General features: G+C 69.8%; 51 protein-coding genes and 1 pseudogene. 42 read left to right on the top strand and 10 right to left on the bottom strand.

Annotated elements, in window-relative coordinates:
• Positions 1–490 (top strand): helix-turn-helix domain-containing protein (locus G3I40_RS37325; RefSeq protein WP_275410292.1); only part of this gene is annotated, 490 nt, incomplete at its 5' end.
• Positions 491–1,250: 760 nt separating this feature from the next.
• On the opposite strand, the gene G3I40_RS37330 is transcribed toward G3I40_RS37325, so the two are convergent.
• On the bottom strand, positions 1,251–1,697 hold the full coding sequence (locus tag G3I40_RS37330) for a MarR family transcriptional regulator (RefSeq protein ID WP_164559251.1): 447 nt from the start codon (positions 1,695–1,697) through the stop codon (positions 1,251–1,253).
• A gap of 108 nt (positions 1,698–1,805) precedes the next feature.
• Here G3I40_RS37330 and G3I40_RS37335 point away from each other — a divergent pair, with 108 nt between their 5' ends.
• Entirely contained in the window at positions 1,806–2,747 is a 942-nt protein-coding gene (locus G3I40_RS37335; RefSeq protein ID WP_164559252.1) for an alpha/beta hydrolase, read from the top strand.
• A gap of 104 nt (positions 2,748–2,851) precedes the next feature.
• On the opposite strand, the gene G3I40_RS37340 is transcribed toward G3I40_RS37335, so the two are convergent.
• Positions 2,852–5,278 carry an ABC transporter permease gene (locus tag G3I40_RS37340; protein WP_164559253.1) on the bottom strand — a complete coding sequence of 809 codons (2,427 nt, stop codon included), beginning with the start codon at positions 5,276–5,278 and terminating at the stop codon, positions 2,852–2,854.
• A complete protein-coding gene (locus tag G3I40_RS37345) occupies positions 5,278–6,045 on the bottom strand; it encodes an ABC transporter ATP-binding protein (protein ID WP_164559254.1) in 768 nt (255 codons plus the stop codon). Before G3I40_RS37345 ends, G3I40_RS37340 begins: the two co-directional genes overlap by 1 nt.
• A gap of 146 nt (positions 6,046–6,191) precedes the next feature.
• Here G3I40_RS37345 and G3I40_RS37350 point away from each other — a divergent pair, with 146 nt between their 5' ends.
• The 19 genes from G3I40_RS37350 to G3I40_RS37440 all read left to right on the top strand — a co-directional run bounded on the left by G3I40_RS37350 (position 6,192) and on the right by G3I40_RS37440 (position 27,217).
• Complete coding sequence (locus tag G3I40_RS37350; protein WP_164559255.1) at positions 6,192–7,412, top strand: sensor histidine kinase; 1,221 nt, start codon at positions 6,192–6,194, stop codon at positions 7,410–7,412.
• On the top strand, positions 7,397–8,044 hold the full coding sequence (locus G3I40_RS37355; protein WP_343245138.1) for a response regulator transcription factor: 648 nt from the start codon (positions 7,397–7,399) through the stop codon (positions 8,042–8,044). Before G3I40_RS37350 ends, G3I40_RS37355 begins: the two co-directional genes overlap by 16 nt.
• Positions 8,045–8,139: 95 nt before the next feature.
• The gene (locus G3I40_RS37360; protein ID WP_164559256.1) at positions 8,140–8,583 is read left to right on the top strand and encodes a helix-turn-helix domain-containing protein; all 444 of its coding nucleotides are present in this window, start codon (positions 8,140–8,142) and stop codon (positions 8,581–8,583) included.
• A 32-nt stretch (positions 8,584–8,615) separates the two neighbouring features.
• A complete protein-coding gene (locus G3I40_RS37365) occupies positions 8,616–9,050 on the top strand; it encodes a VOC family protein (protein ID WP_164559257.1) in 435 nt (144 codons plus the stop codon).
• 353 nt (positions 9,051–9,403) lie between these two features.
• The gene (locus tag G3I40_RS37370) at positions 9,404–10,309 is read left to right on the top strand and encodes an alpha/beta hydrolase (RefSeq protein ID WP_343245144.1); all 906 of its coding nucleotides are present in this window, start codon (positions 9,404–9,406) and stop codon (positions 10,307–10,309) included.
• A gap of 149 nt (positions 10,310–10,458) precedes the next feature.
• Positions 10,459–10,899: a MarR family transcriptional regulator gene (locus G3I40_RS37375; protein WP_164559259.1), complete on the top strand. Its 441-nt coding sequence runs from the start codon at positions 10,459–10,461 to the stop codon at positions 10,897–10,899.
• Positions 10,900–10,923: 24 nt separating this feature from the next.
• A complete protein-coding gene (locus G3I40_RS37380; protein ID WP_164559260.1) occupies positions 10,924–12,675 on the top strand; it encodes an MFS transporter in 1,752 nt (583 codons plus the stop codon).
• Positions 12,676–12,730: 55 nt separating this feature from the next.
• A complete protein-coding gene (locus G3I40_RS37385; RefSeq protein ID WP_164559261.1) occupies positions 12,731–13,294 on the top strand; it encodes an isochorismatase family protein in 564 nt (187 codons plus the stop codon).
• A complete protein-coding gene (locus tag G3I40_RS37390; RefSeq protein ID WP_164559262.1) occupies positions 13,291–13,863 on the top strand; it encodes a YbhB/YbcL family Raf kinase inhibitor-like protein in 573 nt (190 codons plus the stop codon). The genes G3I40_RS37385 and G3I40_RS37390 overlap by 4 nt, the downstream gene beginning before the upstream one ends.
• A 54-nt stretch (positions 13,864–13,917) precedes the next feature.
• The gene (locus tag G3I40_RS37395) at positions 13,918–14,778 is read left to right on the top strand and encodes an aminoglycoside phosphotransferase family protein (RefSeq protein WP_164559263.1); all 861 of its coding nucleotides are present in this window, start codon (positions 13,918–13,920) and stop codon (positions 14,776–14,778) included.
• Between the two features lie 253 nt (positions 14,779–15,031).
• Complete coding sequence (locus G3I40_RS37400; RefSeq protein ID WP_164559264.1) at positions 15,032–15,523, top strand: hypothetical protein; 492 nt, start codon at positions 15,032–15,034, stop codon at positions 15,521–15,523.
• A 209-nt stretch (positions 15,524–15,732) separates the two neighbouring features.
• Complete coding sequence (gene uvrA, locus G3I40_RS37405) at positions 15,733–18,201, top strand: excinuclease ABC subunit UvrA (RefSeq protein WP_164559265.1); 2,469 nt, start codon at positions 15,733–15,735, stop codon at positions 18,199–18,201.
• Positions 18,202–18,691: 490 nt separating this feature from the next.
• Complete coding sequence (locus tag G3I40_RS37410) at positions 18,692–19,918, top strand: serine hydrolase domain-containing protein (RefSeq protein WP_164559266.1); 1,227 nt, start codon at positions 18,692–18,694, stop codon at positions 19,916–19,918.
• Positions 19,919–20,363: 445 nt separating this feature from the next.
• Positions 20,364–22,271: an APC family permease gene (locus G3I40_RS37415; RefSeq protein ID WP_203645463.1), complete on the top strand. Its 1,908-nt coding sequence runs from the start codon at positions 20,364–20,366 to the stop codon at positions 22,269–22,271.
• A gap of 372 nt (positions 22,272–22,643) precedes the next feature.
• Positions 22,644–23,216, top strand: coding sequence for a hypothetical protein (locus G3I40_RS37420; RefSeq protein WP_164559268.1), 573 nt, complete (start codon positions 22,644–22,646; stop codon positions 23,214–23,216).
• Positions 23,217–23,398: 182 nt separating this feature from the next.
• Complete coding sequence (locus tag G3I40_RS37425; protein WP_164559269.1) at positions 23,399–23,677, top strand: HU family DNA-binding protein; 279 nt, start codon at positions 23,399–23,401, stop codon at positions 23,675–23,677.
• Between the two features lie 625 nt (positions 23,678–24,302).
• Positions 24,303–25,562: a hypothetical protein gene (locus tag G3I40_RS37430; protein WP_164559270.1), complete on the top strand. Its 1,260-nt coding sequence runs from the start codon at positions 24,303–24,305 to the stop codon at positions 25,560–25,562.
• A gap of 639 nt (positions 25,563–26,201) precedes the next feature.
• Positions 26,202–26,516 (top strand): ANTAR domain-containing protein, encoded by a 315-nt coding sequence (locus tag G3I40_RS37435; RefSeq protein ID WP_164559271.1) that lies wholly within the window; start codon positions 26,202–26,204, stop codon positions 26,514–26,516.
• Between the two features lie 239 nt (positions 26,517–26,755).
• A complete protein-coding gene (locus G3I40_RS37440) occupies positions 26,756–27,217 on the top strand; it encodes an SRPBCC family protein (RefSeq protein ID WP_164559272.1) in 462 nt (153 codons plus the stop codon).
• 30 nt (positions 27,218–27,247) lie between these two features.
• On the opposite strand, the gene G3I40_RS37445 is transcribed toward G3I40_RS37440, so the two are convergent.
• Complete coding sequence (locus tag G3I40_RS37445) at positions 27,248–27,691, bottom strand: SsgA family sporulation/cell division regulator (protein WP_164559273.1); 444 nt, start codon at positions 27,689–27,691, stop codon at positions 27,248–27,250.
• 450 nt (positions 27,692–28,141) lie between these two features.
• Between G3I40_RS37445 and G3I40_RS37450 the strand changes: the two genes are divergently transcribed.
• Both G3I40_RS37450 and G3I40_RS37455 read left to right on the top strand, forming a co-directional pair.
• A complete protein-coding gene (locus tag G3I40_RS37450; RefSeq protein ID WP_164559274.1) occupies positions 28,142–28,735 on the top strand; it encodes a helix-turn-helix domain-containing protein in 594 nt (197 codons plus the stop codon).
• Positions 28,732–29,949: an MFS transporter gene (locus G3I40_RS37455; protein WP_164559275.1), complete on the top strand. Its 1,218-nt coding sequence runs from the start codon at positions 28,732–28,734 to the stop codon at positions 29,947–29,949. The genes G3I40_RS37450 and G3I40_RS37455 overlap by 4 nt, the downstream gene beginning before the upstream one ends.
• A 238-nt stretch (positions 29,950–30,187) precedes the next feature.
• On the opposite strand, the pseudogene G3I40_RS37460 reads toward G3I40_RS37455, so the two are convergent.
• A pseudogene (locus G3I40_RS37460) lies at positions 30,188–31,207 on the bottom strand (formylglycine-generating enzyme family protein).
• Positions 31,208–31,385: 178 nt separating this feature from the next.
• Here G3I40_RS37460 and G3I40_RS37465 point away from each other — a divergent pair.
• The 7 genes from G3I40_RS37465 (at position 31,386) to G3I40_RS37495 (ending at position 40,388) form a co-directional block, all read left to right on the top strand.
• Positions 31,386–31,997, top strand: a complete 612-nt coding sequence (locus tag G3I40_RS37465) for a PadR family transcriptional regulator (RefSeq protein ID WP_164559276.1) — start codon at positions 31,386–31,388, stop codon at positions 31,995–31,997.
• On the top strand, positions 31,994–33,775 hold the full coding sequence (locus G3I40_RS37470) for a sulfatase (protein WP_164559277.1): 1,782 nt from the start codon (positions 31,994–31,996) through the stop codon (positions 33,773–33,775). The genes G3I40_RS37465 and G3I40_RS37470 overlap by 4 nt, the downstream gene beginning before the upstream one ends.
• A gap of 128 nt (positions 33,776–33,903) precedes the next feature.
• Complete coding sequence (locus tag G3I40_RS37475; RefSeq protein WP_164559278.1) at positions 33,904–35,235, top strand: MFS transporter; 1,332 nt, start codon at positions 33,904–33,906, stop codon at positions 35,233–35,235.
• Between the two features lie 246 nt (positions 35,236–35,481).
• A complete protein-coding gene (locus tag G3I40_RS37480; RefSeq protein ID WP_164559279.1) occupies positions 35,482–35,946 on the top strand; it encodes a hypothetical protein in 465 nt (154 codons plus the stop codon).
• Positions 35,947–36,309: 363 nt separating this feature from the next.
• Positions 36,310–38,355 carry a SpoIIE family protein phosphatase gene (locus G3I40_RS37485; RefSeq protein ID WP_164559280.1) on the top strand — a complete coding sequence of 682 codons (2,046 nt, stop codon included), beginning with the start codon at positions 36,310–36,312 and terminating at the stop codon, positions 38,353–38,355.
• A gap of 123 nt (positions 38,356–38,478) precedes the next feature.
• Positions 38,479–39,342, top strand: coding sequence for a PP2C family protein-serine/threonine phosphatase (locus G3I40_RS37490; RefSeq protein ID WP_164559281.1), 864 nt, complete (start codon positions 38,479–38,481; stop codon positions 39,340–39,342).
• Positions 39,342–40,388 carry an MASE1 domain-containing protein gene (locus G3I40_RS37495; protein ID WP_164559282.1) on the top strand — a complete coding sequence of 349 codons (1,047 nt, stop codon included), beginning with the start codon at positions 39,342–39,344 and terminating at the stop codon, positions 40,386–40,388. Before G3I40_RS37490 ends, G3I40_RS37495 begins: the two co-directional genes overlap by 1 nt.
• Positions 40,389–40,453: 65 nt before the next feature.
• On the opposite strand, the gene G3I40_RS37500 is transcribed toward G3I40_RS37495, so the two are convergent.
• Positions 40,454–41,377 (bottom strand): NmrA family NAD(P)-binding protein, encoded by a 924-nt coding sequence (locus G3I40_RS37500; protein WP_164559283.1) that lies wholly within the window; start codon positions 41,375–41,377, stop codon positions 40,454–40,456.
• Positions 41,378–41,470: 93 nt separating this feature from the next.
• Between G3I40_RS37500 and G3I40_RS37505 the strand changes: the two genes are divergently transcribed.
• The 7 genes from G3I40_RS37505 to G3I40_RS37535 all read left to right on the top strand — a co-directional run bounded on the left by G3I40_RS37505 (position 41,471) and on the right by G3I40_RS37535 (position 47,865).
• The gene (locus tag G3I40_RS37505) at positions 41,471–42,034 is read left to right on the top strand and encodes a TetR/AcrR family transcriptional regulator (protein ID WP_164559284.1); all 564 of its coding nucleotides are present in this window, start codon (positions 41,471–41,473) and stop codon (positions 42,032–42,034) included.
• 92 nt (positions 42,035–42,126) lie between these two features.
• Entirely contained in the window at positions 42,127–43,809 is a 1,683-nt protein-coding gene (locus G3I40_RS37510) for an NAD-dependent malic enzyme (protein ID WP_343245139.1), read from the top strand.
• 351 nt (positions 43,810–44,160) lie between these two features.
• The gene (locus tag G3I40_RS37515) at positions 44,161–45,168 is read left to right on the top strand and encodes a helix-turn-helix domain-containing protein (protein WP_203645465.1); all 1,008 of its coding nucleotides are present in this window, start codon (positions 44,161–44,163) and stop codon (positions 45,166–45,168) included.
• A 2-nt stretch (positions 45,169–45,170) separates the two neighbouring features.
• Positions 45,171–45,605 carry an SgcJ/EcaC family oxidoreductase gene (locus G3I40_RS37520; protein WP_164559286.1) on the top strand — a complete coding sequence of 145 codons (435 nt, stop codon included), beginning with the start codon at positions 45,171–45,173 and terminating at the stop codon, positions 45,603–45,605.
• Positions 45,606–45,986: 381 nt separating this feature from the next.
• Entirely contained in the window at positions 45,987–46,523 is a 537-nt protein-coding gene (locus G3I40_RS37525; protein WP_164559287.1) for a SigE family RNA polymerase sigma factor, read from the top strand.
• Positions 46,520–47,296 (top strand): hypothetical protein, encoded by a 777-nt coding sequence (locus tag G3I40_RS37530; RefSeq protein ID WP_164559288.1) that lies wholly within the window; start codon positions 46,520–46,522, stop codon positions 47,294–47,296. Before G3I40_RS37525 ends, G3I40_RS37530 begins: the two co-directional genes overlap by 4 nt.
• Positions 47,278–47,865: a GDSL-type esterase/lipase family protein gene (locus G3I40_RS37535; RefSeq protein WP_164559289.1), complete on the top strand. Its 588-nt coding sequence runs from the start codon at positions 47,278–47,280 to the stop codon at positions 47,863–47,865. Before G3I40_RS37530 ends, G3I40_RS37535 begins: the two co-directional genes overlap by 19 nt.
• Before the next feature lie 151 nt (positions 47,866–48,016).
• Here G3I40_RS37535 and G3I40_RS37540 read toward each other — a convergent pair whose 3' ends face one another.
• Complete coding sequence (locus tag G3I40_RS37540; protein ID WP_164559290.1) at positions 48,017–48,835, bottom strand: metalloregulator ArsR/SmtB family transcription factor; 819 nt, start codon at positions 48,833–48,835, stop codon at positions 48,017–48,019.
• Positions 48,836–49,058: 223 nt separating this feature from the next.
• On the opposite strand from G3I40_RS37540, the gene G3I40_RS37545 reads away from it, so the two are divergent.
• Together G3I40_RS37545 and G3I40_RS37550 are read left to right on the top strand one after the other, a co-directional pair.
• Entirely contained in the window at positions 49,059–49,982 is a 924-nt protein-coding gene (locus G3I40_RS37545) for a PhzF family phenazine biosynthesis isomerase (protein WP_343245140.1), read from the top strand.
• 146 nt (positions 49,983–50,128) lie between these two features.
• Positions 50,129–50,704, top strand: a complete 576-nt coding sequence (locus G3I40_RS37550; RefSeq protein WP_164559291.1) for a hypothetical protein — start codon at positions 50,129–50,131, stop codon at positions 50,702–50,704.
• Between the two features lie 155 nt (positions 50,705–50,859).
• Here the strand turns inward: G3I40_RS37550 and G3I40_RS37555 are convergent, their stop codons facing one another.
• Positions 50,860–52,056: an MFS transporter gene (locus G3I40_RS37555; RefSeq protein ID WP_343245141.1), complete on the bottom strand. Its 1,197-nt coding sequence runs from the start codon at positions 52,054–52,056 to the stop codon at positions 50,860–50,862.
• Between the two features lie 54 nt (positions 52,057–52,110).
• Here G3I40_RS37555 and G3I40_RS37560 point away from each other — a divergent pair, with 54 nt between their 5' ends.
• Entirely contained in the window at positions 52,111–52,878 is a 768-nt protein-coding gene (locus G3I40_RS37560) for a helix-turn-helix transcriptional regulator (RefSeq protein ID WP_164559292.1), read from the top strand.
• 170 nt (positions 52,879–53,048) lie between these two features.
• On the opposite strand, the gene G3I40_RS37565 is transcribed toward G3I40_RS37560, so the two are convergent.
• Together G3I40_RS37565 and G3I40_RS37570 are read right to left on the bottom strand one after the other, a co-directional pair.
• A complete protein-coding gene (locus G3I40_RS37565) occupies positions 53,049–54,464 on the bottom strand; it encodes an MFS transporter (RefSeq protein WP_239092166.1) in 1,416 nt (471 codons plus the stop codon).
• A 506-nt stretch (positions 54,465–54,970) separates the two neighbouring features.
• Complete coding sequence (locus G3I40_RS37570; RefSeq protein ID WP_164559294.1) at positions 54,971–55,306, bottom strand: hypothetical protein; 336 nt, start codon at positions 55,304–55,306, stop codon at positions 54,971–54,973.
• 410 nt (positions 55,307–55,716) lie between these two features.
• Between G3I40_RS37570 and G3I40_RS37575 the strand changes: the two genes are divergently transcribed.
• A complete protein-coding gene (locus tag G3I40_RS37575) occupies positions 55,717–56,256 on the top strand; it encodes a hypothetical protein (RefSeq protein WP_164559295.1) in 540 nt (179 codons plus the stop codon).
• A 588-nt stretch (positions 56,257–56,844) separates the two neighbouring features.
• On the top strand, positions 56,845–57,264 hold the full coding sequence (locus G3I40_RS37580; protein WP_164559296.1) for a PPOX class F420-dependent oxidoreductase: 420 nt from the start codon (positions 56,845–56,847) through the stop codon (positions 57,262–57,264).
• Positions 57,265–57,671: the final 407 nt, after the last annotated feature.

Genomic DNA, 57,671 nt, shown 5'->3' on the forward strand with positions numbered 1-57,671 from the left:
CACCGGCGCCGACAGCGGCGACCCGTCCACGGCCCGGCCTGCCGACCCCCGCGCCACGCTCCGCGACCGCTTCTGCGCCGAGGTCACCGTGCCCCCACTGCGTCACCGCACGGCCGACATCCCGGCGCTCGCCACGCTGTTGACGGCCCGGCACACCCGTGGCGACGTGGCGGCGCAGTGCAGCCAAGGCACGCTGCGCGCCCTGTCCCGCGCCCCCTGGCCGGGCAACGTGCGCCAACTGGAGGGCTCCCTGCGCTACGCGTTGGCGCACCGGACGGACACGCGGATCGAGGACACGGACCTGCCCCCGTCCCTCCTGACGCACAGCCGCCACCCGCTGTCCGCCTGGGAGGCCACGGAGCGCGAGCTGATCGTCCAGTCCCTCCTGGACCACGGCGGCGACAAGGCCAGGGCCGCCAAGGCGCTCGGCATCTCCCGGGCGACGATCTACCGGAAGATCACGGCGTACGGGATCCGGCTGAGTCCCTAGGCCGGTGCCCGCCGCCTTGCCGTCAGCCGCCTTGCCGGCGGCGCCCGTCGCCGGTCCGCACGGCCCACAGGGCGAGTCCCAGGGCCTCCCAGACAGCCAGTACGAGACCGGCCATGGCGAGACCGCGGGCGGACGGTACCCCCGCAAGAGTGGCGACGGCCCCGCACATCGCCATGAGGAGCCCCGCCCCACCTAGAAACAGAAGCCGCTCCCTGTGGTGCCACGCCTGCACAGCCATGTCCCGCCTCCCGTGCGGCCTCCGGCGGAGGCACCGCGCGTCGAGCGTGACGCAGCCGGTCGGCCCCCGGCGTCTCACCATGAGACGAACAGGCTGCCGCGGCCGCGTCGTTCCCGTGGGGGCGGCGCGGCCAGGGGGCTGGCCCAACAGGGCGGCACGCACGCCGTATCCACCGCGGTCTTCGTCGCCAGGTTCGGACGGTTAGTGACCGAGGCGGCGCGCGCCAGTGGTCGCCGGTGTCGCCGGATGTGCAGGCATCCGACGACACCGGCCTTGGACGGAGGCAGGGGTCCAGCCCGCCGCCGTACCTCCTCTTCCGGTGCAGGGGCCTTGGCGGATGCACTGTGGGGAAACCCGTCGGGGATTTCTTGACCGCGGTGACGCACAGGTCTCCGCGACTCGTCCAAGTCGCTGTCCGCGGACCGCAGATGACCAGCGCGTTGCAGACCTTCTGCGAGGAGACGGGGACGTCCTTGCCGATCACCGTGTGACGACGCGTTGTGGGCGTGACGGTTCGCTCCTTCAGCCCGGCTGGCCCAGGTTCTCTGCTTCCAGGGTCGCGCGCAGGGTGGTCAGGGTGGTGGCGAGGTGTCTGAGGTCGGCGGCGGGAACACTCTGGGTCAGTGACGCGAGTGCGGTCTCGACCGCGGGCCGGGCAGCCGTCAGGATCTCCTCGCCCTCGGGTGTGAGGCGCAGTACGGAGGAGCGGCGATCCTGCGGGTGCGCGAGCCGCACGCACCAGCCCGCGGCCACCAGCCGGTCGACTGCCTTGCTGACGGCGCCCACGGTGATCGCCAGCTCGCTCACGATGTCGAGGACGCGGCATCCGTCCACCCGCTCGATGATCTGAAGGAACTCGAACTGGCCCAGTGTCAGACCGTGTTCGGCGCGCAGCCGGACACCGACCGCGTTGTAGAGACGGGTCTCCACGCGGACGAGGTCGAGGAATGTCGGGGTGACGTGGCTCACAGAACCTCCAGTAGATTCCCGGGAATCATCTTCCTTGGAAGCCGGTTGGGCACAACAGATGGATTCCAAGGAATCCATCTTCGCATCCCGATCCGACGGAGGCCCGCCATGTCCCGACAGCAGCGCCAAGCCCTGGACGCCCTGCTCCGCTCCGCCCCGCGCAGCGAGACGCGGCCCACCCCCGCACAACTGCGCACCGAGTTCGCCACGGCCATGACGCGACCCGCACCGGACGGAGTGGTTACGCGAAGGACCGTCCTGGGTGGGCGGCCCGCCCTGGATCTGGAGCCGGCCGGTGCGGCGGACCGCGGTCGGCTGCTCTACTTCCACGGCGGCGGCTACGTCATCGGCTCCCCGGACACCCACACCGGCCTGGTCGGTGAACTCGCCGGCCGCGCCGGACTGCGGGCGACGTCGGTGGACTACCGGCTGGCTCCCGAACACGTCTTCCCTGCGGCGGTCGACGACGGGCTCGCCGCCTACCGCGACCTGCTGGCCACCGGAGTCGACCCGCGAGAGGTCGTCGTGGCCGGAGACTCCGCCGGCGGCGGCCTGAGCGTCGCCACCCTGCTCGCCGTACGGGAGGCGGGACTGCCGCAGCCTGCCGCCGCGGTCCTCTTCTCCCCGTGGGTCGACCTCACCCTCTCGGGACCGAGCATGCGCACCAAGGAGGAGGCCGACCCGATCTTCACCGAGGCCGACGTACGTGCGTACGCGGATCTCTACGTCGGCGCGGGCGTCCGGAGCCATCCCCTGGCCAGCCCGGTGTTCGCCGATCTCTCCGGCCTGCCCCCGCTGCTCGTGCAGGTGGGGGCGAACGAGGTGCTGCTCGACGACTCCGTCGGCCTGGCCGGCCGCGCCGGCGCGGCCGACGTCGAGGTCACGCTGGAGATCGGGCCGGGTCTCCCGCACGTCTACCAGAGCGAGCACGGACGCCTCGACGAGGCGGACGCCGCTCTCGACCGCGCCGCCCGCTTCCTGGTCGGCCACCTCGACGCCTCACTCGACCTGGGCCGATCACCGGCACTTCTTGACCCTCACGTGGCGTGATGCCGCATGGTCGGTGGAATGCAGCCCGGGGGATCGGTGGGGCTGCTGCTCGCGCGCCGTGGGCGGGGTGCGTGTTCCGGGTCGTGCGCCTTCGGGCGGGTTGCCTACGCGCTCTGCCTGCGCAGCGTCTTCGCGGTGACCGCGAGTCCGGCGAGGACGGCCGCCACGAGGGTGCCCGCGACGGCCGTGGAGAGGGTGCCGCCGCTCAGGTGCAGGCTCACGTCGGAGGAGGTGGACTGGGAGAGGCCGGAGGCCATGCCCGCCAACGGGGGCAGCGTCACCAGGATGCCGAGGGCAGCGCCGATGACGATGACCAGGCACGTCTCGCCGACGGACACCAGGAGCAGTTGGCGGACGGTGCCGCCCGCGGACTTCATGACAGCGAAGTCACGGCGCCGGCCGTGGGCGGCCATGGCCATGCTGTTGGCGACGGCGATCACGCTGTAGCCGACAGCGATCACGATCAGCATCATGGCGAGGCTGTCGGTCAGCTTGGCATCGGTCTCGTAGTCGGCCAGCGCGTACGCGGCGGCGTCGTGGAGGGCGGTGCCGGGGACGGCTGCGGACGCCTTGGCGCTGCCGGGGACGAAGATGTCGTCGGTGAGCGCGGCCGGGTCGTGCGCACGGACCAGGTCGCGTGCGACCACGAAGTCACCGCGGGCCGGGTCGTCGGGCAGGACCGAGCCGACGCGCAGGATGACGGTCGCGCCGTCGGTGAACCGGACGGGCACCTTCTGGTTCTTCCTCAGGCCCAGGTCTTTCGCGATGTGCTCGCCGAGGACGGCCGCGCCCGGCTTGCTCCAGCGCGGGTCCCGGCTGCCCAGGACGTCCAGGACGGTCGCGTCGCCGGCGTTCGCGTCTTGTGCGGAGTCACGGATGTCCTTCGCGTTCTTCGCGTCCTTGAGGACGAACGCGCGGGTCGGCAGGGCAGCCTTGCCCACCGGGTTGGCGGTGACGACCTCGTCGGTGTTGCCGGGGGTGCCGTCCGCCGTGACGATCGTCTGGCCCGCGACCTTCAGTGCTTCGCCGGCCGGGTAGGCGACCCGCATGGTCTCCACCATGCCGCTGAGCAGCACCGCGAAGCCGACGGCGGCGATCACGGGGGCCGCCAGGGAAGCGGCGCGACGCGGATTGGCGACGAGCTCGGCCCTGATCAGGACCGGTGCCGCGGAACCGCCGCGCTGGAACGGAGCGGTCAGGAACCGGCCGACCGGCGCGAGGAACACGGGGGTCAGCAGAGCGGCCGCGACGATCAGGGTCATGGTGGCGAAGATCGCCATGTTGATGCGGTTGTCGGCGCTGGAGGTGGTGGTGCCGACGGCCAGGAGCACACCGGTGCCGAGGACGGCGAGACCGGCGATCCAACGGCCGCGCCCCATGCCCTTGTTCGCGGCACGACTGTCCAGGAGGGCCTCGATGGGGGCGACTCGGGCGGCCTTGCGACCCGCGGTCCAAGCACCGATCACACTGACCCCGATGCCGACCGCGCAGCCCGTGAGCAGCGGCCACGCGGCGACGGTGACCTGCATGTCGGGCGGCGCCACGGCCAGGCCCTGGAGGATGTTCCGCAGCAGCGGTGCCGCCGCTACGCCGACCACGCATCCGGCGATCGAACCGAGCAGGCCGACCACCGCGGCCTCACCGAGGATCATGCGCTTGACCTGGTGGGGGGCGGCGCCGATGGTGCGCAGCAGACCGATCTCACGACGGCGCATCCCGGTTGCCAGGACCAGCATGGAGGCGACCACGAACACCGTGGTGAACAGGCCGAGGAGCGCCATCGCGCTGATGAGCTGGACCCCCAGGAAACGTTTGTGCGCGATGTATTGAGGCTGCGGCTCCGCGCGGGCGTCGCCGGAGAGCACGTCGCCCTTGTCGCCGAGGACCTTCTTCGCCGCGGCGACGACGGCTGCGGTGTCGGCTCCCTTGTCGGTCACCAGGGCGATGGCGCCGACGCCGGGCTGCTGCCGTGCGGCGAACGCCTCGCTGAAGTAGTAGCCGGGGCCGTCCACCGTGCCGACGACGGTGAACTGCCTGCGGCCCTCGGTGATGTTGACCGTCAGCGCTTTGCCGACGGCCGCGCGCAGGTCCCGGTCCACCACGACCTCGTCGGCGGTCCGCGGCGCCCGGCCGGAGACCAGCGCGTAGGGCGCCGTCCGCGCGCTGCCCCAGCCATGGCCCGACTCCAGGGCGCCCTCGTCGCTGACCGGCTTGCCGTTCTCGATCGCCTGGGCGTAGAAGGAGCGGTCCACCACGGCGTGGGCCACCCCGGGCACCTGGTCGAGTCCGCTGACGAGCGGCTCGGCCTCGGAGCTGCCCCACGGCATTCTGTCCTCGGGGCTGCCGTCGGCGTCGACGGCCTGACGTGGCAGGGCCAGCGCGGCGGTTCCGGCGTAACGGGGCTGAACCTCGGGCTTGGCGGAGTCGTAGATGACCAGTGTGGTCGTGATCAGGGCGACGCCGACGAGGACGGCGACGAAGGTTCCGAGGAGGCTGGACCAGCGGGTCCGCACGTTCGCGAGAATCAGCATCACGCCTCCATCCTGGCCATGTGCGTGGCGATCGCGGCGGCGTTGTCGCCGACAGCGGTGCGGTCGAGCGGAACGTGATCGGCGATACGGCCGTCCTTGAGGAAGACCACGACGTCGGCCACGGACGCCGCCACCGGGTCGTGCGTGACCATGAGGGTGCTCTGGCCCTCACGGTCCACCAGCATCCTCATCATCCGCAGCACCTCGCGGGAGGTATGGGTGTCCAGGGCGCCGGTCGGCTCGTCCGCGAAGAGGACATCGGGGCGGGTGACCAGGGCACGGGCGAGAGCCACCCGCTGTTGCTGGCCGCCGGACAGCTGGCTGGGCCGGTGCCCGGCACGGTCGGCGAGGCCCACCGCGTCGAGTGCGCCCGCCACTTGCTCACGGCTGACCTTGCGACCTGCGAACCGGGACGGCAGCTCGACGTTCTGCGCCGCGGTGAGCGACTCCACCAGGTTGAAGGCCTGGAAGACGAATCCGACGTGGTCGCGCCGGAGTTCGGTGCGCTGCCGCTCGTTCCGGGTGGCGATGTCCACGCCGGCGAGGACGATCCGCCCCTCGGTCGGCTGCTCCAGCCCTGCCGCGCACTGCAGAAGGGTCGACTTGCCCGAACCGGACGGTCCCATGATCGCGGTGAAGGTGCCGCGCGGGAACGTGAGGGAGACACCGTCCAGTGCGGTCACCTGATGTCCACCGGTGCCGTGGACCTTGCGGACACCGTGGAGTTCGACCGCGTCCCGCGCCGGGGCTTGCCTCGTTGTCGTCATGCGTTGATTCCACTGGATCAGCGCCGTCCGGGCACTCACGCACCCTCTACTCCTGAGGTAGAGGCAGCACTACCTTTGCCGGTCCCGGGCCGCCGGTCTCCCGGGACGCGTCCCCACGTCCCGTTCCTCGCGGTTACGTTGATCGCATGCAACCCACGACGGCCTGGCAGGCCATGGCTCAGCGTCCTGTGAGCTTTCTGACGTCGAGCTGGCCCTGGCGGTCGCTGGCCTATCTGAGCGGGGGCGTCGTGGTCGGCGCCGCGGCCGTCGTGGTCTTCGCACTGGGCCTGGCCGCGGGGCTCGCCCTGCTGGTCGTGCTGATCGGCGTCGCGCCCTTGGTGGGCATGGTGCTGGTCTCCACGCTGGTCGCCCGGATCGAGCGGCGCCGGCTGCGCCTGGTGGACCTGGACCCCGTCCCCGACCCGCACCAGCCTCCGGACAGCCCCGGTCTGCGCGCCTGGGTCGCCACCCGGCTCAAGGAGCAGGTGACGTGGCGGGAGTTGATGTTCACGCTGCTGTCGGCCGCCGCGCTGTGGTGGATGGACCTGATGGTCCTCGGCTTCTCCTTCGGTATCCCCGCCACGACGTTTGCGTCCACCGACGCGGACACCTGGCCCTGGACGGTGTTCGGGGCGATCATCCTGCTCGCCTCCCCGTACACGGTGACCTCATGGGCCGGTGCGCGTGCGGCCATGGCACGTACCTTCCTCGCACCGCGCGACAAGGAGCTGGGAGAGGAACTGCGCGAGGTCCGTGCGTCACAGTCGCGGCTGCTCGACTCCTTCGACGCCGAGCGCGTGCGCATCGAACGGGACCTGCACGACGGGGCGCAGCAGCGCCTCGTCTCGCTCGGGATGACCCTGGCACTGCTGCGCCTGGAGATCCCCGAGGACTCCGCACAGGTTGAGCTGCTGAATCAGGCCGAGGCGCAACTGTCCACCGCTCACCAGGAGTTGCGGGCGCTGATCCGGGGCCTCAACCCGCCCGTCCTCGCCGACCACGGCCTCGTCGCGGCGATCGAGGACTACGCCGGCCGATTCCCCGTCCCGGTGACCGTCGACCTGCGACTTCCCCAACGGCTGCCGCGCAAGGTGGAGACGACGATGTACTACCTCATCAACGAGGCCATGACCAACATCGCCAAACACAGCGGGGCCACCCGTGCCGAGGTGCACGGTCGCTACCATTCCGATCTGTTGATCCTCGACATCAGGGACGACGGCCACGGCGGCGTCGACGCGGAGGCGGGCAGTGGCGTGACCGGACTCGCGGACCGGGTCACTGCCCTGGACGGCCGGATGCGGGTGTCGAGTCCTGTCGGTGGTCCCACCCTGTTGCACGTGGAGGTTCCGTGTCGCTTCGCCTGATCGTGGCCGAGGACGCCGTGCTGTTGCGCGAAGGCCTGGTCGGACTGCTCGAACGGGTCGGCCACGAGGTGGTGGCCGCCGTCGGGGACGCGGACGCGCTGGTCGCGTCGGTACGCGCCGAGCAGCCGGATCTGATCGTCACGGACGTCAGGATGCCGCCGGCGCTGAGCGACGACGGCCTGCGCGCGGCGGTGACCCTGCGCGAGGACTTCCCCGGTCTGCCGGTACTCGTCCTGAGCCAGTACGTAGAGCGCTCCTACGCGCTGCGTCTGCTCGACTCGGGCGGCGGCGCCGGGGTGGGGTACCTGCTCAAGGAGCGGGTGAGCGCGCTCGCCGACTTCATGGCTGCGATCGAGCGGGTCGCCGCAGGCGGCACCGTCGTCGATCCGGAGGTCATCACCCAGCTGGTGCGGCTGCGCCGGGACCCGGTGGACCGGCTGAGCGCCCGGGAGCGCGAGGTGCTCGCAGGGGTCGCCGAGGGCCGCACCAACGCCGGCCTCGCCCAGCACCTGTTCATCAGCGAAGCGGCCGTGAACAAGCACATCGGCAACATCTTCAACAAGCTGGACCTCCCGGTCGACACCGAGGGCCACCGCCGCGTCCTCGCCGTCCTCGCCTACCTGCGGGCGTGACGACGTGGCCTGGTCCGCTCCGCCCGCCAGCTGAACGGCGGGGGACAGGGGCCGGTGCCAGCGCGCCGGGGCCGGTGGGCTCGGGTGGCCGCACAATGGGTCTTGTGGCCCACGTTCCGATCGCTCGTCATCTGCTCCGCGCCAGGGATCTCGCGGACGCCCGCTACAGCGAGGCACTCACGGTGGCCGACCTGGCCGCGGCCGCCGCGCTGTCCCCGGCCCACTTCAGCCGCAGCTTCAAGGCCGCGTTCGGCGAGTCGCCGCACCAGTACTTGTTGACGCGTCGGCTGGAGCGGGCCGCCGCCCTTCTGCTGGCGACCGATTGGAGCGTGGCCGCGATCGGCGTCGCCGTCGGTCTGCGGAGCATCGGCTCGTTCACGACGAGTTTTCGCAGGATGTACGGGATGACCCCGCAGGCGTACCGGACGGCGCATCCGGCTGCCGCGCGGCATGTGCGCGTACCTCGCTGTGTGGCGATGGCTTACGGGCGGCCGCGGAACCGCACGTTTCGAGAAGACACAGGGGCGAGCGCTGCATAGCGTCGGTTGAAGGCAACGACCGAGGAGCCGTCATGACGACGATCAAGATCGCCAATGCGCAGTTCTGGGTGCACGACCAGGACGCGGCGCTCGACTTCTACAGGAACAAACTCGGGTGGGAGGTCCGGGCCGACGTGACGATGGAGGCCTGGAGCTTCCGGTGGCTGTGCGTCGCGCCGCCCGGTGACGGACCGGCGCTCGTGCTCATGCCGGTACCGGGGCAGCCGATGCTGGACGAGGTCGCCGCCGCCCAACTGTCGGATCTGGTGGCCAAGGGTGCGGGCGGCACGTTGTTCCTGGAGACCGACGACTGCAAGGCCGTGTATGACGAGCTGTCCGCCCGGGGTGTCGAGTTCAACGACCCGCCGACGGTGCAGCCGTACGGGATCGACACGTCGTTCCGGGACCCGTCGGGGAACAACATCCGGCTCACGCAGGTGCTGGAGTTCGACCCGGAGCGCCACTGACCCGACTCCTCAGGGGGCTCCGCCGCGCTGAGTGACCATCGCGGGGGCATGCACGAGCGCAGCAAACTGCCGCTTTCAAGACGCCTGTTCGCCGTGCCGGTCCTCAACTCCGCTCCTGCGCGCCCCGACCGCTGCCCGGGAGGCCGCCCGGCCAGGGCCATCGGGAGTCTCACGCTTCCGGACCACGTCGAACCACCTTGCTGCACGGTGGTGTTGGGTCCACCTCGGTAGTGGAGCTGGGCCGCTGGTGAGCCGCGTGGGGCTTTCATAGCGTCGTGTTCATGAGGAAAATGACAGACGAAGAAGGAACAGGTACCACTCGGCGCGCAGCGTTGCGCGGACTGGGGCTGGCGGTGGGCGGCGCGGCACTGGCCACCGGCCTGGGAACCTCGCCGGCCGCGGCGGACGCACGTCGCGGACCCACCACGTACGTGTTGGTGCACGGCACCCATAGCGCCGGCGCGTTCTGGATGCCGATCGCGCGTGAGCTGACCCTGCGCGGTCACCGCGTCGTCATGGTGGACCAGCCGCGGCACGGCGCGGAGGCCTTCGTGCCGGAGTCGTACCAGCGGCAGGACCTCAAGGCGATGGCGGCCGAGCCTTCCCCGCTGAAGGGGCTCGATCTGCGGGACTACGAGGCACGCGTCACGGACGTCGTACGGCGGGCGGCACGGAACGGCCCGGTGGTGCTGGTCGGGCACAGCCTGGGCGGGGTGTCGGTCAGCCGTGTCGGCGATGCCGTGCCGCATCTGCTGCACCATATTTGCTACATGGCGGCCTTCTGCCCCAGCCGTGTCCTGCCCACCGCGGACGCGTGTACGGCGGCTCCTGAGAACGCGAACGCCGTCAGCCCGGTCGAGCTGACGGTGGGGGACCCGGACCGGCTCGGTGTACTGCGCCTGAACTTCCGGACGGGTGACAGCCGTGAGCTGGCCCTCTTGAAGGAGATGATCTGCGCGGACTACCCCGACGCCGCGTTCCGCCGGACATTGGCCGGCATGCAGACGGACGAGCCCGTCGCCGCCTACGCGGGTCGAGCGGTGGGCCGGGCCGACGCCTGGGGACGTGTTCCCCGTAGCTACCTGCGCTTCGGCAAGGACCGGACGATCGCCACGGCGCTCCAGGACAGGATGATCGCGGAGGCCGACGCGCTCACGCCCGGCAACAGCTTCCGCGTGCACGACTTCCCCGAGGCCTCTCACGTCGGCCCGCTGGATCCCGTTCCGGTCGCAGCGGCCCTGGACTCGCTTGCCCGATAGGCGGATGCGGCGCTTGACGACGTCGCAGGCCTGGAAGGCCTACGCGCCCACGAGCTGATCGCCCGCACGCCCGGTCCGGCTGGGCGCGCGGGCGAAGGGGACGACCCTCTGAAATTGGTAAACCAGCCTTATCATGTAGCCTTATCAATGTGACTGATGATGTGGACTCCGACGGAGTCGCCTCCGATCTGCTGGCGAGCATCACGCTGCTGCTGCGGCGGGTGCGCCTCGTCCCGATCGAGCAGGGCCTGTCGATGCCCGAGCGCAGCGCCCTGTCCCTGCTGGAGCGGGCGGGGCCCGCCTCCTCGTCGGAGCTGGCCCGCGACGCGCAGATCACGGCACAGGCCATGGGCGCGACGATCAGGACGCTGCGGGAGCGCGGCCTGGTCGATCGGCGCGCGGATCCCGAGGACGGCCGGCGGATGTTGCTGTCCGTGAACGAAGCGGGTCAACGGGCCCTGCAGGAGAAGCGCAACGCCCGCACCGAGCAGCTCGCCCGCGCGCTGGGCGGCGGCGCATTCACCCAGGCGGATCTGCGGCGACTCGCAGCGGCCGCCCCGCTGCTGGAGCGGCTGGCCAGGAACCTCTGACGTGAGTGGCGAGGAAACACATCGATGAAGGTTCCCTCTGCGATACCGGCGCAGCGCCCCGTTCCCGATGACCGGTACAAGTGGACGGCACTGACGAACACGACCGCCGCGGTCTTCATGTCCGCGCTGGACGGCTCCATCGTCCTGATCTCCTTGCCGGCGATCTTCCGGGGCATCCACTTGGATCCGCTCGCCCCGGGCAACATCGCCTATCTGCTGTGGATGATCATGGGGTACCGGCTGGTCCAGGCCGTCCTCGTGGCCACGGTGGGACGGCTGGGCGACATGTACGGCCGGGTCAAGATCTACAACAGTGGGTTCGCGGTCTTCACGTTCGCCTCGATCCTGCTGTCCTTCGACCCGTTCGACGGCGGCCACGCCGCGATGTGGCTGATCGGCTGGCGCGTGGCACAGGCCGTCGGCGGCTCGATGCTCACCGCGAACTCGGCGGCGATCCTCACCGACGCCTTCCCCAAGGAGCAGCGCGGCTTCGCCCTGGGCATCAACCAGGTCGCGGCTCTGGGCGGCATGTTCATCGGCCTGGTCGCGGGCGGGCTGCTCGCCGCGTGGGACTGGCGCGCGGTGTTCTGGGTGAACGTCCCCGTCGGCGTGTTCTTCACCGTGTGGGCCTATCGCACCCTGCGCGAGGCCGGGCCGCGCGGCGGCGGCCGGATCGACTGGTGGGGCAACATCACCTTCGCGGTGGGACTCAGCGCCGTCCTGATCGCCGTCACCTTCGGCCTGCAGCCCTACGGTGGGCACACCATGGGCTGGACCAACCCGTTGGTCGACGTGCTGATCATCGGCGGACTGCTGCTCCTGGCGGCGTTCGTATGCATCGAGCGGCGCGTGTCGGCCCCGATGATCGACCTGAGTCTGTTCCGCAGCCGGGCCTTCACCTTCGGCAACCTGGCGGGCCTCGCCGTCTCCATCGGCCGCGGCGGCCTCCAGTTCGTCCTGGTGATCTGGCTGCAGGGCATCTGGCTCCCGGTGCACGGCTACAGCTACGAGGACACACCTCTGTGGGCGGGCATCTTCATGCTGCCGCTGACCGCGGGCTTCCTCGCGGCGGGCCCGGTCTGCGGCTATCTGTCGGACCGGCTCGGCTCCCGATGGCTGGCGACCGGCGGCGCGCTGTTGTTCGGCGGCAGCTTCATCGGCCTGATGCTCGTACCGATCGACTTCAGCTACTGGATCTTCGCGGTACTGATCGCGGTGAACGGGATAGCAAGCGGCATGTTCGCCTCTCCCAACTCCTCCTCGATCATGGGGAGCGTGCCCGCCCATCTGCGCGGTGTCGCCTCCGGAATGCGGGCCACGTTCCAGAACTCCGGCACTGCCATCTCGATCGGCGTGTTCTTCTCCCTGATGATCGCCGGACTGGCCGGCACCCTTCCGCATTCCCTCGCCACCGGACTGCAGGATCAGGGCGTCTCACCCGCAGTCGCCACCCAGGTCGCCAACCTGCCCCCGGTCTCCTCGCTGTTCGCGGCGCAGCTCGGGGTCAATCCGATCGCCTACCTGCTCCGGCCCAGCGGGACTCTCGCCCACCTGAGCGCGGCACAGCAACACACCCTGACCGGAGGCGAGTTCTTCCCGCATCTGATCTCCGGGCCCTTTCACAGCGGACTCGTGATCGTGTTCGCCTTCGGCGCGGCCCTCGCCCTCCTCGCCGCACTCGCCTCGCTCCTGCGCAGCGCCGGCTCCAGGAGGAAGACCCGCAGCCGGCACACGACTGCGGACGACGCCGATCAGCGCCCTGCACCGTCGGCTTGACCACTCGGCTGCCGGAACCCAGCAACTGATCCCCCCCAAGTAAGGAACCTGCACCATGGCACTGACCGCCATCGACGCCCGCCCGGCCCTCGTCGTCATCGACCTGCAAAAGGGCATCACGCAATCCCATCCCGGCCAGGACACCGCCACTACCGTGCGGCACAGCAGCGAGCTGGCCGCAGCCTTCCGCAGGCACGAGCTGCCCGTGGTCCTGGTCAACGTCACCGGCCGCGCACCCGGACGCACCGACGCCGGAGGGGGCGGAACCGTCGCACTGCCCCCCGGATGGGCCGACCTCAACGACGAACTCGACGTCCAGCCCACCGACCACCTGATCACCAAGCGGCGCCGCAGCGCCTTCCACGACACCGGACTCGACACGCTCCTGCGTGACTTGGGTGTCACCCAGATCGTGCTCACCGGCATTGCGACCGCCTCAGGGGTGGAGTCGACCGCGCGCTCGGCCGCCGACCACGGCTACCACGTCGTCCTGGCCACCGACGCCATGAACGACCCCGACGTCGACTCCCACCGCCACAGCATCGAGCGCGTCTTTCCCAAGCTCGGCGAGACCGCCACCACCGCTGACGTGATCGACATGATGGAGAACAGCCGATGAGTCTGCTCGGACGCCTGCTGCACAACCGCCGCGCCGGCGAGGCCCACATGGCCTGGAACCGGCCCAACCTGCAAGGACCCGAGACGCTGACGCTCACCAGCCAGCACTTCGAGCACAACACCGCGATGCTCCAGGAACACACCGCCGGCACCATCGGCGGCAAGAACCTGTCGCCGCACCTGGCCTGGAGCACGCCGCCGCAGGACACCGCCCAACTCCTGCTGGTCGTCGAGGACATCGACGTCCCTCTGCCCAAGCCGGCCGTGCACTGCGTGGCGCTGATCGACCCCGACGTACACAGCCTCGCCGACGGCGCCCTCCACGCGAAACAGCCGGCCAAGGGTGTACGCCCGCTGCGGGCCACCATCGGGCGCGGTTACCAAGGCCCTGGCCCCATCAAGGGCCACGGACCCCACCGCTACGTCTTCCAGCTGTTCGCCCTGGCAGCGCCGGCGGACACCACCACCTCCGGCAAACCCGCCGACCAGGCCCGTCCCCGTGCGTTCCTGCCCACGATCGGCGCACAGGTTCTCGGCCGCGGCCGACTGACCGGCACCTACGAACGCTGACCAAGCCGGTTCGACGTCGCTCTCGACCCTGTGTGCCAGGATGCCAGGGTGGAAATGAGCGACCTCACGCGCGCGATCGCGGCTGCGACTTCGGCAGCCGCATCGCTCGGCCTGCCGGCGGACGAGGCCGTCGTTCTCCACAACTCGAACAAGCTGGCACTGCGCCTCACGTCGGGCGACGTCTTCGCCCGGATCGCCCCCGTGGGACAAGAAGTCGCACAGTTCGAAGTCGAGCTCGCCCGGCGGCTCACCGAGGTCGGCGCCCCGGTGTGTCCCCTGGAGCCTCGGGTGGACCCCCGTGTGTACAGACGCGACGGCTTCGCAGTGACGCTGTGGACCTTCTACGAACCCGTGACACCGCACACCCCACCAGTCGACTACGCCAGGGCGCTGCAGCAGCTGCACGCCGGCATGCGCAAGGTCGATGTGCCGAGCCCGAGATTCACGGACCGGATCACGGAGGCGGAAGACGTGGTCGCCGACCCGGACCGCTCGCCGGAACTCGTCGATGCGGACCGCGTGTTTCTCAGCGGCACGCTGGCACGCCTGCGACGAGCGATCGAGGACCGCGGCGCCGAGGAACAACTGCTCCACGGCGAACCGCATCCAGGCAATGTGCTCAGCACCGAGAACGGCCCGTTGTTCATCGACCTTGAGACGTGCTGCCGGGGACCCGTCGAGTTCGATCTCGCCCATGTTCCCGAGGCGGTCTGCGCGCACTACCCAGGCATCGACCAAGCGCTGCTGGACGAGTGTCGTCAACTCGTTGTCGCGATGGTCGCCGCCTGGCGTTGGGAGCTCGGCGACCAGTTTCCGAGGGGCAGACAATTCGGAGAGGAATTCCTGCGCCTGCTGCGAGCGGGTCCTCCCTGGCCGACGCTCGACGCAGTGACCAGGCGACTGGACGGCCTGTAGGAACGCCGAATTTCGGGACCCCTCCACTGAACGAGGCAGCCGCATGTCCTGACTCCGCGTCAACCACCAGGGGCGGCGGGGTGTCATCGGACCGGCACCTTGTGCGGGGCGCTGACCCGGAGGCGCCGGGGCGGGCTGTGCTGGGGTGCCGTCGTTTGGCGGTACACCGGTGGCCGAGCAGGCCCTTTGCCGCTGGGCTTGGTCTCACTTGCGGGCCCGTCCGCGCTCGCTGCCGTTGCCCCGTGGAGGTTCGATGCGCCGCTCGCTCATGACGCCCAGCCTGATCCTGTCCCTGGTCGGCCTGCTGACGGCAGCGCCTGCCGCGCTCGCCGACGACGTGGGCACGCAGCCCGACGTGACGTCGTTCGGGTTCTCCGTGTCGCCCACGACGGTGTCGCCGGGCGGGATCGTCACGTTGAGCGCGAACGCATGCGAGGTCCCCACGGTCTCCGTCGATGCCCCCGTCTTCGATGCCACCGAACTGAACGAGGGGCACACCGCGACGGCCCGGGTCTATGACGACGCCAAGCCCGGAGCTCAGTACGAGGTGGAGTTCAACTGCAACGGGGAGCGCGGGACGACCATGCTGACGATTGCCGCCTCAGGCATCCGGCACGGCGTGAAGGCCGGCATCGGCGGCAGCAGCGCCGGTTTCGACGCCGGGCAGCTCGCCGTGGGTGCCGCCCTGGTGGCGGGAGTGCTGGGCGCCAGCGTGTATCTGCTGCGCCGCCGCGCAACCGACTGACCCTGCGTCACGCGATGCCCGCCCCTTCCCGGGCGGGTCGTCCGAGGTACCTTCGCTCACCCCCCACTCCTGGCGAGCGCCCCACCTCGGCGTCCGACGGGGCATTTTTGGCGCCTGATGCAGGGCACACGCGTGCTCACCAGAGTGATCACGCGTGGCATTGGTGGCAGTCGCGACAGCAGCTCGGCGGTGCCGGGTAGGGGCGACTCGTGGAAAACGACGCGACTGACCACTTCGTTCACGTCCGGGGTGCGACCGAGAACAACCTGAGGGACGTCGACGTCGACGTGCCCCGGGACGCGATGGTCGTCTTCACCGGTGTCTCCGGCTCCGGCAAGACCACCCTCGCCTTCGGGACGCTCTACGCCGAGGCGCAGCGCCGGTACTTCGAATCCGTCGCGCCGTACGCCCGCCGGCTGCTCCAACAGGTCGGGGCTCCGCACGTGCAGGAGATCACGGGCCTGCCGCCGGCGGTGGCACTGCGGCAGGGACGCGGTGCGCCCAGCTCCCGCTCGACGGTCGGGACCCTGACCACGGTGTCCAACCTGCTGCGGATGCTCTACTCGCGCGCCGGCACCTACCCGAAGGGCGCCCCACGGCTGGAGGCCGAGTCGTTCTCGCCCAACACCGTGGCGGGCTCCTGCCCGCACTGTCACGGGCTGGGGGTCGTGCACGACGTCGCCGAGGACCTCATGGTCCCCGATACGACGCTGAGCATCCGGGACGGCGCGATCGCCGCCTGGCCCGGCGCCTGGCAGGGCGCCAACCTGCGCAGCATCGTCAGCGGCCTGGGCATCGACATCGACCGGCCGTGGCGCAAGCTCAAAAAGGCGGACCGCCGGTGGCTGCTGTTCACCGACGAGCAGCCCTCCGTCCTCATCGAGCCGGAGGCCGACCGCGTCGACTACGGCTACTACGGCAAGTTCTGGAGCGCCCGCAAACACGTCATGCACGTTCTCGCCGACTCCAAGAGTGAGCGCATGCGGGAGCGGGCGTTGCGGTTCGTGCGGAGCGTGCCCTGCCCCGAGTGCCACGGCAGCGGACTGCGGCCGGAGGCGCTCGCCGTCACGTTTGCCGGGCACACGATCGCTGAGCTGAACGCGCTGCCGCTCACCCGGGCCGCCGCGCTGCTGCGTCCCGTAGCCAAGCTGTCCGAGTCCTCCGCCGCCCCTTCGGCGAAGCTCCAGGGGGAGCGGGGCGAGGTCGCCGTGCGGATCTGCGCCGATGTCGTGGCGCGCCTCGACGTGCTGCTCGGTCTCGGCCTCGGGTACCTGAGCCTCGGACGCCGCTCGACGACGCTGTCGCCGGGGGAGGCCCAGCGCGTGCGGATCGCCACGCAGCTGCGCTCCGGGCTCTTCGGTGTCGTCTACGTGCTCGACGAGCCCTCCGCGGGGCTGCACCCGGCCGACGCGGAGCCGCTCCTCGACGTCCTCGACCGGCTGAAGAAGTCGGGAAACTCGCTGTTCGTCGTGGAGCACGACATGGACATCGTGCGTCGGGCGGACTGGGTCGTCGACATCGGGCCCGGTGCGGGGGAGGGAGGCGGCCGCGTGCTCTACAGCGGTCCGGTCCCCGGCCTGGAACAGGTCGAAAAGTCCGTCACCGGCAGCTACCTGTTCGGGAGGGAGAAGCCGCCGGCCCACCGGCCGCGCAAGGCGCAGGGCTGGCTGCGTCTGCGGGGCGTCACCCGCCACAACCTGCAGGACATGTCGGTGGACGTGCCGCTGTGCGTCTTGACGGCGGTGACGGGGGTGTCCGGATCCGGGAAGTCGACGCTGGTCGCGCAGGTCCTCGCCGAGGTGGTCCGCAGCCACCTCGGGGTCGCCGACGAGGATGTCGACGAGGCGGCGCTCGAGGTCGATGTGCAGGAGGCTTCGGGCGTCGAGTCGTTCGACCGGCTGGTCCGCGTCGACCAGCGCCCCATCGGCCGTACGCCCCGGTCCAACCTGGCGACGTACACCGGCATGTTCGACGCGGTGCGCAAGCTCTATGCGGCGACGGACGAGGCGCGGAAGCGTGGTTACACGGCAGGGCGATTCTCCTTCAACGTCGCGCAGGGGCGGTGCGAGACCTGCCAAGGGGAGGGCTTCGTCTCGGTGGAGCTGCTCTTCCTGCCGGGGACGTACGCTCCCTGCCCGACCTGTGACGGTGCCCGGTACAACGCCGAGACGCTCGAAGTGACGTACCGGGGCATGAACATCGCGGATGTCCTGTCCTTGTCGGTGGACGAGGCGGCGGTCTTTCTGGCCGATGTCCCGGGCGCCGTCCGAAGCCTCGACGTGCTGAAGGACGTAGGTCTGGGGTACCTGCGACTGGGGCAGCCGGCGACGGAGCTGAGCGGAGGCGAGGCGCAACGCATCAAGCTGGCCACCGAGTTGCAGCGGGCGGGCCGGGGACATGCCCTCTACCTCCTCGACGAGCCGACAGCCGGTCTGCACCCGGCGGACATCGCGCTGCTCGTGCGGCAGTTGCACCGGCTCGTGGATGCCGGGAACACCGTCGTCCTGGTCGAACACGACCTGGACACGATCGCCGCCGCGGACTGGGTCATCGACCTCGGTCCAGGTGGCGGGTCGGCGGGCGGCAAGGTGATCGCGACGGGGCCGCCCACAAAGATCGCCAAGTCCAGGCGCAGTGCCACCGCCCGCTACCTGGCACCCCGCCTTGCCGGCTCGTGACGGACCCCGTCCCGGCGATGTCCACGCCTGAGCCTGTGCCCGGGACGTTCCATCGGTACGGCTTGTGGCCGGCGCGAGCCCTGTCGGCCGCCCGGCTGAAGCGCCGACGGGAGCGTTTCCTTGGCAAGTTGCATGATCCTGGCCGTGGTTGGCCTGATCGTGCCTATTATCTGCGGAGGGTTGATCGTTACCTGCGGGAACGGCCGGCAGATTGCGTATGAATCGGCCCTGTTGGATGGAGCAAGGGGGAGCGGTATCAGGCGCACGGGGGCGAGCGTCCTGCGGTCAGTGTCCGGGCGAAGCGGCTCGCACCGACGGCACCTCACGCGACCGCACTGGTCGCAGCACGTTCTGATGCTTCCTCTTGCACAAGTCCGTCCCTAGCCGAGGATGCTGTGCAACTCCGGTGCGCAGCAGGGCGATTGGATCCCTCCCTGGCCTCATGGGCGGGGCTTCCTCCCAAAATACTCAGGTGAACAGGAGATTCAGCATGGGAACGAGCAGCGGTGGCTTCTCCGACGCGGGGTTGCGCAGGCTACGCGAGGTGCTGGCGGGCCATGTTGAGTCCAAGAAGATTCCCGGCCTCGTCGCCTTGGTCAGCCGCGGCGGTCAGACGCACGTCGAAACCATCGGGACGATGCGTCATGACGGTGGCGCGCCGATGCGCCGGGACACGATCTTCCGCATGGCGTCCACGTCGAAACCGGTCACGATGGCGGCCGCGATGGTCCTGCTCGACGAGTGTCGGCTGCGGCTGGACGACCCGGTGGATCAGTGGCTTCCCGAACTTGCCGACCGGCAGGTGTTGAAGCGGCCGGACGGGCCGCTGGACGACACCGTGCCCGCTCACCGGCCGATCACCGTAAGGGACTTGCTGACCTCCACGTTCGGGCTCGGCGTGGACTTCGAGTCGATGGCATCCCCGATCAGGGCCGCGACCTTCGAGCGTCTCGACTACAGCGTGGGGTCCGGGCCGGCGCCGGCTCCGGACGAGTGGATGCGTCGTCTGGGTGAACTGCCGCTGCAGTACCAGCCCGGAGTGCGGTGGCAGTACGACCTCAGCAACGAGGTGGTCGGCGTACTGGTCTCCCGGGTCGCGGGAGAGTCGTTGGAGACGTTCCTGCGGACGCGCGTCCTCGATCCGCTGGGGATGAAGGACACCGCTTTCCACGTGCCCGCCGACAAGATCGACCGTCTGCCGCCCCTGTACGGGCCGGACCCGCAGACCGGCGAGTTCCTGGTGTGGGACGAGGCGGAAGGGGGACGGTCCAGCGCGCCCCCCGCGTTCCAGGGCGCCGGCGGCGGGCTGGTCTCCACCGTCGACGACTACCACGCCTACTTCCAGATGCTGCTCAACCACGGAATGCACCAGAACCAACGGGTACTGTCCCGGGCGGCCGTGGAGCTGATGACCACCAACCGCCTCTCGCCCAAGCAACTGGCCGCCCGCGATGCCATGTTCAGCAACGTCGCCCACCTGTCGTCCGGCCAGGGGGCCCACGGCGGCTGGGGCTTCGGGATGTCGGTGCGCACCCATCTCAGTGACTACGCGCCCATCGGGCAGTTCGGCTGGTTCGGAGGCACGGGCACCACGGCCTACGCGGACCGGACCAACCAGCTCACCGGAGTGCTGCTGACCCAGGTCGGACTGTCCACCCCGGACTCCCCGCGCGCCATGAGCGACTTCTGGACCACGCTCTACCAGGCCATCGACTGACAACGGGTCCGCCCGTCGGTTGCGGCCGGGACACAGTGCGGAGCCCCGGAGTCGGTCCGGGGTGGTGTCCTCGTAGACGGCGTTCAGCTCACGCATCGGGCTCAACTTCCCAGACCCACGGGGGTTGAGCCCGTTGCCTGTTGCTCGCCCCGACCTGCCGGTCACCGCCTGCCGCGCGCCACGACCACCTCACCCCTTCGCCCGTCCGGGCCCTCGGCGTCCGCCCTGGGTACGGGTCGGGTAAAGGCTCTCCCCGCACCTGAGTGCCGCGAGGCATGCGGGGCAACCGGCCGCTCAGTGACCGTGCGGAGCCGCACGGCGAAGCCCGTTTGGAACGTAGGACGGGCAGGCATGAAGGGGCGTGTGTCGGGTGGGAAAGGTGAGTGCGGCGGTGATACCGAAGACGGTGGAGAGTCCGACACAGCGGGCTCGTCCATCGGGTCGGATGTCACGGTGGATGCTGCGGCACCGGGTGCAGCCGATGGGCCCGGCGGCCGGTGACGTGCATGCCGACTCGCAGGCGTGGTGGAAGGTGATGTGCCTGACGGGCGTCGACTACTTCTCCAGCCTCGCCTACGTGCCGGCGATCGCCGCGCTGGCGGCCGGGGCGGTCTCGCCGTTGGCGACGCTGCTGATCGTGGCCCTGACGCTGCTGGGGATGCTGCCGATGTACCGCAGGGTGGCGAAGGAGAGCCCCCACGGTGCGGGATCGGTCGCCATGCTGGCGGACCTGCTGCCGTTCTGGTGGGGCAAGCTGTTCGTCCTGGTCCTGCTGGGCTTCGTGGCAACCTCGTGGATCATCACGATCACTTTGTCCACGGCGGACGCCTCGGTGCACGTGGTGGAGAATCCCTTCTTCCCCGCCGCGCTCCACGGGCACCAAGTCGTTCTCACGGTCGCCTTGCTGTTGGTGCTGGGAGGCGTTTTCCTCCTCGGGTTCAGCGAAGCGGTCAAAATCGCGATCCCGTTGGTCGCCGTCTTCCTTCTGCTCAATGCCGTCGTCATCGGGGTCGGTCTCTACCAGGTGTTCACCACACCGGGCGCCCTCTCGGCCTGGACGGGTGACCTCACCGACGGTGGCGGCGGGATCGGGAGTCTCGCCGGCCCGGCACTACTGGCCTTTCCGCTTCTGGTGCTGGGTCTTTCGGGTTTCGAGACCGGCGTGAGCATGACGCCGCTGATCGCGGCGGAGGGGGACGATCCCGAAGAGCGCCTGCGTGCGCGGGTCCGCAACGCGCGCCGCCTGCTGACGACCGCCGCGGTGCTGATGAGCGTCTACCTGCTCGCCGCGAGCTTCGTCGCCACCGTGCTCATCCCGCACAAGGAGTTCAAAGCCGGCGGCGGGGCCAACGGCCGGGCTCTGGCCTATCTGGCGCACGCGCATGTCGGAGAGGCGTTCGGCACCGTCTACGACTTCAGCACCATCCTCATCCTCTGGTTCGCGGGCGCCTCCGCCATGGCCGGACTGATCAACATCGTGCCCCGGTACCTGCCCGACTACGGCATGGCTCCCGAGTGGGGACGCGCGGTGCGGCCGGTCGTCCTCGTGTACACCGCGCTGTGCATCGTGATCACGATCGCCTTCGGCGCCGACGTCAACGCCCAGGCCGGCGCCTACGCCACGGGCATCCTGGCGATGATGGTCTCCGGAGCCTTCGCCGTCACCGTCTTCACCGCCCGCCACCGCCGACGCGTCCCGGCCGTCGGCTTCGCCCTGCTCACCGCGGTCCTGCTCTACGCCCTGGTCGCCAACGTCGTCGACAAGCCCGACGGCCTCGCCATCTCCGGCTGCTTCATCGCCGGCATCATCGCCGTGTCACTGGTCTCCCGCGTCGCACGCACCACCGAACTGCGCACCGACCGCCTCGAATTCGACAGCGCGGCCCGCCGCTTCATCGCGGACACCCTGTCCTACGACGGTTCCATCAACGTCATCGCCAACCGCCGTGAGGCGGGCGACGGGGCGGAGTACCTGGAGAAGGAGCATGAACAGCGCGGCATGAACCCGGTACCGGGTCGAGCCGACGTGCTCTTCCTGGAGATCGACGTGGTCGACCCGTCGGACTTCAGCGAAACCCTCACTGTGCGTGGCGTGGAGATCGAAGGGTTTCGGGTTTTGCGGGCCGAGGCGCCGGCGGCCCCGAACGCGATCGCCGCGGTCCTCCTCGCCCTGCGCGACGTCACCGACGTACGGCCGCACTGTTACTTCGCCTGGGCGGAAGGCAGCCCGGTCCGGCACATGCTGCGCTACTTCCTCCTCGGCCGTGGCGACACCGCCCCCGTCACCCGCGAGATCCTCCGCCGCAACGAACCCGACCCGTCCCGCCGCCCCGGGATTCACGTCGGCGCCTGAGCCCGCGCCTCCAGGGCGCGGGCGCGACGCGTGCCGCCGGGTGACGACTGGCTGTGCCGACGTCATGCACCTCGGCGCAGGCGCCTCGAACGACCCCTGGGCGTGTGCCTGTTGCCCTACGTCCCACGAATCGGCGCAAAAGCCATCGCCTGACGAGTGACTACAGGAGCCGTCCCGGCCTAGGGTGGGCGGGAGCCCCAGCCCCGGCGAACCTTCTCACGGTCCGAGCGACCACCATCGAGACGGCACGGGCACCGCACCATATGGTCGTCAGTCGCCTCCGCTCCGGCGGACGGCTGTTACCTCCGTGTCCTCGCGCATGGTCCTCGCACGCACTCGGAACCGGGAGCACCTCCCAGCCGAAGGATCATCATGGCCGAACGCAACACATTGCTTCGCAGCGCACATGACATGGGACTCGCCGCCTGGTTCGGCGGCTCCCTGATGGGAGCCGTCGGCGTCAACGGCGCCGCACAGCAAGAAGGCGTCACCGACGTCGGCACGGCGCGGATCGCGTCCGTGGGCTGGGCGAAGTGGGCGCCGCTGGGCGCTGCCGCGATCGGCGCTCATCTCGTGGGCGGTACAGGCCTGTTGGTGGCCAACAGGGCGCGCGTGCGCGGCCAGAAGGGCGTCGCGGGGGCCACGGCGGCCAAGAGCGCCCTGACCGGGGCGGCGCTCGGCGCCACGGTCTACACGAGGATGCTCGGCAAGAAGATCGACCTCGCGGCCACGGAGAAGCAGGAGGACCAGGAGACGACTGAAGAGGGCCCCGTCGGGGTCGAGCAGGCGAAGCGTCAGCTGGCTGTCATGCAATGGGTGGTGCCGTCGCTGACCGCCGGTCTCCTCGTCCTCAACGCCCTGCAGGGCGAACAGCAGCGTCCTTCCCAGCAGACGGTCGGCGCCCTGCGCAAGACCCTGGCCCAACTGGGCCGGCAGAATCCGTGACGAGCCACGAGGCCCTCACGCAAAGGTGCCGGCTGCCCGACGGTCGGTGACCACGTGCCCGGTCCGCGGTGTCGCAGCCTGGGGGCGTGGTGACTTGCCAGTTGTCGGTGAAAGTACCGACGACGTGATCTGCCCGTTCCCGCACGGAGCGGGATGTCCCATCTGTGATTCGGAGTACCGACATGACCCGCACTGAGTTGGTGGCCGCGTTGGCCGAGCGCGCCGAGGTGAGCCAGAAGGACGCGGACGCGGTGCTGACCGCGTTCGCCGCGACGGTCGGCGACATCGTCGCCAAGGGCGACGAGAAGGTCACCATTCCGGGCTTCCTGACCTTCGAGCGCACCCACCGCGCTGAGCGGGAGGGCCGCAACCCCGCCACGGGCGAGACGATGACCATTCCTGCCGGCTACAGCGTCAAGGTCTCCGCGGGCTCGAAACTCAAGGAGTCCGCCCAGGGCTGAGTCGCACCGGCACAAATGAGGGGCGGGCACCCGACTCCGGGCACCCGCCCCTCACCGTGCCCTTTCACCAGGGCAACAAGTGGTGCTGAGGTGGAGCCCTGACCGCGGCCGGCCTCGCAGAGCGAGCGCGCGGCCCGGGGCGCCGCGAAGGTCCGCTCCATCGGAATACTCCACGCCGGCGGCGCCTGTCATCGTCGCTGCCGATCAGGCGGTGACGGTCTCCGGCGCCGATTGGCGGCACCTTCCCTACGGCCGATGAGCGATCCTGCCGAGCTCCGGGCGCACCCTGCGTGGGGTGTGCGGCGGTGCCTGTAGGCGGAGCGGACTCTGCCGGCCGCGGCGAGGACCGTGGCGGTCAACAGGGCGGAGGCGACGTTGCCGGTGAGGTCGTGGAGGAGGAAGTCCTCCAGGAGGTCCCAGTGCATCAGTTGGGGGCTGCCCCTCGTGTTCGTGGATGACTGACACGTCCACCGTTCCTGCAGTTCAGAGTGTTGCGGAAGGTAGCAACACCCGTGGTTCGGCGACTTCTTCCGCATGATCGATTTTGTCTGGCCGCGGTCTGTCGGAAGACTGATGTGCCCCCGAAGGTCCGCATTGACGGGGAGCGAGAGACAAGGGGAGCCGGGTGGACGCCGACGGTGCCGACGGGGAGTACGAGCGGGCGAGTGCCGCGTACGGGGACGGCTTGCGTGCCGTCTACCAGTTGATCCCTGACTCCCTGCGGGTGTTCGCGCGCCGGGAGGACGTGCCCTTCGACTACACGGCCGTGTCGCGCTTCCTGTCGGGTGACCGGGTGGCTCCGGTCGACTTCATCGACTGCCTGGCCTCGGTACGGAGGGCTGTGGGCCTCCCGCTGGCAGAGGCGGAGCAGACCGGTTTGCGCGCGTTATGGCTGGCGGTGATGAAGGCCAGCCACAACCCTCATCACCGCCTGGCCTTCCTGGAACATGAACTCGCCGCTGTACGCGCGCAATTGCGGGAAGCCGATGAGAGGGCGGGCACCGATCGCCGCCGCTTCGAAGCCTCGCAGGCCCACCTCGCTGCCCTCCACCAGGACCTGGACGAGACTCGCCGAACAGCCGGGCAAGCACAGGCACTTCACGAGGAGAACGGCCGGCTGCGCCGTCAGCTCACCGCGGCCGCCGACTACGTCAAGGACACCGAGCGTCAGCTGGAGGAGAGCCGGCGAGAGCGCGCAAGCCTGCGGGACACCGCGCGGCTGCTGGAACAGGAAGTCACCGTGTTGCGCCGGCAGGTCGACGCCCTGCACCAGGAGGCACCGGCAGACGCCCTCGACCTGGCGGGTGCCGGCGGGAATCCGGCGGAGTCCGCAGCGGGCAGGCCGGGCGACGTGCTGGTGCTGACGATCCCCAAGACGCTCTCCCGCATCGCTGCTTACCCGTACACGCGTTGGCAGCAAGGAGTGCTGTGGTCGGCCGGTGCAGGAGCCTGTGTCCTCCTTCCGCTGTGGATGAGCAGTTCCCTCGACTGGATTCCCGGCATGGACTACGCCATGGGCGACCGGCCTGCGGAGCACGGCAAGGCCTGCAACATGGAGACCGGTTGCGACCCCGCCTACTGGTCATGGGACATCCCGTTGGACGGAGAGATCAGCACCACGTTCTGGCTCGACATCTCCGATCCCAGCCAAAAACCGCGGGGGACGCTCGGCATCAAGAACGGGGACCAGTGCGCGGCACGCGTCGAATGGACCCTGACCGCAGCCGGTCGCCAGATCGCTTCCGGCACCACGGGGGACACCACAGCTGTGCCTGTCACCGGTACCGCATCGGCCCACAGCGGCCAGGTCACCTTTGCCGCACAGCGCACCGACAGCCAGGACTGCCGGGCGACTCTGACGTGGAGGGACGCACGCGTCGAATGACCTCCGCCCACGCCACCTCCCGCAAGAGTGCAGAAGGGCTCGGTGACACCGAGGCGCTCGCACACGGCCACCACGCCGGCGGCGAGCGGGGGTGCAGGGGGATCCCGATCGTAGGAGTTCGTCCTGACGCACATCCGGCACGCGGTCGGCTCCGGATTACCTGTGGAGGACGTCGAGCCAGGAGGCGAGGACCGTGACGGAGGAAGAGTTCCGACAGCTGCTCGCGCAGGCACGGGCAGAGGCCAGGCGGACGGTGCTTCCGCGGGGGGATTCCGACGGCCGTGGGCTGTACGACATACGGGCGCGGCACGCCGAGTTCGGGCAGGCCGCGCACTAGACGGCGCGAGCTCGCCGTGCGGGGGAGTCGAGGAGGCGGCGCAACGGACGCACCGGCCGACCCGTCACCGCAGTTCACCACTGCGCGATCTGTGCACGGAGGCGACGGCTGACCAGCGGGTCCGAGGGCGTCGCCGTCGTCTCGCTGGTGGCGGCGGCGCAGGTTTGGCGGGGGTTGCGATCCGGCGTGGTCAGGCACACAGTACGAGGACATGTGGTGTTGCTGTAGCGCCCTTGCCCCCGGAGCTGTGGCCCGCGCTTCGGAGGGATGAATTGATCCTGGATTCCTGGCAGCCTGACGCTGTGGCGGCACTGCACGCGAAGGCGGAGGAGCTGGAGAAGGAGAACCTTCAGCTCAAGAGTGCGCTCGTCTCTCATGCGGTGATTGATCAGGCGCTCGGTGTCATCATTGCCGCTGGACACCTGTCGCCCGCCGAAGCGTGGGACGCGCTGCGAGAGATCTCCATGCACACGAACATCAAAGTGCGTCTCGTCGCCCAGTCGCTGGTGGACTGGGGGTCTTCCGGCTGGCTCTGTGCGGAGATCTACACGGAACTCGAGCGGCAGTTGTGCGGCCGTCGGGCGTTCGCCACAGGTGAAGCAGAAGGACCGCCCTGATCGGGCACGCTGCAACACAGCGACGGAAGCCGACACGGCTCCATGGAGCGGCTCCCTTGGCTCACGGTCCGAACGAGGAGAGCCTGGGCCCTGTCGCCACTCCGGAGCTTCGCCAACAGAAGGCCTGCCGTCTGAGTGCCCATCCATGGGGAAGCGATGCATGCCGGGAGCATCCGCCCTGCGGCGGTAGGCACCGACCGTGCCTCAGCCTGACGGGATCAAGCATGTAAGGGTGAGGCATGACCACAGACCGATTTGAAGTCACGCGCCAGATTGCCGCATCCCCATCGGCGATCTTTGCACTGCTGCGATCCCCGCAGGGACACGTGAGCATCGACAGCTCAGGGATGCTGCAGTCCGCGGAGGGCGATCCCGTGAGTGCGGTGGGGGACGAGTTCCTTGTGCACATGGACCGGGAGGCGCTGGGGGACCTTCCCATGGGCCGCTACGACGTGACTGTGATCATCACGCGCTACGAACCCGACGCCCTTCTGGAATGGACCATCTCGGGCACCATCCAACCGCCGATCCGCCACCTGTACGGGTACCGCCTCGAACCGAGCGAGTCGGGCACCCTTGCCACGTCGTACTACGACTGGAGCGAGATCGACGACAAATACCGTGAGGCCGGCATCTTCCCGGTCATCCCGGAGGCCGGGTTGCGCGCCTCGCTCGGAATTCTTGCTCGCACGGTCGAATAGGTCGTCCGCTACGTCGTCCGCTCAGGGATGTCAGCTCTTGCCGAGCAAGGGATCCAGGAATTCGTCCCAGTTCAGATGGGATCCTTCTGCTCCCTGGGGGACGAGCTTCAGCGTGATGCGCAGCCAGTGCGCGACCGCACGGCGCTCGGTCTGGACAACGGCCCAATGCGTGGGAGGGCCCAGGCGCAGGCGTAGCAGCGGGTGGTGGTGCGGTCGTCGCACGGGCCACACCGTCGCGTCGCCACGGCCCGTGGCACGGTGCAGGCCCAGCAACAGTGTCTCGCGTGACAGTGTCCACAGTGCGTCGGCGCCGAGCATCTGCAGCCGCATGCGGACGGCAAAGGGATCATGGGCGTCGTAGCGCATGGTCATGGCCAACGGTGCGACCGGCTTGCCGTGTTGGACGAGGCCCGCGTGGTGGATGAGGGTGGTTCTGTGGTGCGAGCGCTCGGTGTGGATCACCGGTTTGAGCATGAGTTCACCGTCTTCTGTGGTGCCTGAACGGCAGGCAGGGGTGGCAGTGTGTCCGGCTGGACCGGGGTCGTGATCTTCAGCCCGCGTCGGCGGGCGTGTGCTCGCCGGCGGTGAAGACGGCTTCGGCTGTGAGGCCGTGGGGAGCGCCGAGGGCGCCCCTTTTCTCGTAGGGCCTGGGTCCGGGGCCATCGGCAGTAGGGCGTCGGGCATCAGCCTCCGGTGGAGCGAGGCGCGCGGTGCGGGCCCGTCGTAGGCGGAGACGCTCATCCCGGGCGTGAGACGAGTGCTCTGTATTCGCCTGACTAATCGGTCCTTGGTCCCGCCGCCGAGGTCGACAGGGTGTACCAGGGCCTTCAGGGCGCGGCGGTGCAGCGCGAGAGGAGTCGTTCGGGAAGAGTTGTTCGCGAAGAACTCTTCCCGAACGACTCTTCCCTGTCTATGGTCGCGTTCATGAGTGAATCTGCCGGAGACCGTCCTCATATACCGTCGACGGAAGGGGAGTTCGCCCTCGACACCGCTGCGCTGCGCGTCCTGGCCCATCCCATGCGCCTCGCCCTCCTCAACGAACTGCGTGACCAAGGTCCGGCAACCGCACGGCAGTTGGCCCGCAGGTTCGAGCTGGACTCCGGGGCCGCCAGCTACCACCTGCGCCGTCTCGCGGCCGGCGGGCTGATCGAGGAGGACGTCGACCGCGGTAACCGGCGCGACCGGTGGTGGCGGGCGCTGCACCGCACCTCGCAGCACGACCCCGCCGAACGAGGCGGTCCTGAAGGGCGCGCCTACACGCAGGCCGTGGTCCTCGCCGCAGCGGAGAGGTTGCGCAGGGCCGCCGCGCAGGCCGTGCCCGGCATGCCCGACGAGTGGTTCGCGGTGTCCGCGTTCACCGATTTCACCGTGCGCCTCACACCCGACGAACTCCACGCCCTGAAAAGCGAGTTGTTTGCCGTCGTCGCGCGCTACCGGGACAAGGAGCCCGCGCCGGGTGCGGTGCCCGCCACCGTGCAGTACCAGGCGTTCCCCGCCGACCGGGTGTCCGAGCCGTGACCACGCCGGCATACGCTCCCGCGCCACTCGCCCATCGCGACCCGAACGTGCTGCGCTGGCTTGGCGCCTACACCGCGTCCGTCACCGGCGACGTCGTCTACATGACCGCCCTGACCTGGGCCGCCGTCGCGACAGCCGGGCCAGCGCAGGCCGGATTCGTGCTCGCCGCGGGCGCTGTGCCCCGGGCCGTCCTCATGCTGGGCGGGGGAGTGTTCGCCGACCGGTTCGGGCCGCGCAGGGCACTCATCGGCAGCGACCTGGCGCGCTGCGTGGCCGTTCTCGCGGTGGCGGCGGCCGCCTTCGCGGGCGGCGCGCACGTGGCGGTGCTCTGTGTCCTCGCCGTCTGCTTCGGCGTGGCGGACGCGCTGTTCATGCCGGCCGTGGGCGCGCTGCCCCCGCGACTGACGGTGCCGGACCAGCTGACGCGCGTACAAGGCATGCGGTCACTGGCGGTGCGCTTCGGCAACACCGTCGGTCCGCTCGCCGCAGGTCTTGCGCTGACGACGAGTGGCGCGGCCGGGGCGTTCGTCGGTGTCGGCGCCCTGTTCGCGGTGTCGCTGGTGCTGCTCGTCGCACTGCGGGTGCCCGGCGCCCCGGCCCGGACCGAGGCGTCAGCGTGGTCGCAACTGCGCGACGGCATCAGGTACTTGGCGTCCCGGCGACGGCTCGTCCGGCTCGTCGCCGTGATCGGGCTCGGCGAGATGTGTTTCAGCGGGCCGGTCGGTGCCGCCCTCGTGCTGCTCGCCGAGGAACGGGGCTGGAGCCCCGGCGTGCTGTCGCTGCTGCTCGCCGCATTCAGCGTGGCGGGCGCGGTGGTGGGCGTCGCGCTGACCGTCGTACGGGACGTGCCCGCGCCGCGCGTCCTGCTCGCCGCGAGCCTGGGCGGCACCGCGGTGCTCGTCGCCGTGCTCGGCCTCACCCGGCCGGGACCCGGCGCTGCCGTCGCCCTGTGCGCGTCCCTCGGGGCGGCGAGCGGCGTGCCCATGATCCTCGGACATGCCCTGCTGCAGAGGTGGACCGCGCCCGACTACGTGGGCCGGGTCACCTCGGTCACCTCGCTGTGCACCCTGGGACTGAGCCCGCTCCTGCTGCCGCTCGTGGGGCTGGTCGCGGCGGCCTGGGGAGCCGGGACGTTCCTGGCCGGTTGTGGAGCCGCGTGCCTGCTGGCCGCCGTGCTCGCGGCGTCACCCGCCCTGGGCTCCCCGGACGCATGACGGCTGCGGTGTGACCGCCCTCAGGTCACGGACCTTCGGGTCCAGATCTTCAGGGCGCAGTTTTCGAGTGCCGGTGACGAGCTCACCGTTGCCGGACGCACCGCGCCACGCCGCCAGCTGACGTGCCCATGGCTGTGGAGAGGAGAAGGACGAGGCGCGCCGCTCAGCGCAGACCGGCCATCTGGTCCTCCCCGGCGAATACGCCGTACCCACGCCGGGGACGTGGACGGGAGGGCGTTCAGGCGCCGCGCACCGCATGGCCGTCCGACGGCTTCCGCCCGGTGACCGAGACCGTGCGGAAACCGCAGTTGCCGCTGGTGGACTCCGGGGTGTTGCCCGTCCGGGCGGCCACTCGGTAGCGGTTGCAGTAGCTGTCGTGGCACAGGTAGGAGCCGCCGCGCAGGACCCGCTGTCCGCCGGAGGGCGGGCCGACCGGATCGCGGCGCGCAGAGCGGGCGTACCACCGGGGATCGAAGGTGTCCGCGCACTATTCCCAGACGTTGCCGGCCACGTCGTACAGCCCGAACCCGTTCGCCGGGTAGGTCCGCACCGGTGAGGTGGCGAACCAGCCGTCGGCGCCGGTGGGACGGGTGGGGAAGTCGCCGTGCCAGATACGGCAGCGGAACTCCCCACCGGGCATCAGGTCGTCACCCCAGGAGTAGCGCCGCCCGGCGAGTCCGCCGCGGGCCGCGTACTCCCACTGCGCCTCGGTGGGCAGGGCGCGGCCCGCCCAGCGGCAGTAGGCAAGCGCGTCGTAATGGCTGATGTGGGTGACGGGGTGTTCGCCCAGCGCATCCGCGTCACCCAGCGGACCGTAGGGGTGGCGCCAGTTGGCACCGCGCACCTCCAGCCACCACGGTGCGGCGGAGGAGCGCCCCAGGATGTCGTGAGGGCGCGCCAGGGCGAACAGGTCGAAGACGGCGGAGGAGCCCGCGCGCTCCGCGTCCGTCAGGTACCCGGTGGCCTGGGCGAAGGCGGCGAACGCTGTGGTGGTCACGGGGGTGGCGTCGATGGAGAAGGGTGCCACGTCGACCAGGTGCACCGGGCCCTCCCCGTCGGCGGGGTAGCCCTCGTCGCACGCGTCGCCCATGGCGAAGGTCCCGCCGGGCAGCGCGACGTCCTCGTGTCGCGGCCGCTCCTTCCTCGGTGCCGGTACTGCCAAGAGGGCCGGTTGCGGGGCCTGTTGGGTGCGGCCGGGGGTGCAGCAGCCGGGCGTCGGCCCGGTGGAGCGGCGCGGGGGAGTGGGGGACGAGGTCATGGACTCCTCCGGTGAGGGACGGGCGGGCGAGGGCGGACGAATGGCCGGCCGGGTGCGATCGGGTCGGCCAATTGCGGCCGGACCATTGACGGCGCCACCGACCGTATAGCACTTTGCACCTAGATGAAGTTTCACCTAGCTCGGCGGTTGGGTCCGACGAGCCGAAGGAGTGGCGCGGATGAAGCTCGACCATGTGCTGCTGGGCCTGCTCGCCATCAGGCCGCGCAGCGGATACGACCTCAGGCGATGGCTGGAGGCCGAAGGCGGCTTCCTGCGCTCCCACGTCCACCAGAGCCAGATCTACCGGCTCCTGAACCGCATGGCCGAACAGGGCCTGGTGGCCTTCGCCGTCGACACCCGCGACAAGGCGCCCGACGCGAAGGTCCACCGGCTCACCGACGAGGGGCGTACCGCGCTGCTCGCCTGGGCCCGCTCCCCGTACGAGCCGACCAGCCGCTTCCAGGACCCCGACTTCATGGCCCGGTTCATCTTCACCGGCATGCTCGACCTGCCCGCGTTGCTCGGCGTCATCGACGCCGAACTCGCCTACCGCCGTCAACAGATCGCCGCCTCCCGGGGTCGCGACCGTGCCGTCCGCTTCGAAGAGCCCATCGCGGAGATCGACGAGCCCCGCGCCCGGCTGGTCCTCGAACTCGCCCACCAGCAGGGGGCCGCGGCCGTCGACACGTGGATCGACTGGCTGGAGCGCACCCGCCGCCTGCTCGCCGACGGCCTGCCCGCCGGAGCCGCACCAACCGAGGGCCGCGCACCCGAAGGAGACGCCCCGTGAAAGCTGTCATGGTCATGTTCGACAGCCTCAACCGGCGCCTGCTCCCGCCCTACGGCTGTGACTGGACCCACGCCCCGAACTTCGCCCGCCTCGCCGAACGCACCGCCGTCTTCGACAACTGCTACGGCGGCAGCATGCCCTGTATGCCGGCCCGCCGGGAGATGCACACCGGCCGCCACAACTTCCTGCACCGCTCCTGGGGTCCCCTGGAGCCCTTCGACGACTCGGTCCCGGAGATCCTCGGCCGCCACGGCGTCTACACCCACCTGGTCACCGACCACCAGCACTACTGGGAGGACGGCGGCGCCACCTACCACCAGCGCTACAACAGCTTCGAGTTCTTCCGCGGCCAAGAAGGCGACAAGTGGAAGGGCCACGTCCAGGACCCGGACATCCCGGACGCGCTGAGCTGGCGCAACGGCCCCCTGTGGCGCCAAGACTGGATCAACCGCCAGTACCTGCAAGACGTCGCCGACCACCCGCAGACGCGCACCTTCGACGCAGGCCTCGAATTCATCGCGACCAACAAGGAAGCCGACCGCTGGTTCCTGCAGATCGAGTGCTTCGACCCGCACGAGCCGTTCTACTCCTACGCCGAACACAAGAAGTACTACCCGCACGACTGGCAGGGCCCGCACTTCGACTGGCCCGACTACAAACGCGTCACCGAGACCGCGGACGCCGTGGCGCACGCCCGCAACGAGTACGCCGCCCTGCTCACCATGTGCGACACCTCCCTGGGTCGCGTCCTGGACGCCTTCGACGCACACGGCCTGTGGGACGACACCCTGCTGTTCGTCTGCACCGACCACGGGCTCCTGCTGGGCGAGCACGGCTGGTGGGGCAAGAACGTCCAGCCCTGGTACGACGAGAACATCCACACCCCGCTCTTCGTCTGGGACCCCCGCACCCGCGCCACCGGACGCCGCGATTCCCTCGTGCAGACCGTCGACTTCGGCCCCACCCTCCTGGAGTTCTTCGACGTCGACCGCACTCCGGACATGCGCGGCCGGCCGCTCGCGGACACCGTCGCCCACGACACCCCCGTCCGGCAGACGGGCATCTTCGGTGTCTTCGGCGGCCACGCCAACATCACCGACGGGCGCTACGTGTACATGCGCGCCTGCGCCGCCCTCGCCAACCAGCCGCTGTACGAGCACACCCTCATGCCCACCCACATGATGAGCCGCTTCACCCCCGCCGAACTCACCGCGGCCACCCTGGAACCCGCCCGTCCCTTCACCAAGGGAGCCCCGCTCCTGCGCCTGCCGGGCTTCGCCGTCGGCAACCCCCACGCCTTCGGCAGCCTCCTGTTCGACCTCGAAACCGACCCCGACCAGGAGCACCCCCTCACCGACGACGCCCTGGAACGCCGCATGGCGTCCCTCCTCGTCGACGCACTACGCGCCGAGGACGCCCCCAGCGAGCAGTACGAGCGCCTCGGCCTGCCCGAACACGGTCCCGTCACCGACGCGCACCTGCTCGTACGGGCCCAGCAGCCCCAGGCCGCCTCCGCCGCCCAACCGCTGCCGCCCGCCGCCGACTTCCCCGACACCGCGCTGTCCGTACACACGCCCGTACGCACCCTGCTCGCGCACCCGGCCGCACACGACGTCACCCTCGAACAGCTGCCGATGCTCGCTTCACCCGGACTCCTCGCCATGGTCGGCGCCCTCACCCCGCACCAACTGGCCGCCATGAGCCCCGCCGTACGCCCCGACCAACTCCGCCTGCTGGCGGGGGCACTCGCCCCTCTGAAGGACACCACCGAACTCTGACGCCGGCTGCCCCCGCACACCGCGGGCGGCCCACCCCCGACTCCGCGCACGCAACATCCCCTCGTCGCGCGCCGAGCCGCGCTCCTCCCTGCCCACCACGCCGCCCTCAGCGAAGAGGCCATGCCGTCATGCCCGAAAACACCGCCGCTCCCCAGACCGCCCCGCCCACAGGCGCTGTCGTCGCCGTCCCGCGCAGATGGTGGCGACTGACTGTCCTGGCACCTACCGTCCTCACCGACAACAGCGAAACCTCGGTCCTCAGCACCTTGTTCGCCTCCATCCGCCAGACCTTGGGACTCTCGCTCGGAGCCCTGGGCATCCTCCAGGCCACCTCGCGCATCGTCGGTGTCATCTGCGGCCCGCTGTGGATCTCCCTCGCCCAGCGCTGGGGACGACGCCGCGTACTCGTCGCGTCCGGAACCTGGATGGCCACGGCCACTGCCCTGTGCGCCGCTGCCCAGAACTACGCCCAGCTCCTGACCCTGTTCGCCCTGGCCTCCATCGGCGCCGCCGCCGGACAGCCCGTCATCCACGACATCATCGCCGACCTGTTCGACGAGAACAGCCGAGGCCGAGCTGTCGGCTGGCTCTACGGCGGTGTCACCATCGTCGGCTCCCTGCTCACCCCCGTCATCGCCCAGGTCGCCGGAGCACCCGGCGGCTGGCGCACCGGCTTCCTCATCCTGGCAGCCCTGATGCTGCTGTCCGCCCTTCTCGTCCTCTTCCTCTACGAGGAGCCGACCGCAGGCGCCGGCGACGGACTCCTCGCCCAGGCGGCCCCGGCGCATCCCCGCCTCGACCGCGCCGTCGTGGCCGCCCTCTTCCGCTCCCGCACCTTCACCCTCATGGTCGTCCAACGCCTGATCAGCGGACACCTCCTGGCCGGGACCTTCGCCGTCGTCTTCCTCGTCGACACCTACGGCTTCACCACCCAGACGGCGGCCCTGATCGCCGTGCCCTCGGGGCTCGGCTACTTCCTCGGCACCGTCGCCGGCGGCATCCTGACCGACCGAGTCCACCGTGCCCACCCCTGGCACGGCCGGGTCACGCTCCTCCAGCTCGCCCAACTCCTGTACGCCGCGGCTGCCTTCCTCGGCACACAGATCGACTGGGGATCCATCATGGTCTTCGCCGCGTTGTTCGGCGTGATGGCCTTCTTCCAGGGACTCAACCCCGGCATCAACCGGCCCCTCGTGATGGCCGTCACCCTGCCCGAACTGCGCGGCCCGGCCTTCGCCGTCCTCATCTCCATCGCCGAAGCACTGGCCTACGCGATCTTCGCGCTCGGCGCCGGCGCCCTCGGCGAAGCCATCGGCCTGCAGACCGTCTTCCTCTGGGTGCTGGTCGTCCTCATGGCCGCCAACGCGGCCTTCTGCGGCCTGCTTCACCTCACCTACCCCGCCGACGTCCGCGCGGTCCGTTCCGAGATCGACCGACGCAACAGCGCCGCTGTCCACTGACACCGGACGGCTCCCCGCGCACAGTCCGACGGGCACAGAGAGCGATGGCACGGTCAAGTGTGATCAGTTGGTTCGCGTGCTGCGAGGGTTCGATGTCGTTCTGGGTTCCAGGGTGCGGCGTAGGTAATCTGCACGCTGACCAAGATCAAATTTCCGCTCATACGGGGTGACAACACGTTGCAACCAGATACACCGGCCACGCCTTTCCCTGTCACGACCGCACCGGCGGCACAGCAGGACGCCGCGATGCCGTTGAAGAACCGCCGCACAGGGAAGCGGCTGCGCGCGAGCATCGCGGCGGGCGTCCTGGCGACCAGCACCGCCGTCGCACTCCTGGGCGCTCCCGGCGCGCAGGCCGCGCCCGCTGAGAGGCAGGTCGTCGGGCGCAGCGGCAGCTACGCCATCGTCGTGACGTACAAGCCCAGGTCGGGCACCACCAAGCGGGCGATCAGCATGATCGCCATCGACAGGAACGTGTCCAAGTACAAGGGCACCCTGCGCGCTCGCTGGCTGTACAAGAAACCGGGTGGTTCGGCGCACGTCGGCAAGTCATGGCGGAAGGCGGCCTACACGTCGGAGGACGGCAGCCGCTGGTACGAAGCCTGGTGGGGCCGGCGCAACCACTACAGCGGCCTGAGCTACCCCAAGGGAACCAAGTTCTGCGGGCAGTTCAAGGACAACGCCAAGAAGGTCTGCGTCACCTTGAAGTGACCGCTCTCCCCGGCAGGAGCCCCGGCCGCAAGTGAGTCGAGTCGATGGCGTCGACCTCGGCTGCGACGCCCGGAGCACAGGGGATCCGAGGGATCACGGGCCGAGATCACAGTCCCGGCCCAACCCTCACCGCCGGAAACACCTGGGCGGGCACCGACCTCACGAGGGCCGGTGCCCGCCCCGCGTGCTGTGCGCTCCTCCCACCCAGCCCAGACGCAGCGCGCTTCGTGCTCGTGGGCTGTCGCGGCCGCCAGGACGCCGCGCGGTTCGTTCTCGGCGCTCCGGCCTCGGCGTCGGCGTCGGTCGCGATGCAGCCGCGGTGCAGGGCGGTTATGGTGACCGAGCGGTGCAACGGAGAGCCATATGGGACCTGCGGAGAAGCCGGAAATTGGCCTGGAAGAGCGGCTGCTGCTCAACAGCATGGGCAGCTTCGACTGGGACCTGGCGAGCGGTGGGCTCGGCCTGGACGCCAACTGCCTGACCGTGCTGGACCTGCGTGCCGAGGAGTACGACGGCACCGTGGGCTCCCTGCGTCTGCGCATCCCGGCCGAGGAGATGGTCCGCCTCACCGCCAGGGTGAACGCGGCGATCGAATCGGGCGGCGACGCCTACAGCACCTACTTCCACCTGCGCCGGCGTGACGGCACGACGGGCCTGAACCACGTCCTGGGACGCGTCCTGCGCGACGCCGACGGTCGTGCCACGCGTGTCGTGGGCTTCCTGCGCACCTCGCCGGACGAACCGGCCGAACTCGCCGGTGTGGACGCGGTCGACATGAAGCGCCGACGGGTGGCGCTCATGGTCCAGGGCACGACCGAGGCGCTGTCGCGTGCCGTCACCGTCGACGACGTCGTGGCGGTGCTGTCCGGCGCGAGCGGCCTCGACCGGTTCGCGGCCGACGGCCTCGTCCTCGGCCTGGTGGAGGGCGAGAACCTCAAACTGATCGCCCTGGTGGGCCAGACCATGCAGGCACTGGACGAGCTCACGCTGCACCAGATCGACAAGTCGCTGCCCCTGGCCGAGGCCGTCCTGACCCGCAGGCCCCGGTTCGTGGCGTCCTTGCCGGAGCTCTCGCGCCGGTTCACCCGACTGGGCCCGTACATCGACATGCTCGAGCTGGGCTCGGCGGCGTTCCTGCCGCTGGTGGCCCAGGACCGGGCGATCGGCGGCCTCGCACTGTTCTACCGAGGGCGCAAGGAGTTCACCGACGTCGACCGGAATCTGTGCGTCGGCCTGTCCGGCATCGTCGCGCAGTCCCTGCAGCGCGCCATCCTCTTCGACGAGGAGCGGGACCTCGCCAAGAGCCTCCAGGCCACCATGCTGCCCCGGCACATCCCTGAGGTGGCCGACACCGAGATCGCCGTCCGCTACCACGCCGCCTGGGGCGGCCGGGAGGTGGGCGGGGACTTCTACGACGTCATCGCCCTGCCCCGAGGACGCGTCGGCATCGTCGTCGGTGACGTCCAGGGGCACGACGCCCACGCCGCCGCGATCATGGGGCAACTGCGGATCGCGCTGCGGGCGTTCGCGGGCGAGGGACACCGGCCGCCGGAGGTGCTCTCACGCACCTCCCGGTTCCTGGCGGAACTGGACACCGACCGGTTCGCGACGTGTACGTACGCGCAGTTCGACCCGGCGACCGGGATCGTCCGCGCGGTGCGGGCCGGCCACCTGCCCCCGCTCGTACGGCATGTCGACGGCCGTGTCGGCATTCCCAACCTGCGCGGCGGGCTCCCGTTGGGCCTGGCCACCGAGTTCGGCATGGAGGACTTCGTCGAGGCCCGCCTCGACCTGATCCCCGGCGAGACCCTCGTGCTGTGCACCGACGGCCTGGTGGAGGAGCCGGGAACCGATCTGGAGGAGGGCATGGCCGCGCTGGCCGACACGCTGGGCTCCGCCCCGGAGTCGGCCGAGGAGGTGGCCGACCACCTGTCCCGTCCGCTGTGGGAGAAGTGGAGCAGCGGCGACGACGTGGCGCTGCTCGTGTTGCGCCGCGTCCCCGACCCGGGCACGCCGCAGGCGCCGCGGATCCACCGCTACATCCATCAGGCCGACCCGGAAGGGCTGGCGGACGCGCGCGCGGCGCTGCGTGAACACCTCGCCGCGTGGGGTCTGGGCGAGGTCGCCGACGACGTCGAGGTCGCCGCGGGAGAACTGCTCTGCAACGCGCTCGTGCACACCGAGGGAGGGGCGGTGCTCACCCTGGAGGTGCTGACAGGGCCGCCGCGCTGTGTGCGCCTGTGGGTCAAGGACAGGTCGAGCGACCGTCCGCAGCGCCGCTCCGCGGGAGAGACGGCGACCTCGGGCCGGGGCATGGTCCTGGTGGAGGCGGTCGCGTCGCGCTGGGGCGTGGAGCCCAGGGGCGAGGGCAAGGCGGTGTGGTGCGACTTCATCGTCCCGGGCACATGAGGCCCCCTCCCCGAGGGAGCGGTGCGGGCACCGGACGCCGACGGCGGGCCCCGCTGACGACGTGCGGGCGGCCCCGTGCGCGGGCACAGTGGGGGAGAGCCTCTCGGGGAACGGGGGCGAGCCATGTTCCGCGATGAGTCGGTCGAGGACGGCGAGGATCTGCTGGCCAAGCTCGGCGCGCTGACCGCCCGCGCGCGCGAGCTGGCCGAACTGCAGCGCTCCCGGGTGGAGCTCGCGGTCGCCCTGCAGCGCGGGATGCTGCCCCGCGACCTGCCCAGCCCGCCGGGTGTCCGCCTCGCGGTCGGGTACATGCCCGCCAACCACGGGCTCAACGTCGGCGGCGACTGGTACGACGCCTTCACCATGGCCGACGGTCGCCTGGGGCTGTCCATCGGCGACGTGCAGGGCCACAACATCAAGGCCGCCGCGTTCATGGGACAGGTCCGCGTCGGACTTCGAGCGCTGGCGTCCGTGACGGGGGACCCGGGAGAGCTCCTCGCCCGCACCAACGACCTCCTGGTCTCCCTCGACTCGGACCTCTTCGCCACCTGTACGTTCCTGAGGCTCGACCCCGTGACCGGCATCCTGGAGTGCGCGCGAGCCGGTCACGTGCCCCACATATGGGCCACGGCCGACGGCAAGTCGGGTATCGACGAGGGGGAGGGCGGGCCTCCGCTCGGGGTGCTGCACGGCACCACGTACCCCGTCACGGAACACCGGCTGACCACCGGCGGCGTCTTCGTCCTGCCGACCGACGGCGTGGTGGAGGGGCCCACGATGGACCTCGACGAGGGCCTGCGCCAGGTGAAGCGGCTCGCCGAGGTCACCGCCGCCGCCGGACTGGGCGTCTCCACACTCGCCCGCGGCGTCATGAAACTGGCCGACTCCGTGGGCCACGAGGACGACGCCGCGGTCCTTGTCGTCGGCCACGACGTCGGCGCCGCATGGCGGCATCCGCCTGGCCGGGCAGGGGAGACCGGTGTCTGATGGCTGCTGTGCTGGCTACTCGACGGTCCCGGTGGTTCGTGGACATGGCCCTCAAGTCACTGGCCGTGGCCGCCTGCTACTACGCGGTGGGGCGGCTCGGACTGCTGGGCCAACTCGTCGTGCAGGGCGTGATCGTCACACCCGTCTGGCCCCCGACCGGCGTCGCCGTCGCCTGCCTGCTGGTGTTCGGTGTACGGGTCTGGCCCGGGATCGCCCTCGGCTCCCTCCTCGTGATCGCTTCACTCACCTCACCGCAGCTCGGCACGATCATCACCGTGGCGGGCAACACCGCGGCGCCCCTGTGCGCGTACCTGCTGCTGCGCCGTGTCGGTTTCCGCCTCGATGTCTCACGCCTGCGTGACGGTCTCGCGCTGGTGTTCCTCGGCGGGTTCGGCGCCATGCTGATCAGCGCGACGGCGGGCGCGGTGCCCCAGGTGTGGAACGGCACGCTGGACGACGGGGAGTTCTGGTCCGTGTGGCTGGCCTGGTGGGTGGGCGACACCATGGGCGTCCTGCTCGTCACCCCGCTCCTGCTCGCGCTCTTCCTCGGCGTCGTGGCGCGCACTCCCGCCCGTCGCTGGAAGGAGGCGGTGTGCCTGGCGCTGGCGGCCCTGGTTCTCGTGCCGCTGGCCGTCCTCAGCTCCACGAGCCTGCTCTTTCTCGTCTTTCCCCTGCTGATCTGGGCGGCACTGCGCTTCCAGCTCGCCGGGAGCATGCTGTGCGCCCTGTTCGCCTCGGTGCTCACGACGATCGAGGCGAACTGGGAGCGCGGGGCGTTCCTCCACCTGTCCGACGTCGAGATCATGGTCAAGCTGCAGGCGTTCAACGGGGCGGCCGCCCTGACCGCCCTGCTGCTGTCCGCTCTCGTCATCGAGCAACGTGCCACGCGACGATCGGTCCAGAACGCGTGCAAAGAACTCGCGGAGCTGCTGGAGCATCTCGCCGCGGGGGAGAACCCGCGGGAGCTGGCCGACTCGCTCGCACCACCCGGCACCGACGTCCCCGAAAAGGGTACGCCGATGACGGGCAGCGGCACCGAGCTGTGAACCGCGGCTCGCCGCGGTGACGGGGTCGCCCGGTGCGGCCGTGGTCGCATGAGGCGGCCGGGGTTTCAGGCGTCGACGCGCAGATGTTCCCGCGTCCACTGCTGGAAGCTGGTCAGCTCGAGGCCGAGTGCGCGGGCGAACTGCGGCCGGGCCGGCTGACCGACCTCGTCCAGGAACCTGTGACTGGCGCCCATGTCGGGCATGCCGGCGGCGCGGGCCTCGTCCTCTGTCATGTCCGGAGCCGCCAGCGGGACGCCCAGGGCGCGGGAGAGGATGTCTGCGATCTGCGTCATGGTCAGGTAATCGCCGGCGAGTTCCAGCTCCACGCGGTGGTACTTCTCGGGCGCGCAAAGGGCGGCAGCCGCGGCGCGGCCCACGTCCTGGGCCGCGACGAGCGCGAGGTGCGTGTGCGGCTTCACGACGGTGACGAGGCCGCCCTCCACCCCGCGTGGGAAGTAGAACCGCATGGACGGCTCGAGGTTCTCCATGAAGAACGACGGCTTGATCAACGTCCAGTAGGGGAAGTCCATTTCGCGCAGGCGGTCCTGGATGGCCGACTTGGTGCCCAGGGGTGCTTCCATCATCGTCCAGCGGCCCTCCGCCCAGCCCGGAGCCCGGGTGTGCTGGCCCACCCCGCTGGTCGAGGACTGCACGAACTGCTCCACGCCGGCATCACTGGCGGCGGCCATGAGGTGGTACGCCTGCCTGACCTCGCCGTCGAAGTCGATGCCCTGCTCGGTGAACGCGGGCATCTGGACGGAGAAGACGGCTCGTACGCCGTCCACGGCTGCTCCGAGCGTCGAGGGGTCCGTCAGATCGCCCGTGACCAGGCGGGCGCCGAGTTCTTCCAGGGCCCGGGCCCGCTCGGCCTGTGGGTCGCGAACCAGGGCGCGGACCGGCGTTCCCTGTGCGAGCAGGGCGCGGGCCGTGGCGCCCCCTTGGCGGCCGGTGGCCCCGGTGACGAGGACCGGTTGCGTGGCGTTGGTCATGGATATGTCTCCTCACGCCGGAAACGGTGGGGGTCACCGTTTCGGCTTCGCTACAATACGGAGGGGTCCGCCACTTAGCAATCAGGAGAGACGATGACCGGCCAGCGTTCGGATGCCCGCCGCAACTACGCCCGCGTACTCGCCGCGGCCGAGACCGAAGTGGCGGCACACGGAGCCCAGGCGTCGCTCGAACGGATCGCCCGTGAGGCGGGCGTCGGATCGGCCACCGTCAGACGCCACTTCTCCACGCGCAGGGCCCTGCTGAATGCCGTCTTCGCAGAGCGCGTGCGCGCGCTGTGCGAACGCGCGCAGGTGCTCGGCAGCGAGGACGACACCCGCACGGCGCTCCAGACGTGGCTGCGCGAGCTGCTTGCCTACTCGGTGGCCGCGCGGGGCCTCGCCGACGCGCTTTCCTATGAGCCCCTCGGGGACGACGGGGCCGGCGACTCCTGCGCGGCAGTCATCGAGGCGGCCGGTTCCCCCCTGCTGCGCCGAGCTGTTGCCGACGGGTCGGTGCGGGGGGACGTCACCGTCCACGATCTCGTCACGCTCGTCGTCGGGATCGCCCTGGCCACGGAGCACCATTCCGACCCGGCCGCCCAGGCCGAGCGCGTCTTCCGTCTCGCGATCGAGGGCCTCGACCCCACCGCCGCCTGACCGGCCGCCGCGCCGTGCGCCCCGATCCCGAACCGCGCCGGCGACGTGTATGGGGCGCGCCCCACCAGCCGTCCCCCTGCGGACCGCTTGGCGTGTCGAGGCCGCCACGGCCGCTGACCCGCCAGGAACATGGCTTCATGAGCCAACTCACCGGTCCTGCCCTGCTGTCCGACCCGTTGCGCACGAAGGGAACCGCGTTCACCGAGACCGAGCGTGCCGAACACGGACTGCGGGGGCTGCTTCCCTACTCGGTGACCAGCCTGGACGAACAGGTCCGCCGCTCCTGGGGCCAGATCCGTCGACAGGCCGACGACCTCCAGCGCTACGTGTACCTGCGCGCCCTGCAGGACCGCAACGAAGCCCTCTTCTACGCCGTGCTGGCCCATGACGTACCGACCGCGCTGCCCCTCGTGTACACGCCGACGGTCGCCGAGGGATGCAAGCGCTTCTCCGAACTGTGGCAGCGTCCGCGCGGGCTCTACCTGTCCTGGCCGCACCGCGAGCACCTGGCCGAGATGCTGCGCAACCGCCCCCACCACGACGTCGACGTCATCGTCGTCACGGACGGACAGCGCATCCTCGGCATCGGCGACCAGGGCGTCGGCGGCATGGGCATCCCCGTCGGCAAGCTTTCGCTCTACACCCTAATCGGAGGCATCGACCCCGCACGCACCCTTCCCATCCTGCTCGACGTCGGCACCGACAACGCAGATCTGCTCGACGACCCGTTCTACCTGGGATGGCGACACCGCCGCATCGATGACGACGACTACTTCGCCTTCGTGGACGCGTTCGTCGAGGCCGTACGGGCCGAACTCCCCGAGGTGCTCCTGCAATGGGAGGACTTCGCCACCCCGCACGCGGCGCCGATCCTGGAGCGCTACCGGGACCAGCTGCTCACCTTCAACGACGACATCCAGGGCACGGCCGCCGTCGCGCTCGGCGCGCTGCGAGGGGCGACCAAGGTGGCCGGCGTCCCGCTGAAGGAGCAGCAGGTGGTGATGGTCGGTGCGGGATCCGCGGGCATCGGCGTCATGGACATGGTGCGTCAGGAGATGGTCGACGAGGGCCTGTCGGACAGCGAGGCCCGCGCGCGCTGCTGGGTCCTCGACGTCCACGGACTGCTCACCACCGACCGCGACGATCTCGCCGACGACCAGCGGGCGTTCGCGCACGATCGCGCCGATGTCGAGAGCTGGGACCTGCAGGGAACTCTGCAGCTGGCGGATGTCGTCGAGAACCTGCAGGTAGGGGTGCTGCTCGGACTCTCCACGGCCCAGGGCGCGTTCACCGAGGACATCGTCCGGGCCATGGCGGCGAAGGTGGACCGACCGATCATCTTCCCCCTGTCCAACCCCACGGCGAACGCCGAGGCCCGGCCGGCCGATCTGGACACATGGACCGACGGCAAGGTCCTCGTCGCGACGGGCTCCCCCTTCCCGCCTCTGCACCGGGACGGCGTCGACGTACCGGTCGCCCAGTGCAACAACGTCTACGTCTTTCCGGCCGTAGGGCTGGCGGTGACGGCGGCGCGGGCGAGCCGGGTGACCAACGCGATGATGCGGGCCGCGGCCCGCGCACTCGGAGACGCCTCACCGGCTCTCGCAGACGCGAAGGCGCCACTGCTCCCGGCGTGGGCGGACGTGCGCGACGTGGCCGATGACATCGCGCTGGCCGTAGCCCGACAGGCCGTCGCCGACGGGGTCGCCCCCGACGCCACGGACGAGGAACTGCACACCGCGATCCGTGACACCCGATGGTCCCCCGGCTACTGAAAGGGACACGGAGCCCCGCACCTTGGACTCAGGTACCGGGACCGGTCGGTGGCCGGGACAGACGCCTGACCTCCCCGCGCGCCCTCCTCATCGAGTCCGCCTGGACCGCGCGCTGGGCAGTTCGCAGGGACCGGTCCCACGACCGAAAGGGCCATCAGCCACGGAAATCACCACCCTTGCAGTACTAGTGCGCCTGATACGGGGCAGGGGTCCCGGCGTGCCTCCTCCGCCCGCCCCGCGTCACACACGTCACCGCAGCGCTCTGACGCGCCTCCAACACCGCATCGGGCACCACCGGCTGCAGCTCGGAGTGGAGCACGGCAGTGGTGAAGCCAGGTGAACACTGCAGTGATGGACGGTGATGAGCCCCGCCCGAGCGGCGCCGCAATGGACAGCGCCGACGCCTTCCTTGAGAAGCTTGAGCGCAGCGCTTTGCCGCCGCTGCGCGGCGACCGGCACACCGGCGAGGACTTCCGTGCCGACGTGGTCAGCCGCCACCTGGGCCCCTTGCACCTGACCGAGCTGGTGACCCCGGAGGGCGCATGCTTCCGTGACGCCCGATCCGCGCGGGCCGAGGACAGCGAGCTGTGGCAGGTCGAGGTGGTGACACGAGGACACGTACGCGCCGAACAGGGCGGCAACAGCGCCGTATTGGGACCCACGGACCTGGTCCTCATCGATCCGGTGCGGCCGGTGCGGTTCGCCAGTTCCGCGACCACCCACGTGACCATGCTGATGCCGCGCCACCTGCTGCGGCTCGGCGCGGACGACGCCGCGCGGCTGACCGGCGTAAGGATCCGAGGGGACCAGGGCCCCGGCGCCCTGGTGTCCTCGCTCGTACGGGACATGACGCGAACCCTGGACGGGTTCCGCGCCCACGAGGCGGACCGGTCGGCGGCCGCGGTGATCGAATTGATCGCGGTGACACTGGCGTCCCGCCTGGGCGACGTCCGCCCGGTCGACGACGAGGTACTGCGCACGAGAGTCGTCGGTTTCATCGAGGCCAGACTGTCCGACCGGGACCTCACCCCGGCCAAGGTGGCCGCGGCGCACCACATGTCGGTGCGCCGGCTGCACAAGCTGTTCCAGGACCAGCCCCTGACCGTGGCAGCCCTGATCCGTCGGCGGCGCCTGGAGCGCTGCTACGCGGATCTGACCCGGAGGAACACCACGGTCGCCGTGGTGGCCGCCTCATGGGGTTTCGCGGACCCCGCCCACTTCAGCCGGCTGTTCAAGGCCACCTACGGGCACAGCCCGGGGGCACGCGTGTCCAACGACGGTGCACTGATCGTCAATGACCACCTCGCCGGACCGCGCGAAGATGGCGACCGGAAAGACGAAATACGGAAAGGGGCCTGACCATGGATCCGTCGACCGACACGCTGAGCGCCGTCCCCGCCCGGATGATCGAGGGCTGGAACCACGGCGACGCGGCCGCGTTCGCCGCGGACTTCGCCCAGGACGCCGAACTCATCGACTTCGACGGCACAGTCCACAAGGGACGCGACACGGTGATCGCCTCCCAGCAGCCGGCCTTCGACACGGTCCTGAAGGGCTCCCGGCTCGTGCACGGCAAGGTGGAGTTCGCCCGGCTCGTCGCGCCGGGACACGCCGTGATCCACCACCGCTTCGGCATGGTGATGGCCGGTGAGGAGGAGCCGCCTCCGAGTCGCTACTTCCTGCAACTGTTCGCGATGGTCTGGCAGAACGACCGATGGGAGATCGCGACGCTGCAGAACACCCGCCGCGTCTCACTGGAGTCCGCCATGGCCCTGGACGCACAGACGGCCACGTGACGTAGCCCCCTCGCCCCCGGCCACCACCTCGCTGTCCGCCCCCTTGGCACGCTTGTTGCGGCCCGGGGTGGTTCCGGCGTTCGCCGCCCGGCTGTAGCCATGTGCCGCCCTGACCCCGGTTGCCACCGCCGTAGCGGTGGCAACCGGCAGGTGCGGGTCCGCAATGCCCCTTCGTGCAGTCCTTGCGTGAGATGCCGTCCTGACGTGGGGCGAGGCTGCGGAGTCGCCCCGCCGCCCATCACGCAGAGGGGCCTGTGGTGCGGGCCTCCGCCAAGGTCGCATCATTGCCTGCGCTCCCCATCGCGGGGATTTTCGCGATCTTTCAGCGATGAGGCAACGGTTTCCGGACCCCGTGGACTCTATGGGGCGAGGAGGTTGTCGATGAGAGAAGCGAACCCCGCTGCGGATGTGGACTTCCAGTCCTTCGTCGTCGGCCGTTGGGCCCGGCTGATGCGTACCGCGTTCCTTCTGACGGGGGATCAGCACGCGGCGGAGGACCTGGTCCAGTCGTCGCTGGAGCGCGTCTACACGGCCTGGCGCAGGGTCGCGTCCGCGCAGGATCCGGACGCGTACGTGCGACGGATCATGGTCAACATGCATGCCCGCAGACATCGCGGCAGATTCAAGGAGCTCGTGTCCCGCAGGGACGACACGAGCCTGGATGTACCGGAGCGCGGGGACCGGATGGCGCAGGCGCTCGACCGCGGCGATCTGATGGCGGCGCTGGTGCAGTTGCCGCCCCGCCAGCGCGAGGCGGTCGTGCTGCGCTACTGGGAGGACCTGAGCGAGTCGCAGGTCGCGCAGGCGATGGGGTGCTCGGTCGGCACGGTGAAGAGCAACGCGGCCAAGGGCATAGCGAAACTCCGTGCCGTGCCGGGGCTGACGGACAAGGCGACGAACGAGAGGCCCCGGCCATGACACTGCAGCATGACGACGCCCACCAGGATCTCGTCGCACGGCTGGCCGATGCCGCACACCAGGTGGAGATCGGCCCGGCTCCGTGCCAGGCGATCGTGAGCGAAGGCAGACGAAGGCAGCGCCGACGCAGGGTCACGACCGTGGCTGCCGTCCTGGTCGCTGCCTGCGCGACCGGTGTCGCGGTCACCTCGCTCCAGGACACCGCCGACCGCTCCGGCAAGGTCGGCCCGGCCTCCCGGACACCCGCGCCGCTCGCTCCGCACACGCAGGAACTCGCGACGGGGCGGGCCGACGGCGTGCCGTGGAGCGTCAGCGTGGACGTGTGGGAGCCGGCGAAGAACGAGGCGGGGGCGGCCCGGCTGTACGCAGCGATGAACGACCGGGAGTTTCCGGATACCGAGCGGGGCGGCGGATACCCGTACCGCGATCTGCTCGACGAGGGCTGGTTCTTCGCCAGGGCCCGCACGGGCGACAAGAACTGGTTCCCCAGCGACGGCCCCCTCCCCGTGAAGCCCACGTCACGCGGTCACGTGGAATCCACCTGGGTCCGTCTCAAGGGCGAAGGCGCCGACTCCTGGCTCGTGTTCGGCCACACCGCCCCCGACGTGCGCGGCGTCGTCTGCACCTGGTCCAACGGCGCCACCACCAAGGTGCAGCCGCCCGTGCTGCACACCATCAAGGGCACGGACAGCCGGTTCTTCGTGGTCCCCGTACCGAAGGGAGGCGGCCCCAAGAGCGCCACGGCCACACCGGAATGCCGCTCGAACTCCTGACAACGGCCGCCGGCCCACAGAGCGTGCTGTGCACCCAGGGCGCGCGGGGCTGGGGCGAGCATCTGCACGAGCGGCTGCGGTGGCAACTGGGACGGCATACCGATGTCGTGGTCAACACCGGGGTGTCGGGATGGAGTGCCCCAGATGTGCTCCGCGAACAGGATTGGGTGAGCGGACGCTTCCGGCCGGACGTACTGTCCGTGTCGCTGGGCACGAACGACTGCCTGGCCGGCGACGCAGGACTGCCGGCCTTCCGCGAGGCGATGCGGAAGTTCGTCGAGGGCGCCGGATCGCGCACACAGGTCGTGCTCCACACTCCCGTACTCGTCAGCTTCGCGGAGCGTGAACGGCGCGCGGCGATGCCCGCGTATCGCCAGGCCGTGCGGGAGCTCGCTGCGGAAAGCGGCGCCCTGCCCGTCGACCACGAGGCCCACCGGCGCGCACACCACCAAGCGGCCGACCCGATCGGCTGGCTGGACGATCCGGCCCCTCCCAACGCCGCCGGCCAGCTGCAGATGGCTCAAGTGGCACTGCGGGCAATGGGGCTGGGTGAGATCGAACTACCCTGACGAGTTCGTGCATGGACGGCGTCGGTGCGGGGTGAGGAGAAAGCAGCCCGCCTACTCGTGGAAGCCGGGTCTGGCGTGACACGGAATGCCGTACCTGGTTCAGCGAACCGAACGACAGGAGAAGCCCGCATCAGCGGCGCCCGACGAGATCTCAAGCGAACACCAGGCCAAGGGATTTCTTGAGGCCGTGGGCGCCCTGACCCGTCAGGTGGACGACCCGGGGGCTCGCTCCCCACCGCACCCAGTCCAGGGTGAAAAGACGCGCAGTCAGCGCCGCTCCGAGCCCGCCGGCCAGGTGGTGTTGCTGTTCGCTCCAGTCGACGCAGTACAGGACAGGGGGACGGCGGGGCGGCAGTCGGTCCGTGTCCACGCCGAGATCGGCGAGCCGACCGTGGCCTTCGTCGGTGATCCGGTACTGGAGGTCGCGCCCGTAGGACGAAGGGCGGTCACGTACCGCCTCCTCAGGGCGATGGACGCCGTCGTGCCCGCTGAGCACGCCGCGTTCCAGCAGCGCCCGCAGGAGTGCGACGCCCAGCTGTCCGGCCAGATGGTCGTAGCAAGTGCGGGCGCGGTGCAGGGCGTTGGCGCGGCTGCTCTGTTTCAAGGAGGTGATGGCCAGGGGAGGGGCGATCAGGGCCAGCGACTCCAGGGCGGCGCTCACATCCGGCCCGGCCAGCCGGTAGAAGCGCTGACGGCCCTGCTTCTCGACGGCGACGACTTCACCCGCCACGAGCCTGGCCAAGTGCGCACTGGCCGTGGCCGGGCCGATCCCCGCCTCGCTCGCGAGCGTACTCGCCGACAGCGCGCGTCCGTCCGCCAGGCACTTGAGAATTCGGGCCCGCGAGGGGTCGGCGATGAGGGCCGCGGCCCGCGCGATGTCGGTCTGGTGTTTGAGCGGCTCCCCCTCCCGGTCGTGGAAAGAGGCGGTGCGGGAGCGGGCGGCAAGCGGGCCGCGAGGCGCATTCGGCATGGCGGCAACCTACGACATCGACACTTCGCTGTGCAGCGAAGTAAGGGGCACCGAAGCTTGGTTGTGACCACACCGCAGAGTGTCTCGGACGCCACGCCGTTTCCCGAGGCGGCCGCCCCACAGGCGCACGGCTCACCGTGCCCCTGCGGGCTCCGCTGAGTGCCGACCGCTCCGTGGCCGCTGGTGAACCACCCATCAGACCATCAGAAGAGGACCACGCATCGTGTCAACCAACTCGCAAGCCCTGCCCGGCATCACGCATCGCTCCGGGCCGTCGAACACAGAAGTGCTCCACTACACCGCCTTCGCCGCCAGTCCGGTCGGCGGCAACCGGGCGGGGGTCGTACTGGACGCTGCCGCACTGCACGACAGTGACATGGTCGCCATTGCAGCCGAACTCGGCTACTCGGAGTCCGCCTTCCTCAGTCCCGGCCCCGACCCTGCCGACGAGCGGTCGCTCACGTTGCGCTTCTTCAGCCCTCAGGCCGAAGTGGACTTCTGCGGTCATGCCACCGTCGCCGCGGCGGTCGCCCTGGGCGAGCGGCTCGGAACCGGTGAGCTGACCTTTCACACGCCTGCCGGCCCGATCGCCGTCACGGTCACCGAGGCAGGCGGCGTGCTGAAGGCCACTCTCACCAGCGTCGTGCCCAAGGTGTCCAAGGCGGACCCGGCGGACGTGGCTGAGGCGCTGGCGGCGCTCGCCTGGCAGGCCGATGATCTGGACGCGGCCTTGCCACCGAGGATTGCCTACGCAGGGGTCCGTCACCTCGTGCTGGCTGCCGCCACGCGCGAACGGCTGGCCGATCTGAACTATGACTTCGACCGGCTATTGACCTTGATGCGGAAGCTGGATCTCACCACCGTGCAGTTGGTGTGGCGTGAGACAGCGACGACATTCCACGCCCGGGACCCGTTCCCCGTCGGTGGAGTGGTGGAAGATGCCGCGACAGGAGCTGCGGCAGCCGCCTTCGGTGCGTACGCACGGGAACTGGGCCTCGTCCCCGTCGATGTGACACTGACCCTCCATCAAGGCCACGACATGGGCAGCCCGTCGCTCCTCGAGGTCGATCTGCGTGCGGGCGAGGAGCGTGTGCGAGTCACCGGTACGGCGGTCCGTGTCCAGGCTTCCGCCTCAGGTCAAATCTGACCTGGAACCACACATGCCGTCTCGGGCGAGGCACTCAGTCAAGGCGGAGAAGCCATGAGACGCCGACAGAGGGGTACGAGGAGACCCTCGCAACGCGACTTCTCCAGACGGTCGGATCGGGCGGTGGGCGAATGCAGAGAACATCGATGACCAACCAACCTATCGCGTTCCCGGACGAGGCCACGTTGCGGCGTCGGCTCACCATGCGCTGGGCATTGCTTCTGGTCCTCAGCGGCCTGTTCGGCTTCGTAGTGGGCCTCGTGCTGAACCTCTCGGGGAGGGTGCTTTCCGGCGTTCTCATGGCGGCGTTCCTGATCGTCGTCGTGGCCGTCACGTCGTGCGTGGTCCTGTGCAGAGAACGCAGGCGGGCCGGCCGGCACGGCCTCTCGCTGAGCCGGTACAGCTACGTGGGCACGCAGATAAGCAGTGGTCGCCTGCCTGCGGACCCCGCTCTGCGTTCCGCCGCCCTGGACATCGTGGAGCGCCAGTCGCAAGCGGTGGACCGGGCGTCGTCCAGACCGCAAAAGGTGCTGCGTGTCGTCATGATCGTGCTGTTCGCCACGCTCGCCGTCGACCGGATGCTCAGTCAGGAATATGGTGTCGCGGCCCTGTTCTCCTTCACGCTTGTGTGCTCGCTCTGGACTCCGCTGGGACTCCGCCGCCAGCGAAGGCGCCTTGAGACCGTACGGAGCACGCTGGATGGACAAGGCAGCACGAGGTAGCCGCGCATGCCGAGGACGAAGGCGCCAGGTTCGGATCATCGGGGCCTCGACGGAGTCCCGGGTCCCGGCCACTCCATTCCCTGTTCCGCGCCTACGTCGACGACATCACCACTCGATGCCCCCGGGTCCTGCGCACCGTCGAGGACGGCCGGCGTCTACGCCGGGTCGCTGAGGAGCCCGTCCGGTTCACGCAAGAAGACGGAGAGCAGCATCGCGAGCGCCGGCAGGGTGGCGAGGACAGCGAGTGCGCCTCGGGGGCCGTAGTGGGTTGCGGCGATGCCGAGCAGTGGCATGAACAGGCCGCCGGCACTCATCGCGAGGCCGAGGGTGACGCCGGCGGCGGTCCCGGGCCGGCTGGGCAGGTAGTCCTGGCCGAGCTTGATAAGGACGGCGAACGGGATGTTCGAGATCAGACCGACGAGCAGGGCGAGCGGCAGCGCCATGTATTTGTCGTCGCAGATCAGCATGAGCCACAGGGCCGGCAACATGGCGGCATTGCCGATCTGTACGGTGCGCACCATGCCGATGCGGTCGGCCAGCCGCCCACCGAGCAGAGTGCCGGCCACACCGCCGCCGAGAACGAGGGTCAGGGCGAGACCTCCGAGGCCGCTGCTCGCTTCCAGGTGGCGGATCCAGTACAGCGAGATGAAGGTGTTCAGCCCGGTCGAGATGGTGGACCGCACGATCTCGACGGCGGTCAGGGCAGCGAACCGGCCCGGCAGGTCCCTTCCCTGGCGCTGCACCTTGCTGACCGCCGTACTCGATGTCCGGGTGTGGTGACGCAGCAGCACGAAGCCCATGAGGACAGCGGGTGGGATGAACAGTGCGGTCGCGCCCATTCCGAGGTTGCCCAGGGCGGGTGTGACCAGGGCAGGGGCAATGAAGAAGCCCACGCTGCCGCCCGCGGCGAAGTAGCTCATGGCGGTGGCGCTGCCCCCGGCCGCACGGCGCGCATCGCGCCCCGCGGGCGGATGGAACATGGCGATGCCGACACCCGCCATCAGGAGCAGCGCGAACACCAGCGGGTAGGAGGGAACCAGCCCGGAAAGGCCTGCCCCGACGCCCGCCAGGCCGACTCCCAGTGGTGACATCCACCGCAGCCGGAACCGGTCGGCGAGCAGTCCGATCGGCACCTGCGGTACCGCGCTGCCGAGCGTCGCGGCAAGGGCCAGCCCCGAGGCCTGGACATAACTGAAGTCGCGTTGCAGTACGAAATAGGGCACCGCGGCGGGCACAAGGCCCTGGTAGAAGTCGTCGACGGCATGAGCGCTCGCCCAGATCCGCATCCGGCGCCAGTGCCCGGGCGGACCTCCCGCCTCACGGGACGTGCTTGTTTCCTGGATCGTTGTCACACGTCCACGATGGGCGCGGGCACCCTGGGCGCGCTTCCCGTATTCTGCCTATCTATGTCGCAGATCCGCCACTCGCCCGTCGCGCCGACCACCACTCGGCTCCTCGGCGGCGGCGCGACCATCGACCGGCACCGTCACGACGACCACCAGCTCATCTACGTCAGCGCGGGCGTCCTGGCGATCACCACGGAGCACGGTTCCTGGATCGCCTCCAACGACCGCGCCGTGTGGATTCCGGCCCACACCTGGCACGAACACCGCTTCTACGGGCAGAGCCGTTTCCACACCGTCGGCTTCTCCGCCCACGGCAGGCCGCCGCTGCTCGACGCCGAGAACCCGACGGTCATCGCCGTCGATCCGCTGGTGCGCGAGTTGCTGATCGCGCTCACCGGCACCGCTCTCACGCAGATCGAGATCCGGCACATCGAAGCGGTGCTACGCGACCGGATGCGCCGCGTGACGGCCCAACCCGTCGCCCTGCCCGCAGCCCGCGACCAACGACTGGCCGACGCCTGCCGAACCGTCGAAGAGGACCTGCACCAGCCCTGGACCCTCACCCAGCTCGCCGAGCGTGTGCACACCAGCGAGCGAACCCTCTCCCGCCTCTACCGCGACGAGTTCGGCACGACCTTCCCTCAATGGCGCACCCGTGTCCGGATCTTCACCGCGATGGTCATGCTCGCCGAGGGCGCCACCGTGACCGACACCGCCCACGCCTGCGGATGGGCAACCACCAGCGCTTTCGTCCAAACCTTCGCCCACACCGTAGGCATGACCCCCGGTACCTACCGCGCAGGCGTGGGCAAACCGCAGCAGGACTGACGACCACGGCAGCAAAGATTGCTCGCCCGAACTGCCCTGCACGTCCGCATCGTTCGCCCTGCGCGCCAGAAAAGCCCTGCCGTCCTGGGAACGGTCCGCGTAGTCACGAGGGGTGAGGGGGACGGCGGTACCCGGTATGGGGGCACCGCCGCCGGGGCGAACCGCCTCAGTCAGCCTGGTTGTTCTCCGTCAGCCTGGTTGTTCACCTGCCTGGGCAGGCAGAACATCAGGACCCACATCAAGGCGAGGAGGCCACCGACACACCACAGCACGGCGAGGAACGCGTCACGGTTGAGGGCGGCGTCGGCCGAGCCACCGGTGCCGGCGAAGAACACCAGGGCGGTCAGCGCCGTGCCGAGGGCGATGCCCAGATGCATAACGGTATTGAACAGACCCGAAGCCGAACCGGCATCCTTGTGCGGGACCCGGGCCAGCGACATGTCGGCCAGCGGCCCGCCGACCATACCGAGGCCGAAGCCGATCAGCATCACCGGCGCGGCCATCGCCGGCAGCGTCACGGCTGCCTGACCTGCGCCGGCCAGGATTCCGTACGCGACCGTCGACGCGAGCGTGATGAGGACCCCTGCCTGGGGCAGGCGACGGGCGAAACGCCCGCCACTCTTCGTCGTGACGGTCGCACCGGCCAGCTCTCCGAGGGAGAGCAGCACGAAGGCCAGGGCCGCGTGGAACGGGCTCATGCCCAGTCCCTGCTGAAGGTAGAGCGCCCAGGTCATGAAGAACAGCCCGCACAGCAGGCCGTGCATCAACTGCGCGGCCATGCCGCCGGAGAACTGCCGGCTTCGGAAGAGAGACAGTGCCACGAGCGGTGCGTTGCCCTGCTTGCGCTTCTGGTGGAGCAGGAAGACGCCGAGTACGAGGAGGCCGGCGGCGAGCAGGACGAAGCACCACAGCGGCCAGTGCCGCAGGTGCCCCTCGGTGAGTGGGAAGACGATCAGGACGATGGCCAGGGCGGACAGCAGCACGCCGATGAGATCGAGCCGCTCGGCCTTCTTCACCAACGACTCGGGGATGAACCGGCGTCCCAGAAGGATCACGGCGAGACCGACGGGCACGTTGACCAGGAAGACCGGCCGCCACGACTGCCCGAACAGGTCGGCCTCGGTGAGCAGCCCGCCCATCACCGGGCCCAGCACATTGGCGAGCGACATGACGGCCCCGTACAGGCCGAACACCTTGCTGCGGTTCTGCCCCGCGAAGGTGATGTGGAGGGTGGCCAGGATCTGCGGGATCATCACGGCTGCTCCCATGCCCTGGAGCCCACGGGCGCCGATCAGCACGCCCGGCCCGGTGGCGAGGCCGCACAGCAGCGAGGCCGCCGTGAACACGACGGTGCCGACGAGGAGGACCCTCCGCCGGCCGTAGAGGTCGCCGAGGCGTCCGCCGGTGATCAGGCCGATCGCGATGGGCAGCGAGTAGCCGGTGGTCAGCCACTGCACCGCGTCCGGTCCGGCGCTGGTCGACTCCTGGATCGCGGGCAGGGCGGTCAGCACGACCGACTGGTCGATCATGTCCATCAACTCGGCGCCCAGCAGCACCAAGAGGGCGATCCAGGCGGCCAGGCCCATGGCCGAAAGCTCAGGTGTGGGAGGGCCTGGGGGAGAGGCGGTGTGCTGTGGCTCGTTGTCGAGCGCGGAGGAAGACACGACGGGGAACTCCTGGTCCAAGAGGACCGGGGAGCCTGCCGACAGCCACACCGGGGGCCGGAGAACACGAAACCCGGGGCAGACGGCAGAGCTGCACCCGGGAAGAGAAACTACGGGGAAGGATGACGCAACTCAGGCCAGCACGACGTCCGCCCCGCACACGTGCGACGACTCAGCACGCGGGGAACACGGACGACTACTCGGCCTGGTTAATAAGACGTCACCTCAAGATCGACACGAAGGAACAGGAACTCGCCCACGATACGACATGCTTACCTCTCGCCGCACCGAGATTTTCCTGCAGCGGTGCAGGACGCCACGCCGCCAGATGTCTCACAGAAGGTGGGCAATGCAAGAACACGGGCCTGCAGGCCACGGGTCTCTGCGACGGGACAGCGCAGGCCGGTCTGAACGGCCCGAGCCAGAACCTACGGCCCCGAAACGGAGACAGGCGGTGACCGGGCCGATCGCTGTAGCCCTGCCGGGCCGGACAGAGCTACAGCAAGAGGTGGCCGGCCGGGCGGCGTGGATTGGCCGTTGTACTGCTCGACGATCCAGATGCGGTCGGTGGCGGGTTCGGCAGTCCGCAGCTCCAGCTGGGTCCAGTCGTAGTTGCCTTGCTGATCCAGGGCCACGGCGAGCCGCTGATTGCCCTTGGGCTTGATCATGACTGCCGTACTACCGAGGATCTCGCCCATGGTGGCGTCCTGCTCCGTCCCGGTGACGACCGGGTCTGTGCGCTCGTATGTGCTCGACCCCGTCATCTGCAGCAATAGTTGCCGCCGATCAGCGCGCTGCGCCCGCCATTACTCCGTAATCGAGGGGACGTGCGCAGATTGCGCCTGCCCTGCGCTCACGGCGCGGGCTGGATCAGCGGCTGCCTGCCCGACTCCTCAGGGCGCTCGGAAACGTCTGCACGGTGGTCATCGGCCATCCGCGGGCGAGCCAGAAATTCGACCACGGTGTGTGGAATTTGAAATGGATCATCAACTCTTGCTCAGCGTCATGCGGGGCATGGAGCACCCCCGCATACATTGTCCGGGCGCCATCAGGACCAGATGGGGCACGGAACGGGGGAGCAGGCAGGTCCGCTTCCCCTGCACTTTTACGGGGAGTTCAGATGCACAGGAAGTTGATTGCCTCTTTGGCCACCACGGGCGTGACCGCCTGCCTCATGGCTGCGGTACCGGCGACCGCGGCCTCTGCGGGCCCGTTGATCTGCGAACTGGGTCACTACTCGGTGAAGTGGGACTTCCCCAAGCACCCTTGGAAGATCACCCACGTCAAGGGCTACGAGAAGCAGTACTCGGGCGGGGCCCGCAAGGTCACGCGACACACGGAGCACGTGGCGACGGCCAGTTCCGGCATGACCTTCACCAGCAGCGTCAACGCCAACTTCTCGGTGGGCAAGGTGCTGGGGAGCCTGGATGCGCAGTTCTCCGGGGAGTACCGGCACGACAAGAGCCATTCCGAGACGCGCAGCCTGACGGTGGAGGACACCCTCGCAAAGAAGGGCCGGTACTTCTTCTACGTAGGCCGCCGCCAGGCCTCCGGCTACTGGACGGGCTACTACTGTGACGGCGGTCGGAGCCTGATCAAGAAGGCCACCGGACAGGCCAAGACCTACTCGATCCGGGTGGACGGGGCAGTGCGCTGCGGTGAGTCGGTCAGTCGCAAGGCACTGGCGTACAAGGTGAAGCAGAAGTACTGCTGACGGACATGTGAAGCACGGCTGATCCGTTGTAGGCCGGGCCCGGTGCCGTGAACAGGCGCCGGACCCGGCCGCCCGGTGATCTTTGTGAGGTCGCATCGGCAACACTGCGACCTGGCGGCGGCTCTCGCCGTCTGTGGTCGGGAGTCGGACGACCCAGGTAGCGCGTGGACCATTGTGACGCCGGTCGACCACGCTCCGGCCTGCCAGGGCGAGATGGCCGTCTGCGACACGGCGAGATGGCCGTCTGCGACACGACGAACGGACGAGCGGCTCAAGCCGACGAGCCGGTGGAGGTGTTCGGGCAGGTCGTGCGGCGGGAGAGCCTTCCATCAGTGTGGATCCGTCGCACACCTATCGGGTTCAGGTGGTGTGGCGCGAGCTCGTTTCACAAGCGCACCTGGCGCACTTCATCGCTTCGGTCCGGCGCCGCCGGGTCTGCCGTGGGCTGGTGCGCAGTCTGTGCGCAGGCGGTTTCCGAATGGTCCTGCTTCGGCACCGTGAGAAGTCGATGATCGCCGACAGCTATCGATAGGTAACACCCCGGGAAGGGCTTGATCTCAACTCAGGTTGAGGTTCTACATTGCAGACATGGACTCGATCTTCACTTCGAAAGAGCGTGCATATCTGCTCGGCCAGAGCCTCGGGCGGCTGGCCACCGCTGCCCCGGACGGGACGCTCGCGGTGCGCCCGGTCGGTTTCCGCCTGAACGAGGACGGGACGGTCGATATTGGTGGTCCGGACAACGCGAAGAGCCGGAAGTACCGCAACGCGGAGACCCACCCACAGGTTTCGTTCGTCGTCGACGACATGACTCCGGAGGATGCCCCCGATGCTGTCGCCCCTGGGTGGGGGCGCGGTGTGGAGATCCGGGGCAGGGCCGAACTGATCGTGGTCGAATTGCCTCCAGTGGCACCGGATTTCTTCAGCAAGGAGGTGATTCGGATCCACCCGGAGCGGATCGTCAGCTGGCATCTGGAGGGCCGCGGCAACCACGCCCGGAACGTGTAGGCGCACACTCTTCGCCTTGCTTGATCTGAGACCGTCATTCCAGTGCTTGACCTCGAACAAGACCTTCAGCGAATGGGGCCAGGCACGGCTGCCGCACTCGCCATCCGGCTCACGACGCGGTCGCTAGTGACCCGGCATGCGGAGCCACTGAATTGTTGTGACGAGCTCCTCGCCGAAGTCCTCGCAGAGCGCGAGCAACGCGCGACCCGTGGACGAGTCGAGCAGCCCTGCGGAATCGGGGAGAACCCCGCGAGCACCGTGGCAGGCGGTCTCGACAGCGAAGTGGCGCGACGCGAAATGGCCCTCGCTCGCCCAGTCCGCCAGGTCGGCGAGGTACTGGTGGTGGGCTTCCTCCGAGGGGTGGTAGTAGGAGGAGCCTTCGACGAGACCGTCGAGGTAGGTCGCCA

Source organism: Streptomyces sp. SID14478 (genome assembly GCF_010548525.1).
Taxonomy (GTDB): Bacteria; Actinomycetota; Actinomycetes; order Streptomycetales; family Streptomycetaceae; genus Streptomyces.

Bases quoted from the DNA above. Each gene is read 5' to 3' on its own strand.
- G3I40_RS37335 (WP_164559252.1), top strand. From the start codon at position 1,806: ATGTCCCGACAGCAGCGCCAAGCCCTGGACGCCCTGCTCCGCTCCGCC.
- G3I40_RS37340 (WP_164559253.1), bottom strand. From the start codon at position 5,278: ATGCTGATTCTCGCGAACGTGCGGACCCGCTGGTCCAGCCTCCTCGGA.
- G3I40_RS37345 (WP_164559254.1), bottom strand. From the start codon at position 6,045: ATGACGACAACGAGGCAAGCCCCGGCGCGGGACGCGGTCGAACTCCAC.
- G3I40_RS37350 (WP_164559255.1), top strand. From the start codon at position 6,192: ATGCAACCCACGACGGCCTGGCAGGCCATGGCTCAGCGTCCTGTGAGC.
- G3I40_RS37360 (WP_164559256.1), top strand. From the start codon at position 8,140: ATGGGTCTTGTGGCCCACGTTCCGATCGCTCGTCATCTGCTCCGCGCC.
- G3I40_RS37365 (WP_164559257.1), top strand. From the start codon at position 8,616: ATGACGACGATCAAGATCGCCAATGCGCAGTTCTGGGTGCACGACCAG.
- G3I40_RS37380 (WP_164559260.1), top strand. From the start codon at position 10,924: ATGAAGGTTCCCTCTGCGATACCGGCGCAGCGCCCCGTTCCCGATGAC.
- G3I40_RS37385 (WP_164559261.1), top strand. From the start codon at position 12,731: ATGGCACTGACCGCCATCGACGCCCGCCCGGCCCTCGTCGTCATCGAC.
- G3I40_RS37390 (WP_164559262.1), top strand. From the start codon at position 13,291: ATGAGTCTGCTCGGACGCCTGCTGCACAACCGCCGCGCCGGCGAGGCC.
- G3I40_RS37395 (WP_164559263.1), top strand. From the start codon at position 13,918: ATGAGCGACCTCACGCGCGCGATCGCGGCTGCGACTTCGGCAGCCGCA.
- G3I40_RS37400 (WP_164559264.1), top strand. From the start codon at position 15,032: ATGCGCCGCTCGCTCATGACGCCCAGCCTGATCCTGTCCCTGGTCGGC.
- G3I40_RS37410 (WP_164559266.1), top strand. From the start codon at position 18,692: ATGGGAACGAGCAGCGGTGGCTTCTCCGACGCGGGGTTGCGCAGGCTA.
- G3I40_RS37415 (WP_203645463.1), top strand. From the start codon at position 20,364: ATGTCACGGTGGATGCTGCGGCACCGGGTGCAGCCGATGGGCCCGGCG.
- G3I40_RS37420 (WP_164559268.1), top strand. From the start codon at position 22,644: ATGGCCGAACGCAACACATTGCTTCGCAGCGCACATGACATGGGACTC.
- G3I40_RS37425 (WP_164559269.1), top strand. From the start codon at position 23,399: ATGACCCGCACTGAGTTGGTGGCCGCGTTGGCCGAGCGCGCCGAGGTG.
- G3I40_RS37440 (WP_164559272.1), top strand. From the start codon at position 26,756: ATGACCACAGACCGATTTGAAGTCACGCGCCAGATTGCCGCATCCCCA.
- G3I40_RS37445 (WP_164559273.1), bottom strand. From the start codon at position 27,691: ATGCTCAAACCGGTGATCCACACCGAGCGCTCGCACCACAGAACCACC.
- G3I40_RS37450 (WP_164559274.1), top strand. From the start codon at position 28,142: ATGAGTGAATCTGCCGGAGACCGTCCTCATATACCGTCGACGGAAGGG.
- G3I40_RS37465 (WP_164559276.1), top strand. From the start codon at position 31,386: ATGAAGCTCGACCATGTGCTGCTGGGCCTGCTCGCCATCAGGCCGCGC.
- G3I40_RS37475 (WP_164559278.1), top strand. From the start codon at position 33,904: ATGCCCGAAAACACCGCCGCTCCCCAGACCGCCCCGCCCACAGGCGCT.
- G3I40_RS37480 (WP_164559279.1), top strand. From the start codon at position 35,482: ATGCCGTTGAAGAACCGCCGCACAGGGAAGCGGCTGCGCGCGAGCATC.
- G3I40_RS37485 (WP_164559280.1), top strand. From the start codon at position 36,310: ATGGGACCTGCGGAGAAGCCGGAAATTGGCCTGGAAGAGCGGCTGCTG.
- G3I40_RS37490 (WP_164559281.1), top strand. From the start codon at position 38,479: ATGTTCCGCGATGAGTCGGTCGAGGACGGCGAGGATCTGCTGGCCAAG.
- G3I40_RS37495 (WP_164559282.1), top strand. From the start codon at position 39,342: ATGGCTGCTGTGCTGGCTACTCGACGGTCCCGGTGGTTCGTGGACATG.
- G3I40_RS37500 (WP_164559283.1), bottom strand. From the start codon at position 41,377: ATGACCAACGCCACGCAACCGGTCCTCGTCACCGGGGCCACCGGCCGC.
- G3I40_RS37505 (WP_164559284.1), top strand. From the start codon at position 41,471: ATGACCGGCCAGCGTTCGGATGCCCGCCGCAACTACGCCCGCGTACTC.
- G3I40_RS37515 (WP_203645465.1), top strand. From the start codon at position 44,161: ATGGACGGTGATGAGCCCCGCCCGAGCGGCGCCGCAATGGACAGCGCC.
- G3I40_RS37520 (WP_164559286.1), top strand. From the start codon at position 45,171: ATGGATCCGTCGACCGACACGCTGAGCGCCGTCCCCGCCCGGATGATC.
- G3I40_RS37525 (WP_164559287.1), top strand. From the start codon at position 45,987: ATGAGAGAAGCGAACCCCGCTGCGGATGTGGACTTCCAGTCCTTCGTC.
- G3I40_RS37530 (WP_164559288.1), top strand. From the start codon at position 46,520: ATGACACTGCAGCATGACGACGCCCACCAGGATCTCGTCGCACGGCTG.
- G3I40_RS37535 (WP_164559289.1), top strand. From the start codon at position 47,278: ATGCCGCTCGAACTCCTGACAACGGCCGCCGGCCCACAGAGCGTGCTG.
- G3I40_RS37540 (WP_164559290.1), bottom strand. From the start codon at position 48,835: ATGCCGAATGCGCCTCGCGGCCCGCTTGCCGCCCGCTCCCGCACCGCC.
- G3I40_RS37550 (WP_164559291.1), top strand. From the start codon at position 50,129: ATGACCAACCAACCTATCGCGTTCCCGGACGAGGCCACGTTGCGGCGT.
- G3I40_RS37560 (WP_164559292.1), top strand. From the start codon at position 52,111: ATGTCGCAGATCCGCCACTCGCCCGTCGCGCCGACCACCACTCGGCTC.
- G3I40_RS37565 (WP_239092166.1), bottom strand. From the start codon at position 54,464: ATGGGCCTGGCCGCCTGGATCGCCCTCTTGGTGCTGCTGGGCGCCGAG.
- G3I40_RS37570 (WP_164559294.1), bottom strand. From the start codon at position 55,306: ATGACGGGGTCGAGCACATACGAGCGCACAGACCCGGTCGTCACCGGG.
- G3I40_RS37575 (WP_164559295.1), top strand. From the start codon at position 55,717: ATGGCTGCGGTACCGGCGACCGCGGCCTCTGCGGGCCCGTTGATCTGC.
- G3I40_RS37580 (WP_164559296.1), top strand. From the start codon at position 56,845: ATGGACTCGATCTTCACTTCGAAAGAGCGTGCATATCTGCTCGGCCAG.